This is a genomic window from Paracoccus sp. (in: a-proteobacteria) (genome assembly GCF_030538495.1).
In the GTDB taxonomy this organism is placed as follows: Bacteria; Pseudomonadota; Alphaproteobacteria; order Rhodobacterales; family Rhodobacteraceae; genus Paracoccus.
In genome coordinates, this window is the sequence record NZ_JAUNTW010000006.1 from 113,008 (window position 1) to 158,007 (window position 45,000).

Below are 45,000 nucleotides of genomic sequence, written 5' to 3' on the forward strand. Positions count from 1 at the left end.
GACGGGTCATTCGCGCAATTCACCCGTGTGCAGGCGCAGCAATTGATGCCCCGCCCGCGTCACCTGACCTGGGAAGAGTCGGCCTGTTACACTCTGACGCTGGCCACGGCCTATCGGATGCTGTTCGGCCATGAACCGCACGAACTGAAGCCCGGCATGAATGTGCTGGTCTGGGGTGCCTCGGGCGGTTTGGGATCCTATGCCATTCAGCTGATCAACGCGGCGGGCGGCAACGCCATCGGCGTGATTTCCGAAGAAGACAAACGCGATTTCGTTCTGGGTCTGGGCGCCAAGGGCGTGATCAACCGCAAAGAATTCAACTGCTGGGGCCAACTGCCCAAGGTGAACACCCCCGAATACAAAGAATGGTTCACCGAGGCGCGCAAATTCGGCAAGGCCATCTGGGACATCACCGGCAAAGGCAACAATGTGGACATCGTGTTTGAACATCCGGGCGAAGCGACGTTTCCCGTGTCCACGCTGGTCTGCAAAAAAGGCGGCATGATCGTGATCTGCGCCGGGACCACCGGGTTCAACTGCACCTTTGACGTGCGCTATCTGTGGATGCACCAGAAGCGCGTTCAGGGCAGCCACTTCGCGCATTTGAAACAGGCCAGTGCCGCGAACCAGCTGATGCTGGAACGCCGTCTGGACCCTTGCATGTCCGAGGTGTTCCCATGGGCCGAAATCCCGCAGGCGCATACGAAAATGTATAAAAACCAGCACAAACCCGGCAATATGGCCGTGCTGGTGCAATCGCCCGTCACCGGCCTGCGCACGTTCGAAGACGCGCTAGAGGCCGGTCCCAAGGGCTGACAAACGCGGAACGGGCCGTCACGGCCCGTTCCGCCGCTATGGCATGGGGGAACCCTGACCCCGCCCGCGTGTTGGCCCTTGTGTGACAACGCAAAGGCCCAGCCCATGACCAAAGACCTGACCGCCATCACCGACGCCATCATCGCGCGCAATCCGGGCGAAGATGACTTTCATCAGGCGCTGCGGCAGGTTCTGGCCAGCCTGCAACCTTTGGTCAAAAAACACCCCGATTATCTGGATCACGCGCTGATTCAGCGCATTTGCGAACCCGAACGCCAGATCATCTTTCGCGTGCCATGGGTGGATGACGACCATCAGGTGCAGGTCAATCGCGGCTTTCGGGTGCAATACAGTTCCGCCTTGGGTCCGTATAAGGGCGGGCTGCGGTTTGATCCGGGCCTGACGCTGGGGACGGTGAAATTTCTGGGCTTTGAACAGATGTTCAAAAACGCGCTGACCGGGCTGCCCATCGGCGCGGGCAAAGGCGGCGCGGATTTTGACCCGCACGGCCGGTCCGAGGACGAAGTGATGCGGTTCTGCCAGTCCTTCATCACCGAAATGTGGCGGCATCTGGGCGATGACATCGACATTCCCGCCGGCGACAAAGGCGTAGGCGAACGCGAAGTCGGATTTATGTTCGGCCATTACCGCCGCCTGACAAACCGGTCCGAGAACGGCGTCATCACCGGCAAGGCGCTGACGCTGGGCGGTCTGCGCGGCCGGGCCGAGGCCACGGGCTACGGCACCGTCTTTTTTCTGCAACGGATGCTGGAAACGCATAACGACAATTTGGACGGCAAAACCTGCATCGTGTCGGGGGCGGGCGATGTGTCGATCTATGCCATTGAAAAGATACGCGATGCGGGCGGTGTGGTGCGGGCCTGTTCCGACAGCGGCGGCTTTGTTCAGGACGATGACGGCATCGACGTAGAATTGCTGAAACAGGTCAAACAGGATCAGGGGGAATCGCTGGCCGCCTATGCCAAGACCCGCAAAAACGCGCGGTTTCACAAAGACAAAACCCCGTGGGGCGTGGCCTGCGACATCGCCATTCCCGCCGCCACCGAAAACGAACTGGACGCCGCCGACGCCGCACGCCTGATCAAAAACGGCGTGAACATCGTGGCCGAGGGCGCGAATATGCCCTGCACCGCCGACGCGACCGACGCCTTTCGCAAAGCGGGCGTGCTGTTCGCCCCGGCCAAGGCCGCCAATGCGGGCGGGGTCGCCGCATCGGTGCTGGAAATGCAGCAAAACGCCACGCTGGACGACTGGGACCGCGACCGCACCAACCGCCATCTGCAACGGATCATGACCGATCTGCACGACACCTGCACCAGCACCGCCGCCGAATATGGCAATGGCGATGATTACATGCTGGGCGCCAATATCGCGGGGTTTCAGCGCGTGGCGCGGGCGATGCGCGCCATGGGGGTGGTGTGAATTTAGGCGTTTCTAACCGTCTCTAACCCTGTATAACACATCCACCTTATACAGCCGCAGATTTGGTTAGATGGACCCTGTTCGCAATCCCTTTGCCCCCGGCGCGGGCGCGCAGCCGCCGGAACTGGCGGGGCGTCACGGCGTGATCCAATCCGCCGATTTCGCCATTCAGCGCGCCCTGATGGGCCGCCCCGCCCGGTCGCAAATGCTGCTGGGCCTGCGCGGCGTGGGCAAAACCGTGCTGCTGAACCGCATCGAAACGCAGGCCAGCGATGCCGGCCACCTGACCAGCTTTATCGAAGCGCGCGAGGGTGAGCCTCTGGCCAGCCTGTTGTTTCCCGCCGCCCAACAGATCGTGCGCAAATTATCGGTGATCGAGACCGCCAAAACCGCCGGTCTGGCCGCCATGCGCGCGCTGCGCAGCTTTGCCAAGACGTTCAAGATCAGCTTTGGCGATATTTCCATTTCCGTGGACCCCGAACCGGGCGTCGCCGACAGTGGCAATCTGGAACTGGATTTACCCGAACTGTTCCTGACCATCGGTCAGGCGGCGGCCGCAGCGGGCAAGGCGTGGACCCTGCTGATCGACGAAGTGCAATATCTGAAAGAACCCGATCTGGCCGCGCTGATCGTGGCGATCCACCGGGCCAATCAACGCAACCTGCCGATTTTGTTTTTCGGCGCCGGTCTGCCGCAGGTCGCGGCGCTGTCGGGGGATGCCAAATCCTATGCCGAACGGCTGTTTGAATACCCCGCCATCGGCGCGCTGTCCCCGGACGCCGCCACCGACGCGCTGCGCCAACCCATTCTGGACGAAGGCGAAACCATCACCGATGACGCACTGGCGCGGATGGTGGCGGAAACGCAGGGCTATCCCTATTTCCTGCAAGAATGGGGGTTTCAGGCATGGAACGCCGCGGCCCAGTCGCCCATCACGGCGGGCGACGTGGACAGCGCCACCGAAAACGCCCTGCGCCGTCTGGATCAGGGGTTTTTCAAAGTCCGCTTTGACCGGCTGACCCCCAAAGAACGCGAATATGTCATCGCCATGGCGCGTCTGGGGGCCGGTCCCTATCGGTCGTCCGATGTGGCCGATCTGATGGGCGAAACCGCGCAAGCCTTGGGGCCACGCCGCGCCAGCATCATCAGCAAAGGCATGATCTACAGCCCCGGCCACGGCGACATCGCCTTTACCGTGCCGTTGTTCGAGGCGTTTTTAACCCGGAATTACCTGTGACCTCCCCCACCCTTTCCCCCGACCAGGCCGAGGCTTGGGACGCGCTGACCGACACCTTCGCGAGCGCCGGAATTGATCTGGTGGCCGAGGAATTGCGCCCCCCCGAACCCGGCAAAGGCCGCGTCATGGCCGTGATCGGCAAGGCCGGTTCGGGCAAAACCCTGCTGCTGTCGCAGATCACGCAGGCGCTCTTGGCGGCGGGCGTCGATCTGATCAGCCCCGATTACGAACCCCGCCGCCGCAAAGACGCACGCAGCGTCGCCATTCTGGCCCCCACGAACAAAGCGGCCTTTGTGCTGCGGATGCGCGGCGTGCCGGCCACGACGATTCACCGGATTCTGTATACCCCGGTTTATGACCCCGAATATGAAAACATCGCGGAATGGCTGACCGGCACCGGCGACCGCCCCGCGATCGAAGGGCTGTCGGACACCGCACTGGACCGGGCCAAGGCGTTTTATGATCTGCACGCCTCGATCCCCGGCGCTTTGGCGGCGGCGGGGCTGCGCGGGTCGGACTTTATCCGGGGCTGGAAACGCCGCGACGAAGGGCTGGATATCGGCCTGATCGACGAAGCGTCGATGCTGGACGAAAAGCAATTCGACGATCTGCGCGAGATTTTCCCGGTGCTGGTGCTGTTTGGCGACCCGGCGCAGCTGGCCCCGGTGGGGCTGTCGGGGGAAATGGTGTTCGACCGTCTGGCCGCGCCGCAACGGCTGGTCCTGAACCGCATCCACCGGCAGGCGGGCGACAACCCGATTCTGGATTTGGCCCACGCACTGGCCGACGACGCCTTAGGTTTTGATGATTTTGAACGGCTGATCCGTCAGGCCGCCGCCCGCGATGACCGCGTGGTCTGGGCCGAACGCGTCGAAAGCGATCTGATGGCGCGCAGCCCGGTTCTGGTCTGGCGGAACGCCACGCGCATCCGGCTGATCCACGCATTCCGAACCGCCTATGGCGCGCCGGGCGATGCGCTGTTGCCGGGCGAGCCGCTGATCTGCGACGGGCTGGAACTGCCGCTGAAGCATCGCAAAAAACGCATCGACCTTGAGGCGCGCGGCCTGATCAAAGGCGCGCAGGTCGTTTACCTTGGCCCCGGCCGCAAACCCGGTTTTTCCCGCCTGCACGTCATCGGGGCCGAGGATCCGCGCCTGTCCGCCGCCAGCATCGTGAAAATCGAAATGCCGGATGAGGACGAACCCTTTATCCCCTATGCCGCGCGGATGGGGGCGGCGTTCCTGCACGGCGCGGCGGTCACGATCCACAAAGCCCAAGGGTCGCAATGGCCCGATGTGCAGGTCTTTGGCCCCGACATCAGCGCCGCCGCTTGGTCCAACCGGTCCGAGGCCGGCATCCCTCTGTGGAAACGCCTGACCTATGTGGCGATCACGCGGGCGCAGGAACGGCTGTTCTGGATCACCCGCGCGCGTCTGGCCCGCCCCGCCGGACCGCTGACCACCGACGACCTGACCGCCCCCGTGGCCGATCTGTCGCTGGAATCCGACCCGTCGTAACTGCGTCCCGCGACCGCCGGGGGTTTCACACCCCCGGACCCCCGTGGGATATTTTTGCACAGAAGATAAAGCGGGCCGCCTCTTTCATCTTGGCCCAAATATCCCGGGGGGAATCCGCGGCACGCGGATGGGGGGCTGGCCCCCCTGCCCGCTTGCGTCTGGGCGCAGGTCGCGCAAGACTGTGCCAAAAGGATACCATCCCATGACCGACACCCTGCCTGACCGCACGACCGATCGCCTGACTCAGGCCCTGACCGCGATTGATGCCGCCAATGCCGCCGATCCGACGCAGGTGGATGGGCAGCCTGCGGCGTTGATCTATGGTCAGCGGATGACGGCGGAACAGGACCGTCTGTTTCCCGACGCGCCCGATGTGCTGCGCATTGCCTGCCGGGGGCAGCATATCGAACGCTGGTTGTTGCCACGCAGCGATTTTCCCATGGACCGGGCGGGGTATTTCGCCTGGCGTCAGGAACAGGGGCGGCGTCATGCCGAACGGGTGGCGGGGATTATGGCGGATGCGGGCTATGATAGCGACGTCACCGATCAGGCGCGGCAGATGCTGACCAAACAGGGGATCAAGCGCGACCCCTTGGTTCAGGCGCTTGAGGATGTGGCCTGTTTCACCTTTATCCGCTGGTATCTGGGCGATTTTATGGCCGAACAGCCGGATGAGAAAATGCCCCGTATCATTGAACGCACGGCGCGGAAAATGTCGGCCGAGGCCCGCGCACGGGCTGTGCGTGAGTTTCCCATGCCGGACCATTTCGCGGCGCTGTTCCGGGGGGCCTGTTGATGCGCGCGATTATTGTGGCGCATGGCCAGCCCGGCGATCCGGGGCCGCAGGAACAGGCGTTGCAGGTGCTGGCCGCGCAGGTGGCGGCCTGCAACCCCGGCTGTCCCGTCCATGGCGCGACCTTGGCCATGCCCGGCGCGTTGCGCGTGGCGGAACCCGGCGATCTGATCTATCCCATGTTCATGGCCGAGGGCTGGTTTACCCGCAGCGAATTGCCCCGCCGGCTGGAGCAGGCGGGCGTTCGCGATGTGCGCATCCTGCGGCCCTTCGGGGCGGATGCCGCGCTGCCGGGGCTGATCCGTGCGATTGCCACCCGCGCCGCCGCCGAACAGGGGTGGACGCCGCGCGACACCACGCTGCTGCTGTCGGCGCATGGGTCGCAGCGGTCGCAGGCCAGCCATGACATCACGCAATCACTCGCCCGTGCTGTCGCGCCTTATTTCGCGCATGTGGTCACGGGGTTTGTGGAACAGGAACCCTATGTCGCCGATGCCGCGCGGGATTTGGGTCGCGCGGTGCATCTGCCTCTGTTCGCGCTGTCGGCGGAACATGTCACCGATGACCTGCCCGAGGCTTTGGACGCGGCGGGCTTTGACGGGGTGCGTCTGGACCCCATCGGATTGGCACCCGAAACCCCCGGCCTGATTGCAACGGCCATCCGGGGGCAGCGATGACCATCAACCCAGCCGATGACGGCGCGCGCATGTCCTTTGACGGACGGATGAGTTATGGCGATTATCTGGGGCTGGATGCGGTGCTGGACGCGCAGCATCCGCTGTCGCCCGCGCATGATGAAATGCTGTTCATCATTCAGCATCAGACCAGTGAATTATGGATGAAGCTGGCCCTGCATGAAATGGCCGCCGCGCGGATCGCGATTCAGGCGGGCGATCTGCAACCGGCGTTCAAAATGCTGACCCGCGTGTCCCGGATTATGGAACAGTTGAACAACGCCTGGGATGTTTTGCGCACCATGACGCCCAGCGAATACACGCAGTTTCGCCCCTATCTGGCGGAAAGCAGCGGGTTTCAGTCCTTTCAATACCGGATGATCGAATTTGTGGCGGGCAATCGCAATATGGCGATGATCGGGCCGCATGATCACCGCCCCGAACTGGCTGATGCTCTGCGGGCCGAGGCCGCGCAACCGTCGCTGTATGATGTGGTTCTGGCGCGGCTGGCAGGGGCGGGTTTTGACGTGCCGCCGCGCGACCGGCTGGATGTGCCGCATCAGCCCGACCCACAGGCGCGGGCGGCGTGGATCGCGGTTTACAATGACCCGGTGACGCATTGGGATCTGTATCAACTGGCCGAAAAGCTGGTTGATTTCGAAGATTATTTCCGTCGTTGGCGATTCAACCATGTGACCACGGTGGAACGCATTATCGGGTTCAAACGCGGATCGGGCGGCACGTCGGGGGTGAATTACCTGCGCCGGATGCTGGATGTCGTGCTGTTTCCGGATCTGTGGGAATTGCGCACCGATCTGTGACGCAATCAGTCCCGCATCAGGTAATCATAGGCACCCGCAACCTGAAACCCCAGCCCGTCATACAGCGCGCGGGCGGCGATGTTGCCCGTCCCCACGGCCAGGGCCACCTGCGACGCCCCGCGTTCCGCCCCCCAGAACGCGGCCTGTCGCATCATCCATCCGGCCAGACCGCTGCGGCGAAATTCGGGCAGCACGATCAGCGCGTGGACCATCACCACGCCGTCATGATGCCCGACAAAGGCGGTTCCGGCGGCGCGGTCGTTGATGCGGCCAAGGATCGACACTTTATCGCCTGCGACCCGCGCCATCACGTCGCGGCGCGCGGGGCCGAAATCGCCCGCATCCCACAGATCGCGCTGAATCGCCAAAGGTGGCCAGACCGGAATCGCGGTCACCGGCGGCAAAGCCTGATCGGTCAGCGCCGCCACCGGGGCCGTCATCAGCAACGCCCCGTCATGGCGGCGATAGCCGCGCGCGATCAGCGCATCGCGCAGCGCCGCGTCATCGGCCATCACGCGAAACAACGCGGGCTGGCCCCAGCGGCGATGCGCGGCCTCGGCCTGGGCGATGTCGTCCAGCGTCGGGTCGCTGACAGGCACAGCGGACCGGACACGTTCGCCCGCCCCGGTGCCGCGCGCCACGCGAAACGCGCCGGCCGTTGCGTATTCAACCGCGGGCCATGTCGCGTCAAAGGCGGCCCAGACCGCGTTCACAGCGCCAGCCTTTCGCGCAGGGCCGCCATGGCCATGCCGACACGCGCGCCGTCCAGACCACGCACGACCAGATTCGTTCCCCAGCCCGTTTCGTCGTGAAAGGGATAGGATCCCAGCGACAGATCGGAAAAGTCCTGCGCGACGGCGGCCAGCCCTTCGGCCACGTCGGATTCGCCGCGCCGCACCTCGACCGTCAGGGATTGGACCGGGCGACCGCCGGGCAGGCGCGGGATCAGCCAATCGACCATGGTTAAAAACACCTGCGGCACCCCGGCCATCACATGCGTGTTGCCGATGGAAAAACCCGGCGCGGCGGATGCGGCGTTTTCAATCAGCGTCGCGCCCACCGGGATGCGGGCCATGCGCAGGCGGTTTTCGGTCAGCTCGATCCCCAGTTTGTCGTAACGCGCCTGCAACAGCGCGCGGGCCTGCGGGTTCACCTGAACCGTCGTCCCATGCGCGGCGGCGACGGCATCAGCGGTAATATCGTCATGCGTCGGACCAATGCCGCCGCTGGTGAACAACAGGTCATAGGCCCCGCCCAGCGATTTGTCATATTCGCGAATCGCCGCCACGATGCGGTCGTGATCGTCGGCGACGACGCGAATTTCGCGCAGGTCAAAGCCCGTCGCGTTCAGCACTTGGGCCAGATGATGCGCGTTGCCTTCGCGGGTGCGGCCGGACAGGATTTCATCCCCGATCACCAGAATGGCGGCGGTTGGGTTGTCTGACTGCATGGCGCGGCCCCCTCTGATCGCGATTTCCCCCTTGTTTGCACGCCGCTGGGGCTGGAACAAGTGGCCGCGCGTGTCTATCTGTGGCGCGATCACGAAAGGAACGATTATGACCGAAGGCCGCATCACCAAAGAGGGAATCCGCATCCACCTGCCCGAAGATTCCGCCGGGATGCGTGTTGCCGGGCGGCTGGCCGCGCAGATTCTGGACGACGTGGGGCCTCTGGTCGAACCCGGCGTGACCACCGGCGCATTGGATGATTTCATCCGCAACCGCGTGGCCGAACTGGGCGCGACCAGTGCCACGATCGGGTATCGCGGCTATCAGCACGCCAGTTGCATCAGCGTGAATCACGTCGTCTGCCACGGGATTCCGGGCGATAAGGTGCTGGCAAACGGCGATATTCTGAACATCGACGTGACCGTGATCGTGGATGGCTGGTTCGGTGACACCAGCCGCATGTATGTGGCGGGCAAAGCCCCGCTGAAGGCGCAGCGGCTGATTCAGGTCACCTATGACGCGCTGATGCTGGGGATTGATGCGGTGCGCCCCGGCGCGACATTCGGCGACATCGGTGCCGCGATCCAGACCTATGCCGAAGGACACCGCATGTCGGTGGTGCGCGATTTCTGCGGGCATGGAATCGGTCGGGTGTTTCACGCGCCGCCGAACGTGGTTCACTTTGGCCGCGCGGGCAAAGGCCCGGTTCTGGAAGAAGGCATGTTTTTTACCATCGAACCGATGATCAACCTTGGCCGCCCCGAAACCAAGACGCTGGCCGATGACTGGACCGCCGTCACCCGCGACCGTTCGCTGTCGGCGCAGTTTGAACATACGGTCGGCGTAACCGCCGATGGATTCGAGATTTTCACCCCATCGGACCGGTTCTTCCCAACGCTGGGCTGACCGCCCCGCGACCGCAAACAGACCCCCGACACCGCCCCCGCGCCGCCCCGCCGGGGGCGTTTTCATGCGCGGATTGCCGCCGCATTTTTCCGGCGAATTGTCATAATGATGTCACAATTTTCATACATAGGCGTCACATCGGGGCGGTAATCCTTAACCGTCCTTTAACCTCCGTCCCAACGGGAGACTAAGATATGAAAAAATTCGGTTTTGCCGCCACGGCTGTGTCGGTGATCGCTCTGTCCGCGACCGCTGCTGTTGCTCGTGACCAGATTCAGGTCGCTGGTTCGTCCACCGTTCTGCCCTACGCGACCATCGTGTCGGAACTGTTCGGCGAAAACTATGACTTCGCCACCCCGGTCATCGAATCGGGCGGGTCGTCGACCGGTCTGCGCCGCTTCTGCGAAGGCGTCGGCACCAACACCACCGACATCGCCAACAGCTCGCGTCCGATCCGTCCGAACGAAATCGAAACCTGCCACGCCAATGGCGTCACCGACATCATGGAAGTGCGCATCGGTTACGACGGGATCGTGTTCGCGAATCTGGCGACCTCGAACGAATTCGCGTTCACCCCGGCTGACTGGTTCAACGCCATGGCTGCCAAGCGCGTTGAAAACGGTGAAGTCGTTGACAACACCCTGACCAACTGGAACCAGGTGAACCCGGAACTGGCCGACCAGGAAATCATGGCCTTTGTTCCCGGCACCCGTCACGGCACCCGTGAAGTGTTCGAAGAAAAAGTGATCATGATCGGTTGCGAAACCTCGGGCGCCAAAGCTGTGTTCGCTGAAAAACTGAGCGAAGACGAAGCCAAAGAAGCCTGCCACGCCCTGCGCACCGACGGTCGCGCTGTGGACATCGACGGCGACTACACCGAAACGCTGGCCCGCATCAACAGCGCGCCCAACGGCATCGGCGTGTTCGGTCTGTCCTTCTATGAAAACAACACCGACACCCTGCAAGTGGCGACCATCGACGGCGTGACGCCTTCGACCGAAACCATTGCGTCGGGCGAATACCCGGTGTCGCGCCCGCTGTATATCTATGTCAAAAAAGCCCATATCGGCACCATCCCCGGCCTGAAAGAATTCGTCGAATTCTTCGTGTCGGACGAAGTTGCTGGCCCGGCTGGCCCGCTGTCGGCTTATGGTCTGGTGTCCGATCCGGAACTGGCTTCGGTTCAGCAAGCTGTCGCTGACGAAGTGACCATGAACTGATTTTGACCTTTGGGCGGCGCGATCTGTTCGCGCCGCCCATTTTTGTTTGACGAATACCCCCAAACCGCCCCCTTACAAGGAACCGCCAGATGCCTATGTCCTGGGCCTTGGTCGCCAGCCTGCTGCTGGCCACGGCAGGCTATCTTGTCGGACGCAGCCGCGCGCTTTCCGCCGCCGGCAGTGATATTCGCGTCCTGCACAGCCGCCCCACCTATCACGGCGCCAATGTGGCGCTGCTTGCATTTCTTCCGGCTGTCGCCATCATGGCGATTGCGTCGTTTCTGCGTATGGCAGGCGTTCTTGGCGCCAGTGCCATGCCGATTGTCAGCATTCTGGCACTGGCTGCGGCCATCGCCGGTCTGGGCTGGGGCGTGACGCGCATCAGCACCGAATTCCGCGCCCGCAACACCGTGGAGAAAATGGTTCTGGGGATCCTGATCTTCTGTTCCACGATCGCCATTGCCACGACCATCGGCATCGTGATGTCGCTGATCTTTGAAACGGGCCGCTTCTTCCAACTGCATGACTGGCGCGATTTCCTGTTCGGCACGCAATTCGCGCCGCGCCCCGAAGGTATTTCGCGTCTGGGGATGCTGCCGCTGTTGTGGGGGACGATGTATATTTCGTTCATCGCGCTGCTGTTTGCGGTTCCGATTGGCCTGTTGGCCGCGATTTATCTGTCGGAATATGCCAGCCCGCGGATGCGGTCGATCGCGAAACCCGTGGTCGAGGTTCTGGCCGGTATCCCGACCATCGTTTACGGTCTGTTTGCTCTGGTCACGGTTGGCCCGATGCTGCGCGATTATTTCGCTCAGCCGCTGGGTCTGGGGTCGTCGGCCTCGTCCGTGATGACCGCCGGGCTGGTTATGGGCATCATGCTGATCCCGTTCGTCAGCTCGCTGTCCGATGACATCATCAACGCCGTGCCGCAAAGCCTGCGCGACGGTGCGCTGGGTCTGGGATCCACGCAGTCGGAAACCGTGAAACAGGTGGTTCTGCCCGCCGCGCTGCCCGGTATCGTCGGCGCCATTCTGCTGGCCGCCAGCCGCGCCATCGGGGAAACCATGATCGTGGTTCTGGGGGCCGGTGCCGCCGCCACCATGAGCCTGAACCCCTTCGAGGCCATGACCACCATCACGGTGAAGATCGTGGGCCAGCTGACCGGGGATAACGACTTTTCGTCGCCTGAAATGCTGGTTGCTTTTGCACTGGGCCTGACCCTGTTCATCATCACCCTGATCCTGAACATCGTCGCACTGTATATCGTGCGCAAATATCGCGAGCAGTACGAATGACCGATATTTCCCAAACCCCGCCCCCGGCTGCGAATACACATTCGTCGCTGCTGACGCTGGACAAACGCACCCGCAACCGGAACGCGACGGAAAAACGCTTTCGCGCCTATGGCCTGACCGCCATCGGGATTGCGGTTCTGGCGCTGATTATTCTGGTGTCCACCATCCTGCGCGACGGTTCCAGCGCGTTCCGCCAGACCTATCTGGATTTGCCGGTTTATCTGGATGCGCAGATCGTTGACCCGAACGGCAATCGCGATCCGGCCGAAATGGCCCGCGTGCTGACGCTGTCCTACAGCCGTATTCTGGACGCCTCGCTGGATCGTGCCGTCGCTGGCATGAACCTGAACATCGACGGCCTGACCGAACGCGACATCGACGGTCTGGTGTCGCGCGAAGCCGCCGCTCAATTGCGGACCAAGGTTCTGAACGACCCCGAACTGGTCGGCCAGACGATTGACGTGAACGTGCTGACGAATGGCCGCATCGACGGTTATTTCAAAGGCCGCGTCACCATGGCCAGCGCCGAACGCGACAGCAACACATCGCCCGCGCAGCTGATGCTGGCCGATGAACTGAAACGTCAAGGCCTGTTGGTCACGCGCTTCAACCGTGAATTCATCACCAACCCCGACGCATCCGACCAACGCCCCGAAGCCGCCGGTCTGGGCGTCGCGATCCTGGGTTCGGCCTATATGATGCTGGTGGTGCTGTTCCTGGCGGTGCCGATTGGGGTGGCTGCTTCCATCTATCTGGAAGAATTCGCGCCGAAAAACCGCTGGACCGACATTATCGAGGTGAACATCGCCAATCTGGCCGCCGTTCCGTCGATCGTGTATGGTATTCTGGGTCTGGCCGCGTTCATCAGCTTTGCCGGTCTGCCGCAATCGGCGCCCATCGTCGGCGGTCTGGTTCTGACCCTGATGACCCTGCCCACCATCATCATCGCCACCCGCGCATCGCTGAAATCGGTGCCGCCGTCGATCCGTGATGCGGCACTGGGCATCGGTGCGTCGCGGATGCAAACCGTGTTCCACCACGTTCTGCCGCTGGCGATGCCGGGCATCCTGACCGGGACCATCATTGGTCTGGCGCAGGCACTGGGCGAAACCGCGCCGCTGCTGCTGATCGGCATGGTCGCCTTCGTGCGCACCTATCCCGATGCGCCGTGGTCGGGCGGTCTGATGGACCCCGCTTCGGCTCTGCCGGTTCAGGTCTATAACTGGACCCAACGGTCGGATCCGGCCTTTATCGAACGCGCATCTGGCGCAATCATCATCCTGTTGATCTTCCTGCTGTGTATGAACGTGCTGGCCGTCTATCTGCGCCGCAAGTTCGAACGCCGCTGGTAATCCCACGGCGTAAGGAGAAAACCCATGTATGACGTTTCCCGCACGGAGAGCACCGTGAACACCGATAATATCAAAATTTCCGCCCGCAAGGTTCAGGTCTATTACGGCGAAAAACACGCCATCAAAGACGTGGATGTGGACATTCTGGACAAAACCGTGACCGCCTTTATCGGGCCGTCGGGTTGCGGCAAATCCACGTTCCTGCGCTGCATCAACCGCATGAACGACACCATCGACGTGTGCCGCGTCGAAGGCAAAATCAATCTGGATGGCGAAGACATCTATGATAAACGCGTGGACCCGGTTCAGCTGCGCGCCAAAGTGGGCATGGTGTTCCAGAAACCGAACCCCTTCCCCAAGTCGATCTATGACAACGTGGCTTACGGCCCGCGCATCCACGGTCTGGCCCGCACCAAGGCCGATCTGGACGCCATCGTCGAAAAATCCCTGCGCGGCGCCGCGCTGTGGAATGAGGTCAAAGACCGCCTGAACGAAACCGGCACCGGCCTGTCGGGGGGTCAGCAACAGCGTCTGTGCATCGCGCGCGCGGTTGCCACCTCGCCCGAAGTGCTGCTGATGGACGAACCCTGTTCGGCACTGGACCCCATCGCCACCAGTCAGGTCGAAGAACTGATCGACCAGCTGCGTCAGGAATTTTCGGTCGTGATCGTGACCCACTCGATGCAGCAGGCCGCGCGCGTCAGCCAGAAAACCGCGTTCTTCCACTTGGGCAATCTGGTGGAATATGGCTCGACCGACGACATCTTTACCAACCCCAAAGACAGCCGGACCGAATCCTATATCTCGGGCCGCATTGGTTAAGGAACCGGATATGACGAACGAAAAACACATCGCTTCGGCGTTTGACCGCGATCTGGAAACCATTCAGGCTTTGGTCGTCAAAATGGGCGGCATGGTCGAGGCGGCGATTTCCGACGCGGCCAATTCGCTGGCCAATCAGGACGAAGAACTGGCCGAAGATGTGCGCCGCCGCGACGCCGCCATCGACGCCTTGGAAACCCAGATCAACGAAGAGGCCGCGCGCCTGATCGCCCTGCGCGCACCGACCGCCACGGATCTGCGCATGGTGCTGGCGGTGATGAAAATCGCCGCCTCGCTGGAACGTGTGGGCGATTACGCGAAAAACATCGCGAAACGCACCACCGTTCTGTCGCAGGGTCAGGTCGTCGACGGCTCTGGCGCGGCCCTGCGCCGGATGAGCGTGGCCGTCAGCAAAATGCTGCAGGATTCGCTGGACAGCTATATCCGCCGCGACGCGGAACTGGCCGCCGATGTGCGTCAGCGCGATCTGGAAGTGGATCAGATGTATAACGCGCTGTTCCGCGAATTCCTGACCCATATGATGGAAGACCCGCGCAACATTTCCGCCTGTATGCACCTGCATTTCATTGCGAAAAACATCGAACGCATGGGCGATCATGCGACCTCGATTGCTGAACAGGTGATCTATCTGGTCACCGGGACCATGCCGGAAGAAAACCGCCCGAAAGTCGGCAGCGTTTCGGCCTGATCCACCCGCCAAAGGAGAGCATGATGACCGAACGAGCCCCCTGCGTTTTGTTGGTCGAGGATGAAAACGCCCAGCGTGAAGTTCTTCAATACAACCTTGAAGCCGAAGGATTTACCGTCATTTCGGCTGATAATGGCGAAGATGCACTGTTGCTGGTGCGCGAGGAAATGCCGGCTCTGATCGTGTTGGACTGGATGCTGCCCAAAGTGTCGGGCATCGAGGTCTGCCGTCAGGTCAAAGCCGATATGGCCACGCGCGACATCCCGGTTGTCATGCTGTCCGCCCGCAGCGAAGAGGTGGACCGCGTCCGCGGTCTGGAAACCGGGGCGGATGATTACGTCGTCAAGCCCTATTCTGTGGTGGAACTGATGGCGCGGTTGCGCACGCAACTGCGCCGCACCCGCCCGGCTTCGCTGGGCGAACGGCTTAGCTTTCGCGACATCATTCTGGACGCGTCCGAACATCGCGTGTTCCGGGGCGGCAAACATCTGCATCTGGGACCGACCGAATTTCGTCTGCTGTCCACGCTGATGGAAAAACCGGGCCGGGTCTGGACGCGCGAACAGCTGCTGGACCGGGTCTGGGGGCGCGACATTTACATCGACACCCGCACCATCGACGTGCATGTCGGCCGTCTGCGCAAAGCCCTGACCAAAGAGGGCGGCGATGATCCCGTCCGCACGGTTCGCGGCACGGGCTACGCCTTGGGCTGATTTTCAGAAACTGCATTTTCCTGCGCCCGCCATGTAGCAATTCCCCGTCGCCTGCCCTAAAAGCGCGGTGAATCCGACCGTTACACAGGCAACCGCTATGACCAAACGCGCCCTTATCACAGGTATCACCGGACAGGATGGCAGCTATCTGGCCGAATTGCTGCTGGCCAAAGGATATGAGGTGCATGGCATCAAGCGGCGGTCATCATCGCTGAACACGCAGCGCATCGACCACATTTACCAAGACCCCCACGCCACCAATCCGCAGATGTTCCTGCATTATGGCGACCTGACCGACACGTCATCGGTCATGCGGATCATGGAACAGGTGCGCCCGGACGAAGTCTATAACCTGGGCGCGCAATCCCATGTCGCCGTCAGCTTTGAAACGCCGGAATACACCGCAAACGTGGACGCCATCGGCACGCTGCGCCTGCTGGAGGCGATCCGCTTTCTGAAACTGGACCAGACCACGCGGTTTTATCAGGCGTCCACGTCGGAACTCTATGGCTTGGTTCAGGAAACCCCGCAGCGCGAAACAACGCCGTTTTACCCGCGTTCGCCCTATGCTGTGGCAAAGATGTATGCCTATTGGATCACGGTGAATTATCGTGAATCCTATGGCATTTACGGCTGCAACGGCATTTTATTTAACCATGAATCGCCGCGCCGGGGCGAAACCTTTGTGACGCGCAAAATCACGCGCGGGATGGCCAACATCGCCTATGGGCTGGAAGATTGCCTGTATATGGGCAATCTGGACAGTCTGCGCGACTGGGGCCATGCCCGCGATTATGTGCGGATGCAGTGGATGATGCTGCAACAGGATCAGGCGCGCGATTTCGTGATTGCCACGGGGCAGCAATATTCCGTGCGCCAGTTCATCCAATGGGCCGCCTCGGAATTGGGCGTCACCTTGCGGTTTGAAGGCAGCGGCGTGGATGAAATCGGCGTTGTCGAACAGGTCGATGGCGATCTGGCCCCGCATATCAAACCCGGCATGACCATTCTGCGCATCGACCCCCGCTATTTCCGCCCGGCCGAGGTGGACAGCCTTCTGGGCGACGCCACCCGCGCGCGCGATGAGCTGGGCTGGGTTCCCGAAATCACGCCGCAAGAAATGTGCGCCGAAATGGTGGTCGAGGATCTGAACATCGCCCGCCGCCACGCGCTGTTGCGCCAGCATGGCTTTGACATCCCCGTCTATCACGAGGGGCAGGCATGACCCGCATCTTTGTCGCCGGCCATCGGGGCATGGTCGGCAGCGCGATCCTGCGTCAACTGCAACAGCGCGCGGCAGCGGGCGAGGATCTGCACCTGATCACCCGCAGCCGTGCCGAACTGGACCTGACCGATCAGGCGGCGGTGCGCGCCTTTATGGACGATCAGCGCCCCGATCAGATCATTCTGGCCGCCGCCCGCGTGGGCGGGATTCACGCCAACAACACCCTGCCCGCCGATTTCATCTGGCAAAACACCATGATCGCGGCGAATGTGATCGACGCGGCGTGGCGCAGCGGCGTGGGGCGGCTGCTGCAATTAGGCTCAAGCTGCATTTACCCGCGCAATGCCGATCAGCCGATTGATGAATCCGCGCTGTTGACCGGCCTGCTGGAGCCGACAAACGAACCCTATGCCATTGCCAAGATCGCTGCGATCAAGCTGTGCGAAAGCTATAACCGCCAGCACGGCACCGATTATCGGTCGCTGATGCCGTGCAATCTGTATGGGCCGGGCGATAATTTCCATCCCGAACACAGCCATGTGCTGCCCGCGATGATCCGGCGCTTTCATCAGGCCACGCAGCAGGGCGCGGATCGCGTTACCATCTGGGGCAGCGGCACGCCTCTGCGCGAATTTCTGCATGTCGATGATATGGCGCGCGCGGCGCTGTTCGTGCTGGATTTGCCGCGCGATGTCTATGACGCGCAGACGCAGCCCATGCAGTCGCATCTGAACGCCGGCAGCGGATCCGAGGTCACCATTCTGGAACTGGCTCAGATGGTGGCGCAGGTCACGGGGTTTCAGGGCGTGATCGACACCGACCCCGCGCGGCCCGACGGCACCCCGCGCAAAGTCATGGCCTCTGACCGGCTGCGCGCCTTGGGCTGGGCGCCGCAACTTGATCTGGCCACGGGCATCGCGCAAACCTATCAGTGGTTTACGCAACACATCGCGGAATGACGACCGGGTCGGGAAAACTGATTGCGTTCCGATCGGACCGGCTGGGGGGGCGGCTGATTGCGCTGTTGAACACGCTGCGCATAGCGCGCAGTCACGGCATGGATTTCGTGGTCTATTGGCGCGACAGCGACGGGATGGGCGACGGGTCCGACCTGTTCCGTGCCGATTTTATCCGCGACCATTTCATCAGCAAGGATCAGTTTCAGGCCATGCGCGCGCAGGCGGTCGCGCTGAACGCAGTCACCAATGACACCGCCGACGCGCTGCGCGCCCATCTGAACAGCGGCCATCACCTGTTGATCGACCACCCCTTTGGCGCGATCAACCTGCCCTTTGAAAACCCCGAGGAATGCCGCGCTCTGCTGGGGCAAGAGGCGGCGCGTCTGCCGCTCAACGACCGTCTGGCCGCCTGTCTGGACGATCTGCGCGGGCAGTTGCGCGACGGGCGGCGGCTGGTCGCCTATCACATCCGGCGCGGCGATCTGACGGCAGATATGCGCGCGACCAACCGCGCCTGGCCCAACAAATTCACCCCCGACGAGTTTTTCGAAACCGACATCCGCCGCAATGTCGATAATGCCGCGCGGACGATTTTGTTCAGCGACAACCGCGCCGTTCTGGACCGCTATACGAAGATGTTTCCGACGCTGATGACGCTGGACGCGCTGCGGGTGGACCCCGGCCTGACGCCTCTGCAACGCGACGCGACAGAACTGTTCGCCATGGCGCAGGCTGATGAAATCGTGGCGCCTCCGTCATCGGCGTTCAGTTCCACGGCGGCGACGCTGGGCGGGGGGGTGTTTTTCGATATTGAAAAACGCCTGCCGCCGCAGGATCGCCATGCGGCACTGGATCTGTTGTCGGACCGGCTGCGCCATCAGCCCGAAATATTCGCCAATTCCGGCGAAATCGGGCAGTATCTGGCCCATGCCCATCAGCATCTGACCACGACCGGGCGGACGGATCAGTTCATCGACACCGCCCGGTTTCATATCGACAACGGGCTGAACATTTCCTTTGTCTATGCGCGGACGGCGCGGGAATTGTATCATCAGGGCCGGTGGCAAGAGGTCTGCGACCTGTTCGCGCAAATTCAGCGCGGCTATGTCTATTATCAACGCAGCTATGCGCAGATTCAGTTCTTTCACGGGCTGTCTTTGCTGATGCTGGGCCGCCGGGCCGAGGGTCTGGACCAGATCGCGTCCGCCTTCTGGCACGAACCCGTCGAAGGCGAAATCAATGTGCTGGCCGGTTTGCTGCGTGCCAGCAGAGATTTCCACGACGGCAATTTCATGACCACCGATCCGGTGATCGAAGTCTTTTTCGGCAATCAGCACACGATCGACCATGTGCGCAGCCATCTGCGCGCGCCGGTGGCCGCCGGGGTGATCGCGATGCCCGGCATTGTGCCGAATTGCCGCCTTTTGACATGGGAATGGCCGTGGTTCACCCGCAGCGACAATGCCGGGCATGACCGCCTGCAAGGGCTGATCAAGGCGACTCTGGACGCCTTGGCCCGCCACAGCTTCGGCCCCGAACGCCAGCCGCATTTCGGCAGCCTGACCGGGATGCTGCATCTGCGGATGAACCAGCCCGACGACGCCGAGCGCGCCATTGACGCGGCTTTGACCGAGCGGCCCGACAACGCGATATTCTGGAAACGCCGCGCGGATATGCGCATAGCGCAAGGCCGCTGGGACGACGCGCTGCGCGATGTGGACCACGCCATCGGGCTGCGCCCCGATATGGTGATGCTGGCGGCGCTGCGGGGGTTTATTCTGCATCGCGCGGGCGATGCGCAGGGGGCAACCGATGCGCTGCAGCCTCTCTACGGGCGGGGGCTGCGGGTGCCGTCGGTGTCGTTTCTGGGGGCCGAGGCCGCGCAGGCCGTCGGGCGCATCCATGACGCCGCGCAGATGCTGACCGATGGGCTGGCTCTGGCTCCGATCAACTGGCGGCGTCAGGTCGCCTTGGCGCGGTTGCAACTGGATATGGACCAGACCGACGCGGCGCATGACCGGCTGGCCTGGACGCTGCAATGGGCGGGCGAACATCCCCCCGTCGCACGCGCCATGCTGGACGTTCTGGACCACCAGGGCCGCCCCGACGACGCCCGCGATCTGCTGACGCGACTTGCCGACCAACACCCCGATAAAACTCAATTCAGCCAATGGCTTAACCGCCGGACCTGACCGCAGGAGCCCCCCATGACCGCATCCACTGCCCGCCGATCCGACCGCCTGACCCGCGTGGGGAAGGTGCATTTTCTGGTCTATTCCAACGGCGCGGAACCCTTTGCCCAGAATGCCGATGATTACTGTCAGTCGGCGCTGCGGGTGGGCTTTGACACCGCCACGCATGTGACGGAACAGGATTTGCGTGCGACTCCGTTCTGGGACGAAAACCGCGCCATTCTGGAACAGCCGCGCGGGGCCGGGTATTGGCTGTGGAAGCCGTGGATCGTGCTGCAAAAACTGCGCGAGGTCGGGCCGGACGATGTGGTGATCTATAACGATGCGGGGCGTTACAAACCGGGGTCGTTTCATCAATTCCCGGCCTTTCCCCATGCCGCGGTCGAACTGTGCGCCCTGACGCCACGCCGGTTCATCCACGGCTTTGTCACCAACTGGACCGTGCAGGAAAACCTGACCAAGCGTGACTGCTTCACCCTGATGGACGCCGACACGCCAGACATGCGCAAGGCGTTGCAGATCGGGGCCTGCCCGCTGATTTACATGCCTTCGCCCGACAGTTTCGCGTTTCTGGAACGCTGGGTTGAACTGGCCCGCGATCCGCGCCTGCTGACCGATCAGCCCGATGAAACCGGTGCGCCCTTCCCCGAATTTCAGGATCACCGCCACGATCAGTCGATTGCGTCGATTCTGGCGCATCAGACGGGCGCGCATTATCTGGACCTGACGCGCGCGGGCGCGGGTGCGATCTGCGATGACATCACCCGGCGCAACCCCGATGTGCCGCGCCTGCAAACGCATATCGGCTGGGTGTCGCTTATCATGTCGCGCGCTTTACCCGATGATTTCTTTGTCCAGGACCCCCCGAATCTGAGGCTGGCCAGCCATCTGGTGCGCAACCTGACCCCGGACGAGCCGCTGCCGAACGCGTCAGGTATTCAGCCCAAAGGCCAGCTGGTCGCTCAATTCGACGCGCTGCGCCAGGCGGGCGCGGGGGGCGTGACGCGCCAGCATCTTGAGGCCGCTCTGGATGGCTGCAAACCCGTTGCGGCGTGGATGCATCTGCTGTCGCGCGAGGATGAAGCCGAAGCCTTTTGGCAGGCCTTCCGCGATCAGGCCAACAGCGGCACCGAATCGGATGGCGAAGACCCCCGCCGCGCCGCCGTCGCCGCCCTGCACCGCACCCGCGCGGCCATGCCCGACCTGTCGCGGCGCGTCACGGCGCTGTGGATTTGGGGGCTGTTGGGCGATCAGGCGCGCGCGACCTTCAAATCCGCCCATAACACCGTCAAAAACCCGGCGGGGCTGGCCGCGATGATGCGCTTTGCCGATGTGCTGACCGCCGAAGGCATCCCGTCGATTCAGCACGATCTGGCCCCGGACACGGCCATGCTGTCGGCCAATGTGTCGGACCGGCTGATCCGGTGGCTGATCGCCTGACCGAACTGAGGCTTTCTGGCACCGCATCACGGATAACCGCCCGTCCCCGGTTGAGCCGGGCCGGGCGGAACGCTAAACTGCACAGGACGCCCTGTTTTTAATGGTGACCTTATGCAGATTGAACAAACCGCGTTGCCCGGCGTGGTGATTCTGACGCCGGCACGTTTTGGTGATTCGCGCGGTTTCTTTTCCGAAAGCTGGAATCGCTCAACGCTGGCCAATGCCGGGGTGAACCTGCCCGAATTCGTGCAGGACAACCATTCGATGTCGCATCAGGCGGGCACGCTGCGCGGGCTGCATTATCAGGCGCCACCCCATGCGCAGGGCAAATTGGTGCGCTGCGGGCGCGGGCATATTTACGACGTGGCCGTGGATGTGCGCCGGGGCAGCCCGACATTCGGGCAATGGGTCGGCGTCGATCTGACCTATGATAACGGGCGGCAATTGTGGATTCCGGCGGGATTTTTGCACGGATTTGTCACCCGAACCCCCGACAGCGAAATCATTTATAAATGTTCTGCGCATTATAATCGCGACAGCGACGGCGCGGTTCGTTGGGATTCGCTGGGCATCGACTGGGACGTGACCGACCCGCTGTTGTCCGACAAAGACCAACTGGCCCCCGCTTTTGACGACTGGCACAGCCCCTTTGAGTATAAGGAAACGGCATGAAGATTCTGGTAACGGGCGGGGCGGGGTTCATCGGGTCCGCCGTGGTGCGTCTGGCGATTCTACGCGGGCATCAGGTGGTGAATGTCGATGCGATGACCTATGCCGCGAATCTGGAAAATGTGGCCAGCGTGGCGGATAATCCGGGCTATGCCTTTGAACAGGTGGATATTCGCGACCGCGCGGCACTGGATCGCGTCTTCGCCCAACACGCCCCCGACGCGGTGATGCATCTGGCGGCGGAAAGCCATGTGGACCGATCCATCGACGGCCCCGCGGCGTTCATTGAAACCAACGTCATCGGCACGTTTAACATGCTGGAATCGGCGCGCGATTACTGGACGCGGCAGGGCAAGCCCGACGGGTTCCGGTTCCACCACATCTCCACGGATGAGGTGTTCGGCAGCTTGGGCGATACCGGTCAGTTTACGGAAACAACGCCCTATGACCCGCGCAGCCCCTATTCCGCCAGCAAGGCCGGGTCGGATCATCTGGTGCGGGCGTGGCACGAAACCTATGGCCTGCCGGTGGTTCTGACCAATTGTTCCAACAATTACGGCCCGTTCCACTTCCCGGAGAAACTGGTTCCGGTGGTGATCCTGAACGCGCTGCATGGCCGCCCGATCCCGGTTTACGGCGACGGCGGCAATGTCCGCGACTGGCTCTATGTCGAAGATCACGCCGACGCGCTGCTGACCGTGCTGGAACGTGGTGAGCTGGGCCGCAGCTACAATATCGGCGGCGAGAATGAAGCCAAGAACATCGACCTTGTCCGCACCATCTGCGCGCATATGGACGACCTGCACCCGGCGGGCGCGCCCCATGCGGATCTGATCACCTTTGTCACGGATCGCCCCGGCCATGACCGCCGCTATGCCATTGATCCGACGCGGATTCGTGACGAATTGGGCTGGCGTCCCTCGGTCACCGTGGAACAGGGGCTGCGCAAAACGGTGGAATGGTATCTGAACAATCGCGACTGGTGGGAACCGCTGTTGTCGCGCGACGGCGTGGGGCAGCGGTTGGGTCAGGCGTGATGTTGGTCTTTGGCAAAACGGGTCAGGTCGCGCGCGAATTGGCGCGTCTGGCCCCCGATGCACAGTTTCTGGGCCGAGACGACGCGGACCTGACCAACCCCGCCGCCTGTCACGACCTGATTTTGCAGGCGGAGCCGTCGGTGGTGATCAACGCCGCCGCCTATACCGCCGTGGACCGGGCCGAATCGGACGCCGACACCGCGCGTCTGGTCAATGCCGACGCGCCCGCCGCCATGGCGCGGGCCTGCGCGACGCTGGGCGTGCCGTTTGTGTCAGTCTCGACCGATTATGTGTTTGACGGCAGCGGCGACACCCCCCGCGACGAATCCGCGACGACCGCGCCGCTTGGCGTCTATGGCGCGACGAAGTTGCAGGGCGAACAAGGGATTGCGGCCGCGGGCGGGCAATGGGCGGTGCTGCGCACGTCTTGGGTCTTTTCCGCGCATGGGCAGAATTTCGTGAAAACCATGCTGCGGCTGGGGGCCGAACGCGACCGGCTGACGGTGGTGGCCGATCAGATCGGCGGGCCAACCCCGGCGGCGGCGATTGCGGATGCGCTGCTGGTAATGGCGGCGCGGATGCGGGACGGCGCGCCGGGCGGCATTTACCATTTCGCAGGCGCGCCGGATGTCAGCTGGGCCGAGTTCGCGCGCACCATCATGACGCAGGTCGGGCTGACCTGCGATGTGGCCGATATTCCGACGACCGATTACCCCACCCCGGCGCGACGACCGCTGAATTCCCGGCTGGATTGCCGCGCGATTGAACGTGATTTTGGCGTAACGCGCCCCGATTGGCGCACAGGGCTGGCCGATGTGCTGGCGGAATTAAAGGTGACATCATGACTCAGCGCAAAGGCATCATTCTGGCCGGCGGCTCTGGCACGCGGTTGTATCCGATCACCATGGGCGTGTCGAAACAGCTGCTGCCGCTTTATGATAAGCCGATGATTTTCTATCCGATTTCGGTTCTGATGCTGGCTGGCATCCGCGACATCGCGATCATCACCACGCCCGACGATCAGGCCCAATTCCAACGGCTGCTGGGCGACGGGTCGCAATGGGGGCTGCGGTTTGAATGGATCGTGCAGCCCAGCCCGGACGGGCTGGCGCAGGCCTATCTGTTGGCGCGCGATTTTCTGGATGGGGCGCCTTCGGCTATGGTTTTGGGCGACAACATCTTTTTCGGGCATGGCTTGCCGGATTTGCTGCGCGCGGCGGATCAGAAAACCGATGGCGGCACGGTCTTTGGCTATCGCGTCAGCGACCCCGAACGCTATGGCGTGGTGGATTTCGACGAACAGGGCCGCGCGCGCCAGATCATTGAAAAACCGGCACATCCTCCGTCGCATTACGCCGTGACGGGGCTGTATTTTCTGGACGGCACCGCGCCGGAACGCGCGGCACAGGTGCAGCCGTCCGAACGCGGCGAACTGGAAATCACCACCCTGCTGGAAAGTTACCTGCATGACGGCACGCTGTCGGTCGAAAAAATGGGCCGAGGTTTCGCATGGCTGGACACCGGCACGCATGAAAGCCTGCTGGATGCCGGGAATTTCGTGCGCACGCTGGAAAACCGGCAGGGTTTGCAGACCGGCTGCCCCGAAGAAATCGCCTTTGAACAGGGCTGGATCAGCGCCGATGACCTGCGCGCGCGGGCCGATCTGTTTAAGAAAAACGATTATGGCCGCTATCTGGCAGGGCTGCTGCCTGCGTGATTCGGTTCGGGGCGGCCGCATGTCGCCCCGGCCCCTGAAAACCGGCATCTCGCCCAGACATATCGGTGCAATCCGCCCCACGGGGCCGCATTTCTCACCAAAGTTTAACAAAATATCCCAATTTTCATGAAATTTTTACCTGCATAAAGGACTATCCCCCTGCGTGTGTGTTGGTTCGTTTTTCGCGCACAGGATGTAAATGTTTCCTTTATGCAGAGGTGCTCTATGCACGTTAACCTTAAGGCCATCACCGTCGCGGCTGCCGCGCTGATGGCAGCCACGGCGGCCCATTCGGCGGTCGTGGACATCGAAACGCAGATCGTCGCCTATGACGATATGGCGCTGATGTCGCGCGTGATTGACCAGTCCGGCAATTACACGCTGAGCTTTGCGGCTCTGGACACCGACACCCCCATACCTGACCCCATGGGCTATAAGGTGTGGCGGATTGTCGATCATTCCGACAATTTGCGTCGCATTATCAACAGCTTGTTCGATCAGGCCGACACGCCAATGTCGCACGGCCATTCCGTTGATCTGGGCCATATCGAGGCGGGCGTCCGTTTTGTGGCCTTGGCTCTGGCGGATTACACCGGGTTTTCGATGACGCTGAACTATGTCGAACCCGACGCGCCGCAACCCGCGCCGGTTCCGCTGCCCGCAACGCTGCCGCTGCTGGCGGGGGCCTTGGGTCTGGCGGGCGTCGCGCTGCGCCGCCGCAACGGCTGACATCGGGGGGCCGTCCCATGCGGGCGGCCCCTTTTACGGGTGGTTCTTTTGCGCGGCAGGCCGTAAATTTGCGCCATGGAAAAGATCACGCTGCCCGAACGTCCCAATCTGGCCGACATCGCATCCGAGGCGGGGTTTACCTTTGCGCATATGCATGGCGAACCTTATTGGGATGAAACATCCGCCTATCGCCTGACGCTGGCGCAGGTCGAAAACGATATCGAGGCCCCGGCCACCGAACTGCACGCCATGGCGCGCGAGGCTGCCGCACAGATCATCGGCAGCGAAGCCTTGCTGACGCAATTGGGGATTCCGCCCGAATTTCACGATCTGGTCGCGGACAGCTGGGCGCGCAATGAACCCGAAATCTATGGCCGCATGGATGTGGTCTATGACGGCAACGGCCCGGCTAAGCTGTTGGAATACAACGCCGACACGCCGACCTCGCTCTATGAAAGCGCGGCGTTTCAGTGGCAATGGCTGGAAGATCAGATGGCCGCGGGCCACCTGCCCCCCGATGCCGACCAGTTCAACGGCATTCACGAAGCGTTAACCGAACGCTTTCGCGAACTGTTCCCGCAAAACACCGACCTGCATTTCACCGCAATCGCCGACGCGCCCGAAGATTACGCGACCGTGGAATCCATGGCCTGGGCTGCGCGCGAGGCCGGGATGGGCGCGCATTACAGCGACCTGAACCAGATCGCGATCAGCGATGAGGGGCAGTTTCTGGACGATCAGGACCGCGTGATCGGCACCCTGTTCAAGCTGTATCCGTGGGAAGATGTGCTGACCGAACCCTTTGCCCAGCACATCGCGGGGTCGGGCTGCATGATGCTGGAACCCGCATGGAAATCGGTGTTGTCGAACAAGGGCTTACTGCCCGTCCTGTGGCAGATGTTCGAAGGCCATCCGAACCTGCTGCCCGCGTTTTTTGCCGATGATGTGGCCGATGCTTTGGTCGCGGGCGGGCGTCCGATTCCGTCGGTTGCGGCGGCCTTTGACCGCGCGGCGGATGCGCTGACACGCGGCCATGTCGTGAAGCCGATTTTTTCCCGCGAAGGCGCCAGCATCAGCATCGTGGAAAACGGCACCGTGACGGACGCATCCAGCAGCGCCGATTACGACCGCCACCCGCGCATCGTTCAGGCCTATCACCCGCTGCCCGATTATGACGGGTTCCGCCCGGTCATTGGCGCGTGGATCGTGGGCCATGACTGCGCCGGGATCGGCATCCGCGAAGACCGCAGCCGCATCACCCAAGACATGTCGCGGTTCAAGCCGCACTTTATTTCCGGCTGACCCGAAAGGACATCAGATGAAAAAACGTTCCCGCACCGTTGCTTTGACCATTTTGGGCGCAAGCGCCTTTGCCTTGGCCGGGTGCCGCGACGAACAGGTGGATGCGCAAGCCTTTCCCGATCTGGCCAGTTGCCACGCCGCCGCTGCGCAGGGCGGGCTGTTCACCGCCGCCGAATGTGACACCGCCTTTGCCGAGGTGCAGCAACTGCATGTCGAGGCCGCACCCCGTTACGACAGTCTGGCCGTCTGCGAAGAACAGCATGGCGTCGGCAATTGCGGGTCGGAACAACAGGCGACGTCGGGCGGATCCGGCAGCATTTTCATGCCCTTGCTGGCGGGTTACCTGATCGGCAGCATGTTGGGCCGCGCGGGTGCCGGCACCGCCGCATCGCAGCCCATGTATCGCAACGCGCAGGGCGGATATACAAACGCCGCGCGGACGACGAATTTCGGGTCAAATGCGGGCCGCGCGCAGATGGGCAGCCAGAGCTTTGCCCGCCCCGCCACAACCGCCGGACAGGCGCCCATGAACCGCGCCACGGCCGCATCGCGCGGCGGTTTCGGCAGCAGCGGCGCGTCTCGTGGCGTCGGTAGCTAAGATTTTAGGTAAAAAACATGCCGATTTAACAGAATGTTAAGCTATGATGCGGTAAGGATAGAATCGCGCCAACTGACAGAATGTGATCATGCCCAGCAGCCTTGCCCTTACCCGCGATGATGATGCCGTGACGGCCTTTCTCAAACGGGTCGATGACGCCATTTCACGGGTTCAGTCCCTGCCCGACGCCACGCGGCGCGCGATCTTTGTGGAATTCTGCCCCGACCGCATCCGGGCCGATGCCCAAAAACTGGCCGCGCGTCATCGGGCAGGGGATGACATGCCCCTGTTCGGTATCCTGATCGCGATTAAGGATATGTTTGACGAAACCGGCCAGATCACCGGCGCGGGGTCGGTCCTGTTGCATCGTGAACGCGCGCCCGCAGGGGATGATTGCGCGATTATCAAGCGGTTGCGCGATGCGGGCGCCCTGCCCTTTGGCCGCAATACGCAGTCGGAACTGGCCTATTCCTGTCTGGGGGTGAATGACACCTATGGCACGGCGTCCTCGGCGTTGATGGAGGGCGTGATCCCCGGCGGGTCCAGTTCGGGGTCCGGCGTGACTGTGGGGCTGGGCCTGACGGATGCGGCACTGGTCACCGATACCGGCGGATCGGCGCGGATTCCGGCCACGATCAACGGTGTTTGGGGCTATAAATTCAGTCAGGGGCTGATGGATACGGATGGGATACAGCCTCTGGCCGCCAGCTATGACAGCCCCGGTGTGATTGCGCGTAACGGTGCCATTTTGCAGCGAATCGCGGCGGTGCTGATGGACAGGCCGCCCTCTGACGCGCCCGCCCGGTTGAACATCGCGGTGCCGGACGGCGCCATGACCGATAATCTGACGCCTGACATTCAGGCCATGTTCAACGCCGAACTGGACCGCCTGCGCGCGGCGGGCCACATCCTGACCACCGTTGATTGCCACGCCATGAGCGCGGCGATCTGGATCACCGCCGCGATTGTGTCGCAGGAAATGAACCAGTCCTTTGCCGACTATCGCGACCCGTTGCTGGAACAGGGGCAGGACCCCGTGCGCGACATTTTGCAGTTCAGCAGCTTTCTGCCCCCCGTTCAGTTGCAGGTCGCGCAAATTCACCGCCAGCAATTCACCGTCGAATTTGACACGATGATGCAGGGATATGACGCCATGCTGATCCCGGCGCTGATGGCCCTGCCGCCCATGATCGAACAGGCGCGGGCGGATTTTGTGAATCTCAGTTCGCCGATTATCCGCAACGCGTCGTTTGCGAATATGCTGGACGCCTGCGCGGTTGTGCTGCCGACGCCGGGCGCGGTCCCGGCATGGTCGATGACCATGCTGATGGGGCGCAAAAACACCGACGCGGCATTGATCGCGGCCGCGCGCCAGATTGCCGGGTAATGACACAGGCCGGGGTGCAGATTCGGCCGCAGGGGCTGGATGGGCTGCTGGTGCGGTTTGCCCTGACGCCCGACGCCCACGCGATGACGGCGGCGCAGGCTGTCGCGGCGGCGTTGCGCGACGATCCCCCGGCAGGAGTTGTGGAAATCGCGCCTGCGCTTGTGTCGGTGTTTGTCCGGTTTGACGCGGCGCGGGTCAGCCGTGCGGAATTGACCGAGGCGCTGCGCGCGCGGGTGGACGGGCGGCCCATGACCGCGCCGGAACCGCTGCGTCGCTGGACCATTCCGGCCTGTTTCGGCGGGGATGACGGCCCGCAACTGGCGCAGGTCGCGGCAAAAGTGGGTGTTACCGAACAGGCCGCGATTGACCAGATATGCGGTGCGGATCTGCGCGTTTTGGCGATTGGGTTCGCGCCGGGGCAACCCTATATCGGGCTGCTGCCCGATGCGTGGAACCTGCCGCGCCTGTCCGCGCTGACGCCGCAGGTGCCTGCGGGCGCGGTCGTCGTGGCGGTGCGGCAGGTGGTGATCTTTGGCGCGGCCTCGCCCACCGGCTGGCACCATGTCGCGCGCACGGCGTTTCGCAGCTTTGCACCCGACCGCGACCCGCCGATGCCCTTGCGCGCGGGCGATGCGATCCGTCTGGCCCCGGCCACCCCGTCTGACATCGCCGCCCTGACCGACCCGATGAGCGGCGCGCAATTAACGGTGCTGCGATGACCGCGCTGCGGATTTTGCGCGCCGATGGCGTGCTGAGCGTTCAGGATATGGGCCGCCCCGGCCATATCGCGCAGGGTCTGTCGCGCGGCGGCGGCGCCGACCGGATGGCGGTGATCGAGGCGGCGGCCCTGCTGCGCGCCCCCTCCCCTCTGGCGGGGGTCGAGATGGCGGGCGCGGGCGGGCGCTTTGCCGTAACGCAGCCGATGCGGGTGGCGCTGACCGGCGCGCCGATGGTGGCGATGCTGGACGGGCAGCCTGTCGCATGGCACGCCTGCCACCTGATTCAGCCGGGGCAGGTGCTGACCATCGGCGCGGCCTTGGGCGGCGTTTATGGGTATCTGACCCCCGCCGGCGGGATCACGACGCCCGAATGGCTGGGCAGCCGCGCCGCGCATTTATCCATCGGCATCGGCGCGGCGCTGACCGGGGGCGATCTGCCCTGTGCGCCCGACCCCGCGCCCGATGATCCGCCTCGGATCATTGATCCCGCCCTGCGTTTCGGCGGCGGCAGGCTGCGCATGACCTGCGGCCCGCAGACGGATCTGTTCACGCCCGACACCCGAACCGCGTTCCACAACGCGACCTTTGCCCGCACGCGCGGCAACCGGCAGGGGATCACCCTGCATCACGCCGACCGGTTCACGACCGACCGCGCGGCGGGGTTGGCGTCAGACGTGATCGGGCCGGGGGATGTGCAGATGACCGGCGACGGGGTGCCGGTGGTGTTGCTGGCCGAATGTCAGACCATCGGCGGCTATCCCCGCATCGGCACTGTCATTCCCGACGATCTGCCGCGCGCCGCGCAGGCGCCGGTTGGCGCGGAACTGCGGCTGACCCTGATCACGCTGGAAGAGGCTGATGCCCTGCACCGCACCGATGCGCAGCTGCTGCGTGATGCGGGCGGGCGGTGCCGACCTCTGATCCGCGATCCGCGCGATATTCCGAATCTGCTATCCTATCAATTCATCAGCGGCGCGGTGCGCGGGGACGAAACATGAAGGTCGATCTGAACGCCGATATGGGCGAATCCTTTGGCCCGTGGGTGATGGGCGACGATGCGGCGCTGATGGATGTGATTACATCCGCCAATATCGCCTGCGGCTGGCATGCGGGCGATGCCGATGTGATGGCCACGACCATGCGCGCGGCAGTCGCGCGGGGGGTGGGGATTGGCGCGCATCCGGGCTTTGCCGATTTGCAGGGCTTTGGGCGGCGTCGGATTGCGCTGTCGGCTGAAGAATTGGGCAATCTGACCGCCTATCAATTGGGGGCGGCGCAGGGGATGGCGCGGATGGCAGGCGCGCGGGTCCGGCATCTGAAACTGCATGGCGCGTTGTCGAATATGGCCAGCGAAGACGCCACGATTGCCCGCGCCTGTTACTCTGCCGCGCGGCGTCTGGACCCCGATATTGTGCTGGTGGTGCTGGCCGGAACCGCGCAACAGGCCGTGGCCGAGGAATTGGCCGCCCCCTTCGCCGCCGAGATTTTCGCCGACCGCGCCTATAACGACGATGCGACGCTGGTGGATCGGCGTTTGCCGGAGGCGGTGCTGCATGATGCGGCGCAGGCGGGACCGCGCATTGCCGCGATGATCCGGGCGCGCGCAATCATCACCGCCAGCGGCAAACATCTGCCCGCGCGGATCGACACCGTGTGCGTGCATGGCGACAGCCCCGATGCGGTCGCCATGGCGCGCGCGCTTCGCAGCCACCTGACCGCATCGGGGATCAGTGTCAGCCGGTTTTAACCGATGCCGTGACGATTGCCGCCAATCCTGCGGTCGGATGAAAAGACCCCTGAACGCGCGATGTTTGGCGCGGGCATGGCCGGGGGATGCCTCTTTCCCCCGCGTTAAGATTTGGCCCGACGGACCCGACGCCGGGGGCCGCGGTTCGGCCATGCTGGCATTGTGTTTCGCGGGATCGGCGGCGCGCATCGCCGGGCCGTTGTGGATCGTCGCGGCTATGTCGTTGCCACGGTGAATCACGGATTTTGCCAGCCGAGACCTCGGCCCGGCTTTACAACGCGACCGACCGCCTGCGTCACCGTCTCGCCGTGAGTATTTTTGCACAGAAGAAGCGGCAGGGGCGGCGCCGGATTTACGGCTGCCACAGCCCCTGTTGCCATGCCGGTTCATCGGCAAAAGCCGCAGCGATGTGGTCGATCAGCAGGCGCGTTTTGCGCGGCATGGGGCGGATCGGGGGCCAGACAAGGCTGATTGGCAGGGGCGTTTGCGGCATATCGGGCAGCACCCAGACCAGTTGCCCCTGACGCAGCGCGTCGGCCACAATAAACAGCGGCAGCATCGCGACGCCCAAGCCCCCGATGGCCAGATCACGCATCGATTCGCCATTATTGGCGGAGAGGCGGCCCGTATGCATCACCGCCACCTGAGCGCCAAAGGGCCATTGGTCGGACAGCCGCATATTCCGATACCCGATGGCCTGATGGCGCAGCAAATCGACGCTGGTGATAATCGGGCCGTGGCGGTCCAGATAATCCGGGCTGGCGACCAAGGCGAAAGGATCGGCGCATAACCGCCGCGCCATCAGCCCGCTGTCGCGCAGCCGCCCCACCCGCACCCCCAGATCAAAGCCCGCCCGCACCAGATCAACCGGCCGGTCGTCATAATCCAGCACCAGTTCCAATTCGGGATGCGCCTGCGCAAAGGCGGCAATCACCGGCCCCAGATGCCGAATCCCCAGGCTGAGCGGCGCGCTCAGCGCCAGACGTCCGCGCAGTTCGGTGGTGGCGTTCAGATCTTCGGTCGCGGCGACCAGCTCGGCCAAAGCGGGGCGCAACCGGTCGGCCAAGGCGCGCGCCTGATCGGTGGGGGTGATGCGTCCGGCGCTGCGCGTGAACAGGGCAACCCCCAGAGCCGCTTCCAGATCGCTGATGCGTTTGCTGACCACCGATTTCGACAATTCCGCCCGCGTGGCCGCCGCAGACATGCTGCCCGCATCCAGCACCGCCAGAAAGGTTTGCATCTCGGATATGGTCCAGTTCATGGCGCGATTATGCACCTCCGGCGATCCGTTCGCAATCACCGAACGCAGGTTTCGTAAACGGCCAACTTATCCGAACGGCGGCGATGTGATAGAATTGCACCGTTTCAGGCAGAGAGCTATCCCGTGCAGTTAACCGGCATCCATCATCTGACCGCCATCACGGCTGACGCCGCCGGCAATAACCGATTTTATACTGAAATCATGGGCTTGCGGCGGGTCAAGAAAACCGTAAATCAGGATGACACATCCGCCTATCACCTGTTTTTTGCCGATGGTGCGGGGACGGCGGGAACCGACATCACCTTTTTCGACTGGCCGACAGAGCGGGAACAGCGCGGCACGAACGCGATCACGCAAACCGGGCTGCGAATCGCGGAAAGCAGTCTGGATTTCTGGGCCGCGCGGCTGCGCGATCACGGCGTTGACGCGGACGCGATCACGATGCTGGACGGACGCGCGGGCATTTCGCTGCGCGACCCCGAAGGGCAACGCCTGCGCCTGATTGCCGCGCCCAAGCCTTTGGGCGAGACATGGGACCACAGCACCGTCCCCGCCGAACATCAGGTTCAGGGCTTGGGACCGGTCACCATATCGGTTCCCGAACTGGCCCCGACCGAAACCGCCCTGACCCAGATCACCCATATGCGCCGCCTGCGCGATTATCCCAGCCCGGATGGGCAAGGGCAGGTGCATGTGTTCGGCATGGGGCAGCAGGGCGCGGCGGCCGAATTTCACGTTGCGGTGCAGCCCGATCTGCCGCGCGCGCGCCAAGGGGCGGGCGGCGCGCATCACGTGGCCTTTCGCGTGCCGGATGCGGTCGCGCTGACCGGATGGGCGCGCCATATCAACAGCTTTCGCGTCCCCAATTCGGGCGAGGTGGACCGCTTCTATTTCCGGTCGTTCTATTTCCGCGAACCGGGCGGCGTGCTGATTGAACTGGCCACCGACGGGCCGGGCTTTGACGTGGATGAACCCCGCGAGGTGATGGGCCAGTCCCTGTCTCTGCCCCCCTTTCTGGAACACAAACGCGACGCCATCACGGCACGGCTGAAGCCTCTGGATTAAAGGACGACATCATGACGCCAATCGGCCACGTCGCCCTGACCGTGCGGAACATGCCGGGAATGGTTGCCTTTTATGAAACCGCCTTTGGGTTGCAGGTTCTGGACGATTGCGGCCCCGTGCGCCGGATGGGCGCAGGCGGTCGGGCGCTGATGGAACTGCGTCACGCTCCGGCGCGGAGAGACCGGGTTCCGGCCATCTTTCTGCTGCCGTCGCGCGATGATCTGGGCCGATGGCTGCACCACGCCATGTCAGTGGGGCTGCCCCTGACCGACGCCTGCGATTGCGGCACCCGGCTGACAGTCAGCGTGACGGATCCCGAAGGCAACCCCATCACGATCAGTTGCCCGGCCAACCGCGCGGGCACCGCATCGCGCGCGCTGAACCTGAACGCGCTTGCGGCGCGGGCGGCGGGGCAATGGACCGGCGCCCCGCACGACATCCGCATCTGCAGCGCCGCACAGCATATCGACGGTCCCAGCCCCGCGCGCGGCTTTCTGATCGGTGATCTGGGGCTGACGCCCACGGGTCAGGCCCATGGCGCAACATGGTATGGCTGGAACGACCATCCGCACCGGCGCACGCCCTGCCGGCCCCACAGCGCAAACACCAATACCGACCTGTCGCGCGCGCCAACCGACCCGTGGGGCGGCGCGACCCATTACCCGAACTAAGGCCCAGTCATGACCGCATCCCCCTCGCATATTCTCAGCTTTTGGTTTTCAGATGCCGTCCGCCCGTTCTGGTTTGCGCGATCCGATGACCTTGACCGCCAGATCGCGGACCAATTCAGCGCAACCCATAGCGCGGCACATAACGGTGATCTGGACCACTGGATCGACGCCCCCGACAGCGCGCTTGCGCTGACCATCACGCTGGACCAGTTCCCGCGCAACCTGTTTCGCGGCACGGCCCGCAGCTTTGACAGCGACGCCCGCGCACGGGAACACGCGCGCACCGCGCTGCAACGCGGCTATGACCTGATGCAGCCGGACGACCGCCGCCCGTTTTTCTACCTGCCCTTTATGCACAGCGAAGACCTGGCCGATCAGGAAAAATCCGTCGCCCTTTATCAGGCACTGGGTGCGGAGACCTCTCTGACCTTTGCGCGCGACCACCACGACATCATCGCGCGCTTTGGCCGCTTCCCGCATCGCAACGCCGCCTTGGGCCGCACCACCACCCCGGACGAAGCCGCCTTCCTGAAAACCCATCCGGGCTTCTGACCCCACTCCTTTCATCTTGGTGCAAATATCCTCTGGGGTGAGGAGGGTCAGAAAAAGGTCCAGTGGACCTTTTTCCCGACGAACGCCCGCCCTTGGGCGGGCAAGGGGGCGACGCGCCCGCGGCCCATCCGCGCAAAACCACCGCAGGATCTGGACGCAACCCCGCAATCACGCTATGTTTACAGCCATAAACGGGGCAAAGACCCTGATTGTATGAGGCAGATATGGCATCCCCGCAGCGGTTTTCGAACCTGCCGGATTATGCGTTTCCGCGTTTGCGGGCGCTGTTATCTGGCATCACCCCCGATCCTGACCTGACGCCAACGGTGTTGACCATTGGCGAACCGCGCCATGCCATGCCGGATTTTGTCGCGCCGCTGCTGGCACAACATCTGGACGGTTTCGCCAAATACCCCACAAACGAAGGTATGCCCGCCCTGCTGGACGCGATTTCCGGCTGGCTGGACCGCCGTTACGGGCTGACCATCAGCCACGACCGCATCGTGAACCTGAACGGCACGCGCGAGGGGCTGTTTAACGCCGCCCTTGCGCTGTGTCCTGAACAGAAAAACGGCGCGCGTCCGGTGATTTTGGTGCCGAACCCGTTTTATCAGGTCTATGCCGTGGCCGCCGCCGCCGTGGGGGCGGATGCGCAATTCGTGCCAGCCACGCCTGACACCGGCAACCTGCCCGATTACGCGGCCTTGCCCACGGACACGCTGAACCGCACGGCGATTGCCTATGTCTGTTCGCCCGCCAATCCGCAGGGCGCGGTCGCGTCGCGCGATTATCTGGAACGGCTGATCCGGCTGGCCGAACAACATGATTTTCTGATCTTTTCGGACGAATGTTATTCGGAAATCTGGCGCGATACGCCGCCGCCGGGGGCCTTGGCGGTCGCCAGTGAATTGGGACTGGCCGATCGCGTGGTGATGTTCAATTCGCTGTCGAAACGGTCGAACCTGCCGGGGCTGCGGTCGGGCTTTGCCGCCGGATCACCGGCCCATATCGCCCAGATTCGCCGCCTGCGCAGCTATAGCGGCGCGCCGGTGCCGCTGCCCCTGCAACAGATCAGCGCGGCGGCGTGGAGCGATGAAACCCATGTCGATGCCAGCCGCGCGCTCTATCAGGACAAATACCGCATCGCGGATCGGATTTTAGGCGACATCCCCGGATACCAGCCCATTCAGGGCGGGTTTTTCCTGTGGCTGCCCGTGGATGATGGCGAAGCCGCCGCGCGCCGGTTGTGGCAACAGGCCGCCATTCAGGTGCTGCCCGGCGCCTATCTGTCGCGCGATGTGGACGGGGTGAATCCCGGCGCGGGGTTCATCCGCGTGGCCTTGGTCGCGGATGCGGCGCAAACCGAAACCGCACTGACCCGCCTGCGCGCGGTTCTGTATGATCACACTGACGAAAAGGGCCAAGGCTGATGGCAAGCTGGCAGGCAAAACACCGTGACCCGCTGTTCGATCAAACCACCCGCGCGGCACTGGAACGGCGCGGTCAGGAACTGATCGGCGCGGCGCTGATCGGTCTGGGCGTGATCATCGCGATGATGCTGGCCAGTTGGTCGCCCGACGATCCCAGCTTTCTGGCGGCGACGGATGCCCCGGCGCAGAATCTGCTGGGCAGCTTTGGCGCGTGGATCGCATCGCCCTTGATGATGATTGCGGGTTACGGCGCATGGATGCTGGTTGTCGCCGCCGTGATCTGGGGCCTGCGCCTGATCACGCATCGCGGGCAGGACCGGATCATGCGCGGGATTTTCACCCCAATCGCGGTCGCGCTTGCATCCATTTACGCCAGTATGCTGACGCCGGGGGCGGACTGGCTGCAAAGCTATGGTCTGGGCGGGCATTTCGGCGACATGATGCTGGGCGCGATGCTGAACATCCTGCCAATGGCACCGCAAACCGGCATCCGCGTGGCGCAAATCCTGATCGCGGCGGCGGTGCTGGGGGTCGGAGCCTTTGTTCTGGGCTTTGGCCGGGATGAATTGCGCGGGCTGTGGGCGCGGTTCGTCTATGGCCTGATGACGGCGCTGTTCCTGACGCGCCGCATGATCCACGGCGTATCCGTGCGGATGCAGAACCGCCGCGCCGAACGCACAGCCCCCCCTGCCCCGGCCGCACGCCCCGCGCCCGCGCGTCGTCAGCCCGCCCCGGATGATTTCGAACTGACGGCGGATTTGCCCGAACCCGAACTGATCGAACGCGACAGCGATTATGACGGCGACGCGCCCAGCCCCGAACAGGTGGCCGACCGCATCACCGACGCCATTCGCAACCGCACGAAACCGTCGGTTCTGGCCGCCGTTGCCGCGCGCCTGAAACGCGACGGCGCGCCCGACACCACCCCCGAACCCGCCGATCCGCGCCCCTTCAACGCCGATGCGCAGCGCGTCGTTGTCCCGCCTCTGCGCAAGGCTGAACCGTCCCGCGCCGCACAGGCCGAGGCCGCGCCAGAACTGCGTTTTGACGACACCACTCCGGCCTATGAACTGCCGCCGCTGGCGCTGTTGTCGGCACCCACCGACAGCGACCGTTTGCAGATTTCCGAAGAGGCGTTGATGGAAAACGCCCGTATGCTGGAAGCCGTTCTGGACGATTACGGCGTCAAAGGCCAAATCACCGAGGTGCGCCCCGGCCCGGTCGTGACGCTGTATGAACTGGAACCCGCGCCGGGGCTGAAGGCGTCGCGCGTCATCGGCCTGTCCGACGACATCGCCCGGTCCATGTCGGCCCTGTCGGCGCGGGTCAGCACCGTGCCGGGGCGCAGCGTCATCGGCATCGAACTGCCCAATGCGCGCCGTGAAAAGGTGCTGTTGCGCGAAATGTTTGCATCGCGCGCCTTTGGTGACGGCACGCAGCCGCTGCCCTTGGCTTTGGGCAAAGACATCGGCGGCGATCCGATTGTCGCCAATCTGGCGAAAATGCCCCACCTGCTGATTGCCGGGACCACGGGCTCGGGTAAATCGGTGGCGATCAACACCATGATCCTGTCGCTGCTCTATAAACTGACGCCGGATCAGTGCCGGTTGATCATGATTGACCCGAAAATGCTGGAGCTGTCGGTCTATGACGGCATCCCGCATCTGCTGTCCCCCGTCGTCACCGATCCGAAAAAGGCGGTCGTCGCCCTGAAATGGGTCGTGTCCGAAATGGAGGATCGTTACCGCAAAATGTCCAAAATGGGCGTGCGCAACATCGAAGGTTACAATGGCCGCGTGCGCGAGGCGCTGAACCGCAACGAATTGTTCAAACGCACCGTCCAGACCGGATTCGACGACGACACGGGCGAGCCGATCTTTGAAACCGAAGAATTCCAGCCCGAGACTTTCCCCTATATCGTCGTGATCGTCGATGAGATGGCCGATCTGATGATGGTCGCCGGCAAGGAAATCGAGGCGTGTATTCAACGCCTTGCCCAAATGGCGCGCGCGTCGGGCATCCATCTGATTATGGCGACGCAGCGGCCGTCGGTCGATGTGATCACCGGCACGATCAAGGCGAACTTCCCCACCCGCATCAGCTTTCAGGTCACGTCGAAAATCGACAGCCGCACGATCTTGGGCGAACAGGGCGCGGAACAACTGCTGGGTCAGGGCGACATGCTGTATATGGGCAACGGCGCCCGCATCACCCGGATCCACGGCCCCTTTGTCAGCGACGAAGAGGTCGAAGAAATCGTCACGCATCTGAAATCCTTCGGGCCGCCGTCCTACAAAGCGGGCGTGGTCGAAGGCCCCGAAGATGACGTCGCATCCGATATTGACGCGGTTCTGGGTCTGGGCAGCGACGATAATTCCGATGATGCGCTGTATGATCAGGCGGTGATGATCGCCGCCCGCGACCGCAAATGCTCGACCAGCTATATTCAGCGGAAACTGGCCATCGGATACAACAAAGCCGCGCGTCTGGTCGAACGGATGGAGGAACAGGGCGTTGTCAGCGCCGCCAACCATGTCGGCAAACGCGAAGTGCTGGTTCCCGAAATCTGATCACACCGCCCTTGCCCATGGCAGGGGCGGTTTTCGTTTCAGGCGCGTGCCGTGGTTGCCTGCATCGGCTTGCCGTTAAACAGGAACGCCAGCAGCGGGACGGGCCGGATGACCCAGACATGGATCGCCAGCCCCGCCAGCAACGCAAATGCGGTGAACCCCACCCAATGCAGCAGGGTCAGATCGCCCCGATACATCCCAAACGCCCACGCGATCCCATACAGCAACAGCGTGTGAAACAGATACACGGTATAGATCGATTCGGACAGCAGACGCTGCACCGCGCCGGTCATATTCCCAAACCGCCGGAACAGCGCCATCAGGCTGACCACCACGGCCACCACCATCACGCCACGCGACAGGGTCGCCACTTTGCCCCAGCCCAGACCTTCGGCGGCGGTGTAATATTGCGACAGCACCGCCAGAGCCGCCGCCCCCGCCAGCAGCGGAACCGTGGCGCGATGACAGGCGGCCCAGATCGCCGGCCCGTGAAACGCCGCCGCCCCGATCAGAAACCACGGCAGATTGCCGAAAAACGGCAACATCAGGCGCAGCGTCGGGATACGGGCCAGAACCTCGACCACCAGCATCGGCCACAGCGCCAGGACAAGCGCGCCGATCAGCACCAGCATATCGGGTTTGCGCCCGTCACACAGCCGCGCAAACCGGCGCATCAGCGGGTCAAGCGCGATCAATATCGTGACATAGCCCAGCAGCACGACCAAAAACCACAGATGCAGCTCATACCCGCCATTATAAGGCGCGATCCGCGCATCGGCGTAGCTGCCGCCATTAAACCCGTCGATCAGATACAAAATGGCAGGGTTGACCAGAACCAGCGTGGACACCAGCGGCAGACCAATGGCCAGCCAGCGGCGGCCCAGAAACGCGACCGTCCCGCGCCGCATCAGCATCATCGCCGCCAGATAGCCCGCCACCAGATAAAAGGCTTGCATCCGAAACATCGGCGACATCACCCGAACGGCATCGGCCACGCTATGTTCGACCATGCCCGCCGCGTGGTAAACAATTCCAAACATCATGCAAAACACGCGGATATTATCAACGTAAATCAATCGCGCCGTCATCGTGACCCCCCGCAGGCCGCTAATAGCCGCGCGATAGGTCATCGCCCCGGCTTTGTCCAGCCGCCCCCCCCCCACCCGCCGATGACAGCACGATGACGGCCACCGATCCGCACCCCCTTCCCCCTGCGCCCAAAATCAGGCATCACGCCGACATGACCATCTGGCACATCCATATGCTGAACGCGCGCCACGCGCTGACTCCGGTTCTGGCCGAGCTGCGCGCCACAACGCGGGATGCGGTCGCGCGGGTGGGGGCGGTTGCGGACCTGCCACGCTTTGATCTGGTGATCCGGGCGGAACCGGGCGGCGGCATCCCCGAATGGGGCATCGCCGGTTACGCCCCGGCGCCGGGCCTGATCGAGGTCACCCTGAACCCCGCCCGGTTTAACGCAGCCCTGATGCTGCGGACCTTGGTTCACGAAATGCACCACCTGATCCGCTGGGACGGGCCGGGCTATGGCACATCACTGGGCGAAGCTCTGGTCAGCGAAGGCCTGGCGGGCCATTTCGTCCTGCAAATTCTGGGCGGCACCCCGGATCCATGGGACGCGGTGCGCCCGGCCTCGGGGCTGGCGCGGGCGGCCCAATCGGAATGGGCAAGGCGCGATTACGACCACGCCCGCTGGTTCTTTGGTCGCGGCGATCTGAGGAAATGGGCGGGCTACGGTCTGGGCCACCGGCTGGTCGCCGAACATCTGACGCAAAGCCCCGACGCGACCGCCGCCACCCTCGCCCACAGCGCCGCCGACAGCTTCCAACCCGCCCTGCGCCGCCTGATCGCCTCAGACGCAGACGCCTAACCCCGCTGATCACCGTGGCGCGGCGCGCCCCCTTCCATCTTGCCGACATTCCCATGGAGCGCCTGCCCCTTCGTCTCAGCCTGCGGAATGTCTTTCATCTTGGCCCAAATATCCCGGGGCAACGCGGATCAGGAAAAGGTCCAGCGAACCCTTTCCCTGCCGAACGCCGCTCCGCCCTAGGTCCGACAGCAGAGAGCTTTCTATCTTCTGTGCCCAAATATCCCGGGGGTCCGGGGGCTGGCCCCCGGCGCTATCCTTGACAAACGCCCATCCGCGCGGGGCGGGCCGCCCCCTTTACCCGCCAAACAACTCCAACTGCCCGCCCGGATCATGCCCAAATCCCGAAACCGTGATCCCCAACAATCGCGCCCCGCGCGGATCGGGCAGCACCCCCGCCGTCAGATCGCAGGCCATGGCCCACAGCTCATCGCGCGACGCGACCGCGCGGGGCAGGCTACGCGCGCGGGTCACTTGCTGAAAATCGGCGTATTTCACCTTTAACGTCACGGTGCGGCCCGCCAGTTCATGCCGCGTCAGATGCAGCCAGACCTTATCGGCCAACACACCCAAGGCATCATAACAATCCGCCAGCGTCATCAGATCGCTGGAAAAGGTGTTTTCCGCCCCCACCGATTTGCGCACCCGGTCAGGCCGCACCGGCCGATGATCCACGCCACGACTGATATTCCAATAATATTGCCCCGATTTACCAAAGCGCCGCGTCAGAAAATCCAACGACTGCGCCCGCAGATCGGCGCCGGTTAATATCCCCATAGCCTGCATCTTCGCCGCCGTCGCGGGGCCGATGCCGTGGAATTTCCCGACCGGCAGGGTGCGCACGAAATCCGGGCCTTGGTCTGGGGTGATGACGCATAACCCGTCGGGTTTGTTCTGATCTGACGCCAGTTTCGCCAGAAATTTGTTGTAACTGACCCCGGCACTGGCGGTCAGCGACGTTGCGTCACGGATGCGGGCGCGAATGTCGCGGGCGATGCGGGTCGCGGTCTGACCGGCGGGCAGATGGTCGGTCACATCCAGATAGGCTTCGTCCAGCGACAAGGGTTCGATCAACGGCGTGTAATCGGCAAAGATCGCCCGGATTTGCTGACTGACCACGCGATAGACATCAAACCGAGGCTTCACGAACACCAAATCAGGACATTGCCGCGCCGCCGTCACGGATGGCATGGCGGACCGGATGCCCCATTTACGGGCCTCGTAACTGGCGGCGGCGACCACACCGCGCAGGGACGACCCGCCCACAGCCACCGGACGCCCGCGCAATTCGGGGTTATCGCGTTGTTCAACGCTGGCATAAAACGCATCCATATCAATATGGATGATCTTGCGCATGGGCGCGGTGTCGCCCGCCCCCGTCACACCACCGACAGGCGCGCGTCACCCGCCTGCATATCATCGCCCAGCCGGTCAAACCGAACATGCGCCAGACCAAAGCCGCCGGACTGCGTGAACAGGGTGCCGACGTCACGCCCCCCTGCCGTGATCGGCGTGCCGATGGGGGCCGCGCCGGTTACAGCCAGCCGCACCAGCCCTTTGCGCAATTCGGTTTTGTGCTTCATCCGGGCCGTGACCTCTTGCCCGACATAGCAGCCTTTGCGGAAATCAACGCCGTTCAGCCGTTCAAACCCGGCCTCAAGAATAAATGTGTCGTTCGGGATCAGCTCGGCCAGCGTTTCAGGGATGGTATGCGTCACGCGGATCGCGTCCCAGTCGCTGCCATCATCGCCCGCGATCCCATAGGCGCGCCAGCCCAGCGCCGGATGCCGGGGGTCCGGGATCGCCCCATCCGGCGCGGGACCGGTGCCGCGCGCCACCGGCAGACCTGCGGCGGCAATCGCCACATCGGACCGCAGCCTATACATCATCAGCCGCCGCAGCAGATCATCCGCCAGCCGCGCGTCAATGTCGATCAACAGCGCGTCACCATCGGGGATGATCAGAAAATCGGCCAGATATTTGCCCTGCGGCGTCAGCATCGCGGCCCAGATGGGCGCGCGGCGCACGTCATTTGTGACCAGCCCTTGCAGGAATGTGACCCGGTCAGGGCCAGAGATGCGAATGATCTGACGGGTCAAGACTGCCCTCCGAATTGCAACGCGACCAGCCGGGCATAGGCCCCCTGCGCCGCCATCAATTGGTCATGATTGCCCTGTTCCACAACCCGCCCGGCATCCATCACCACGATTTTATCGGCGTTGCGGATGGTGGACAGGCGATGCGCAATCACCAGCGTGGTGCGCCCCTGCGCCAGTTGATCCAAGGCATCCTGCACCAGCCGTTCGCTGGCGGTGTCCAATGCGCTCGTCGCTTCGTCCAGCAACAACACGGGCGCATCGCGCAGCACGGCGCGGGCAATGGAAATGCGCTGACGCTGACCGCCCGACAGGGCGGACCCACGCGGCCCGGCGGCGCTGTCCAGCGTGCGCGTGTCGTCGATGAAATTCGTGACATTCGCCACGTCCAGCGCCTGCATCAGGTCCGTTTCCGACGCCCCCGGCCGCCCCATCAGCACATTGTCGCGCAGGCTTTCGTCAAACAGGGCGGTGTCTTGGGACACGGTGGAAAACTGATCGCGCAAGACGCCCAGATCATAATCCTGCACCAGCACGCCGCCCAGCAAAACCCGCCCCTGCACCGGATCAATCAGCCGGGTTAGCAGGTTGAAAACCGTGGTTTTCCCCGCCCCCGACGGCCCGACCAGCGCGGTGATCTGCCCGGGTTCCGCGGTAAAGGACAACCCACGCAGCACCGGCGCCCCGTCATAGGACAGATGCACATCGTCCAACATGATGCGGGTGCTGTCGGGGGGCTCGATCCGCGCGCCGGATGTCACGGTGGGGGCGGTGTCAAAGACCTCGTAAATGCGTTCCAGACTGGCGGCGGCGGTCTGCCACGTCCCGGCCAGCCCCCCCAACCGGCGCAGAGGCTGAAAGGCCAAAGCCAGCGCGGTGAAAAACGCCATAAAGTCCCCGACGCTGCGTTCCCCCGACATCACTTGCGCGCCGCCCAGCGCCAGCACCATGACAAAGCCGATGCCGGTGACAATATCGGCCAGCGCGGGGATGACGGATGATGTGGCGGCGACCTTAACCTCGGCCCGGCGGATGCGGTCCACGATGGCGGCGAAACGGCGGGTCTGTTCGCCCTCGGCCCGGTTCAGACGGATGGATGTGATGCCATGCAGCACTTCGTCCAGACGGGTGGCGCGCGCACTGGCATTGACGCGGTTTTCCCGCATTTTCCGCCGGATGTAACGCTGCACCAGCGTGGCGGGCAAAATCAGGATCGGCGCACCGACCAGCGCGGCCAGCGTCCAGACCGGATCAATCGCCACCGCCACCGCAAACAGCATGATCAGCGAAATCACATCGCGGGTCGTGCTGGTGATGATCGTGGCCCAGACGCCCTGAACCGCAATGGTATCGCCTTGGATTCGCTCGATCATCGCACCGGGCGGGTTATCACGGAAAAACCGCTGATCCAGCGTCATGATATGCGCCAGCAACTGCGTTTGCATGGTGGTGGACACCGACAGCGAAATCCGCGTCAGCATCGCACGGCTGGACACCAAAGTCACCGCCCGCAGCACAAAGATCCCGAAAATCGCCGCGCCAACCCACCAGATCGCACCCTGCTGCTGACCGATAAAGACCTGATCGAACAGCGGCTTTAACATCCAGCTGATCAGCGCCAGCGTGGACCCCTCGACCGTCATCAGGGCAAAGGCAATCAACATCGCGGCCCGATGCGGACGCAGATAATCGCGCCACAACCGGGCCAACAGGCCGGCGGGCGGGGCGGTCAAACGAGGCGAAGGCATCTGCAACATTCCCCAGCCATACCGCGCCACCCCGCCCCACGGCAAGGCCCGCCACGACCCCGCCAAAACGCGCCACCCTTGCCGCTTCTTCTGTGCAAAAATACTCATGACAACCGCGCCACACACACAACGCCCGCGAACAACCGCACGCCCGCAGCCCACACCTCAAACACCCCCACAAAAACGCGCCACCCTTGCCGCTTCTTCTGTGCAAAAATACTCATGACAACCGCGC

The 45,000-nt window shown here is 63.3% G+C and carries 42 protein-coding genes (1 of these 42 only partly in view); 35 read left to right on the forward strand and 7 right to left on the reverse strand.

Annotated elements, in window-relative coordinates:
- The 7 genes from ccrA to kynA form a co-directional block, all read left to right on the forward strand.
- Nucleotides 1-816 carry the 3' portion of a crotonyl-CoA carboxylase/reductase gene (ccrA, locus tag Q4G20_RS07410; protein WP_303342786.1) on the forward strand. It extends 477 nt beyond the left edge of the window, so only the last 816 of its 1,293 coding nucleotides appear in the window; its start codon lies beyond the left edge, outside the window; the stop codon is at nt 814-816.
- Nucleotides 817-921: 105 nt separating this feature from the next.
- The gene (gene gdhA, locus Q4G20_RS07415; protein ID WP_303342787.1) at nt 922-2,259 is read left to right on the forward strand and encodes an NADP-specific glutamate dehydrogenase; all 1,338 of its coding nucleotides are present in this window, start codon (nt 922-924) and stop codon (nt 2,257-2,259) included.
- A 70-nt stretch (nt 2,260-2,329) separates the two neighbouring features.
- Nucleotides 2,330-3,496, forward strand: coding sequence for an ATP-binding protein (locus Q4G20_RS07420; protein ID WP_303342788.1), 1,167 nt, complete (start codon nt 2,330-2,332; stop codon nt 3,494-3,496).
- Complete coding sequence (locus Q4G20_RS07425) at nt 3,493-5,013, forward strand: ATP-dependent RecD-like DNA helicase (protein ID WP_303342789.1); 1,521 nt, start codon at nt 3,493-3,495, stop codon at nt 5,011-5,013. The genes Q4G20_RS07420 and Q4G20_RS07425 overlap by 4 nt, the downstream gene beginning before the upstream one ends.
- 202 nt (nt 5,014-5,215) lie before the next feature.
- Complete coding sequence (locus Q4G20_RS07430) at nt 5,216-5,809, forward strand: DUF4202 domain-containing protein (RefSeq protein WP_303342790.1); 594 nt, start codon at nt 5,216-5,218, stop codon at nt 5,807-5,809.
- A complete protein-coding gene (locus tag Q4G20_RS07435; RefSeq protein WP_303342791.1) occupies nt 5,809-6,483 on the forward strand; it encodes a sirohydrochlorin chelatase in 675 nt (224 codons plus the stop codon). The genes Q4G20_RS07430 and Q4G20_RS07435 overlap by 1 nt, the downstream gene beginning before the upstream one ends.
- Nucleotides 6,480-7,301 carry a tryptophan 2,3-dioxygenase gene (gene kynA, locus Q4G20_RS07440; protein WP_303342792.1) on the forward strand — a complete coding sequence of 274 codons (822 nt, stop codon included), beginning with the start codon at nt 6,480-6,482 and terminating at the stop codon, nt 7,299-7,301. Before Q4G20_RS07435 ends, kynA begins: the two co-directional genes overlap by 4 nt.
- Before the next feature lie 5 nt (nt 7,302-7,306).
- Here kynA and Q4G20_RS07445 read toward each other — a convergent pair whose 3' ends face one another.
- Together Q4G20_RS07445 and Q4G20_RS07450 are read right to left on the reverse strand one after the other, a co-directional pair.
- On the reverse strand, nt 7,307-8,014 hold the full coding sequence (locus Q4G20_RS07445) for an N-acetyltransferase (RefSeq protein ID WP_303342793.1): 708 nt from the start codon (nt 8,012-8,014) through the stop codon (nt 7,307-7,309).
- On the reverse strand, nt 8,011-8,751 hold the full coding sequence (locus tag Q4G20_RS07450; RefSeq protein WP_303342794.1) for a molybdopterin-binding protein: 741 nt from the start codon (nt 8,749-8,751) through the stop codon (nt 8,011-8,013). Before Q4G20_RS07450 ends, Q4G20_RS07445 begins: the two co-directional genes overlap by 4 nt.
- Nucleotides 8,752-8,857: 106 nt before the next feature.
- Between Q4G20_RS07450 and map the strand changes: the two genes are divergently transcribed.
- The 22 genes from map (at nt 8,858) to Q4G20_RS07560 (ending at nt 31,487) form a co-directional block, all read left to right on the forward strand.
- Nucleotides 8,858-9,655, forward strand: coding sequence for a type I methionyl aminopeptidase (gene map, locus Q4G20_RS07455; RefSeq protein WP_303342795.1), 798 nt, complete (start codon nt 8,858-8,860; stop codon nt 9,653-9,655).
- 194 nt (nt 9,656-9,849) lie between these two features.
- On the forward strand, nt 9,850-10,875 hold the full coding sequence (locus tag Q4G20_RS07460) for a substrate-binding domain-containing protein (protein WP_303342796.1): 1,026 nt from the start codon (nt 9,850-9,852) through the stop codon (nt 10,873-10,875).
- An 89-nt stretch (nt 10,876-10,964) separates the two neighbouring features.
- Entirely contained in the window at nt 10,965-12,170 is a 1,206-nt protein-coding gene (pstC, locus tag Q4G20_RS07465; protein ID WP_303342797.1) for a phosphate ABC transporter permease subunit PstC, read from the forward strand.
- A complete protein-coding gene (gene pstA / locus Q4G20_RS07470; protein ID WP_303342798.1) occupies nt 12,167-13,522 on the forward strand; it encodes a phosphate ABC transporter permease PstA in 1,356 nt (451 codons plus the stop codon). Before pstC ends, pstA begins: the two co-directional genes overlap by 4 nt.
- A gap of 24 nt (nt 13,523-13,546) precedes the next feature.
- Nucleotides 13,547-14,344, forward strand: a complete 798-nt coding sequence (gene pstB, locus Q4G20_RS07475) for a phosphate ABC transporter ATP-binding protein PstB (protein WP_303342799.1) — start codon at nt 13,547-13,549, stop codon at nt 14,342-14,344.
- A gap of 10 nt (nt 14,345-14,354) precedes the next feature.
- A complete protein-coding gene (gene phoU, locus Q4G20_RS07480) occupies nt 14,355-15,053 on the forward strand; it encodes a phosphate signaling complex protein PhoU (protein ID WP_303342800.1) in 699 nt (232 codons plus the stop codon).
- A gap of 23 nt (nt 15,054-15,076) precedes the next feature.
- Complete coding sequence (gene phoB / locus Q4G20_RS07485) at nt 15,077-15,766, forward strand: phosphate regulon transcriptional regulator PhoB (protein ID WP_303342895.1); 690 nt, start codon at nt 15,077-15,079, stop codon at nt 15,764-15,766.
- 97 nt (nt 15,767-15,863) lie between these two features.
- Nucleotides 15,864-16,991: a GDP-mannose 4,6-dehydratase gene (gene gmd, locus Q4G20_RS07490; RefSeq protein ID WP_303342801.1), complete on the forward strand. Its 1,128-nt coding sequence runs from the start codon at nt 15,864-15,866 to the stop codon at nt 16,989-16,991.
- Nucleotides 16,988-17,950 (forward strand): GDP-L-fucose synthase, encoded by a 963-nt coding sequence (locus Q4G20_RS07495; RefSeq protein WP_303342802.1) that lies wholly within the window; start codon nt 16,988-16,990, stop codon nt 17,948-17,950. Before gmd ends, Q4G20_RS07495 begins: the two co-directional genes overlap by 4 nt.
- A complete protein-coding gene (locus tag Q4G20_RS07500) occupies nt 17,947-20,142 on the forward strand; it encodes a tetratricopeptide repeat protein (protein ID WP_303342803.1) in 2,196 nt (731 codons plus the stop codon). The genes Q4G20_RS07495 and Q4G20_RS07500 overlap by 4 nt, the downstream gene beginning before the upstream one ends.
- Nucleotides 20,143-20,157: 15 nt before the next feature.
- Nucleotides 20,158-21,582, forward strand: coding sequence for a hypothetical protein (locus Q4G20_RS07505; RefSeq protein ID WP_303342804.1), 1,425 nt, complete (start codon nt 20,158-20,160; stop codon nt 21,580-21,582).
- A gap of 111 nt (nt 21,583-21,693) precedes the next feature.
- Complete coding sequence (gene rfbC / locus Q4G20_RS07510; RefSeq protein WP_303342805.1) at nt 21,694-22,254, forward strand: dTDP-4-dehydrorhamnose 3,5-epimerase; 561 nt, start codon at nt 21,694-21,696, stop codon at nt 22,252-22,254.
- Nucleotides 22,251-23,288 (forward strand): dTDP-glucose 4,6-dehydratase, encoded by a 1,038-nt coding sequence (gene rfbB, locus Q4G20_RS07515; protein WP_303342806.1) that lies wholly within the window; start codon nt 22,251-22,253, stop codon nt 23,286-23,288. Before rfbC ends, rfbB begins: the two co-directional genes overlap by 4 nt.
- Nucleotides 23,285-24,133, forward strand: coding sequence for a dTDP-4-dehydrorhamnose reductase (gene rfbD / locus Q4G20_RS07520; protein WP_303342807.1), 849 nt, complete (start codon nt 23,285-23,287; stop codon nt 24,131-24,133). Before rfbB ends, rfbD begins: the two co-directional genes overlap by 4 nt.
- A complete protein-coding gene (rfbA, locus tag Q4G20_RS07525; RefSeq protein ID WP_303342808.1) occupies nt 24,130-25,005 on the forward strand; it encodes a glucose-1-phosphate thymidylyltransferase RfbA in 876 nt (291 codons plus the stop codon). Before rfbD ends, rfbA begins: the two co-directional genes overlap by 4 nt.
- A 225-nt stretch (nt 25,006-25,230) precedes the next feature.
- Nucleotides 25,231-25,734: a PEP-CTERM sorting domain-containing protein gene (locus tag Q4G20_RS07530; protein WP_303342809.1), complete on the forward strand. Its 504-nt coding sequence runs from the start codon at nt 25,231-25,233 to the stop codon at nt 25,732-25,734.
- A gap of 75 nt (nt 25,735-25,809) precedes the next feature.
- Nucleotides 25,810-27,036, forward strand: a complete 1,227-nt coding sequence (locus Q4G20_RS07535; protein ID WP_303342810.1) for a glutathionylspermidine synthase family protein — start codon at nt 25,810-25,812, stop codon at nt 27,034-27,036.
- A gap of 16 nt (nt 27,037-27,052) precedes the next feature.
- Nucleotides 27,053-27,634, forward strand: coding sequence for a DUF1190 domain-containing protein (locus Q4G20_RS07540; protein WP_303342811.1), 582 nt, complete (start codon nt 27,053-27,055; stop codon nt 27,632-27,634).
- Nucleotides 27,635-27,722: 88 nt separating this feature from the next.
- Nucleotides 27,723-29,021, forward strand: a complete 1,299-nt coding sequence (locus Q4G20_RS07545) for an amidase (RefSeq protein ID WP_303342812.1) — start codon at nt 27,723-27,725, stop codon at nt 29,019-29,021.
- Between the two features lie 14 nt (nt 29,022-29,035).
- Nucleotides 29,036-29,740 carry an allophanate hydrolase subunit 1 gene (locus Q4G20_RS07550; RefSeq protein WP_303342813.1) on the forward strand — a complete coding sequence of 235 codons (705 nt, stop codon included), beginning with the start codon at nt 29,036-29,038 and terminating at the stop codon, nt 29,738-29,740.
- A complete protein-coding gene (locus Q4G20_RS07555; protein WP_303342814.1) occupies nt 29,737-30,738 on the forward strand; it encodes a biotin-dependent carboxyltransferase family protein in 1,002 nt (333 codons plus the stop codon). Before Q4G20_RS07550 ends, Q4G20_RS07555 begins: the two co-directional genes overlap by 4 nt.
- Nucleotides 30,735-31,487 (forward strand): LamB/YcsF family protein, encoded by a 753-nt coding sequence (locus tag Q4G20_RS07560; protein ID WP_303342815.1) that lies wholly within the window; start codon nt 30,735-30,737, stop codon nt 31,485-31,487. Before Q4G20_RS07555 ends, Q4G20_RS07560 begins: the two co-directional genes overlap by 4 nt.
- A gap of 352 nt (nt 31,488-31,839) precedes the next feature.
- Here Q4G20_RS07560 and Q4G20_RS07565 read toward each other — a convergent pair whose 3' ends face one another.
- Nucleotides 31,840-32,748, reverse strand: coding sequence for a LysR family transcriptional regulator (locus Q4G20_RS07565; RefSeq protein WP_303342816.1), 909 nt, complete (start codon nt 32,746-32,748; stop codon nt 31,840-31,842).
- A 123-nt stretch (nt 32,749-32,871) separates the two neighbouring features.
- Between Q4G20_RS07565 and Q4G20_RS07570 the strand changes: the two genes are divergently transcribed.
- The 5 genes from Q4G20_RS07570 (at nt 32,872) to Q4G20_RS07590 (ending at nt 39,036) form a co-directional block, all read left to right on the forward strand.
- A complete protein-coding gene (locus Q4G20_RS07570; protein WP_303342817.1) occupies nt 32,872-33,813 on the forward strand; it encodes a ring-cleaving dioxygenase in 942 nt (313 codons plus the stop codon).
- 11 nt (nt 33,814-33,824) lie between these two features.
- On the forward strand, nt 33,825-34,484 hold the full coding sequence (locus Q4G20_RS07575; RefSeq protein ID WP_303342818.1) for a VOC family protein: 660 nt from the start codon (nt 33,825-33,827) through the stop codon (nt 34,482-34,484).
- Between the two features lie 9 nt (nt 34,485-34,493).
- Nucleotides 34,494-35,036, forward strand: a complete 543-nt coding sequence (locus Q4G20_RS07580; protein WP_303342819.1) for a DUF924 family protein — start codon at nt 34,494-34,496, stop codon at nt 35,034-35,036.
- A gap of 224 nt (nt 35,037-35,260) precedes the next feature.
- Nucleotides 35,261-36,466: an aminotransferase class I/II-fold pyridoxal phosphate-dependent enzyme gene (locus Q4G20_RS07585; RefSeq protein ID WP_303342820.1), complete on the forward strand. Its 1,206-nt coding sequence runs from the start codon at nt 35,261-35,263 to the stop codon at nt 36,464-36,466.
- Nucleotides 36,466-39,036, forward strand: a complete 2,571-nt coding sequence (locus Q4G20_RS07590; RefSeq protein ID WP_303342821.1) for a DNA translocase FtsK — start codon at nt 36,466-36,468, stop codon at nt 39,034-39,036. Before Q4G20_RS07585 ends, Q4G20_RS07590 begins: the two co-directional genes overlap by 1 nt.
- Before the next feature lie 38 nt (nt 39,037-39,074).
- Here the strand turns inward: Q4G20_RS07590 and Q4G20_RS07595 are convergent, their stop codons facing one another.
- Nucleotides 39,075-40,124: an acyltransferase family protein gene (locus Q4G20_RS07595; RefSeq protein ID WP_303342822.1), complete on the reverse strand. Its 1,050-nt coding sequence runs from the start codon at nt 40,122-40,124 to the stop codon at nt 39,075-39,077.
- Nucleotides 40,125-40,276: 152 nt separating this feature from the next.
- On the opposite strand from Q4G20_RS07595, the gene Q4G20_RS07600 reads away from it, so the two are divergent.
- Nucleotides 40,277-40,924 carry a DUF2268 domain-containing putative Zn-dependent protease gene (locus Q4G20_RS07600; protein ID WP_303342823.1) on the forward strand — a complete coding sequence of 216 codons (648 nt, stop codon included), beginning with the start codon at nt 40,277-40,279 and terminating at the stop codon, nt 40,922-40,924.
- A 294-nt stretch (nt 40,925-41,218) separates the two neighbouring features.
- Here Q4G20_RS07600 and dinB read toward each other — a convergent pair whose 3' ends face one another.
- The 3 genes from dinB to Q4G20_RS07615 are packed head-to-tail and all read right to left on the reverse strand — an operon-like array spanning nt 41,219 to nt 44,774.
- Entirely contained in the window at nt 41,219-42,277 is a 1,059-nt protein-coding gene (gene dinB, locus Q4G20_RS07605) for a DNA polymerase IV (RefSeq protein WP_303342824.1), read from the reverse strand.
- Between the two features lie 23 nt (nt 42,278-42,300).
- Complete coding sequence (locus Q4G20_RS07610) at nt 42,301-43,020, reverse strand: folate-binding protein YgfZ (RefSeq protein WP_303342825.1); 720 nt, start codon at nt 43,018-43,020, stop codon at nt 42,301-42,303.
- Nucleotides 43,017-44,774, reverse strand: a complete 1,758-nt coding sequence (locus tag Q4G20_RS07615) for an ABC transporter ATP-binding protein (RefSeq protein ID WP_303342896.1) — start codon at nt 44,772-44,774, stop codon at nt 43,017-43,019. Before Q4G20_RS07615 ends, Q4G20_RS07610 begins: the two co-directional genes overlap by 4 nt.
- Between the last annotated feature and the right edge of the window lie 226 nt (nt 44,775-45,000).

Bases quoted from the DNA above. Each gene is read 5' to 3' on its own strand.
- Q4G20_RS07450 (WP_303342794.1), bottom strand. From the start codon at position 8,751: ATGCAGTCAGACAACCCAACCGCCGCCATTCTGGTGATCGGGGATGAA.
- gmd (WP_303342801.1), top strand. From the start codon at position 15,864: ATGACCAAACGCGCCCTTATCACAGGTATCACCGGACAGGATGGCAGC.
- Q4G20_RS07595 (WP_303342822.1), bottom strand. From the start codon at position 40,124: ATGACGGCGCGATTGATTTACGTTGATAATATCCGCGTGTTTTGCATG.
- map (WP_303342795.1), top strand. From the start codon at position 8,858: ATGACCGAAGGCCGCATCACCAAAGAGGGAATCCGCATCCACCTGCCC.
- gdhA (WP_303342787.1), top strand. From the start codon at position 922: ATGACCAAAGACCTGACCGCCATCACCGACGCCATCATCGCGCGCAAT.
- Q4G20_RS07590 (WP_303342821.1), top strand. From the start codon at position 36,466: ATGGCAAGCTGGCAGGCAAAACACCGTGACCCGCTGTTCGATCAAACC.
- pstC (WP_303342797.1), top strand. From the start codon at position 10,965: ATGCCTATGTCCTGGGCCTTGGTCGCCAGCCTGCTGCTGGCCACGGCA.
- Q4G20_RS07575 (WP_303342818.1), top strand. From the start codon at position 33,825: ATGACGCCAATCGGCCACGTCGCCCTGACCGTGCGGAACATGCCGGGA.
- Q4G20_RS07580 (WP_303342819.1), top strand. From the start codon at position 34,494: ATGACCGCATCCCCCTCGCATATTCTCAGCTTTTGGTTTTCAGATGCC.
- Q4G20_RS07530 (WP_303342809.1), top strand. From the start codon at position 25,231: ATGCACGTTAACCTTAAGGCCATCACCGTCGCGGCTGCCGCGCTGATG.
- Q4G20_RS07420 (WP_303342788.1), top strand. From the start codon at position 2,330: ATGGACCCTGTTCGCAATCCCTTTGCCCCCGGCGCGGGCGCGCAGCCG.
- Q4G20_RS07560 (WP_303342815.1), top strand. From the start codon at position 30,735: ATGAAGGTCGATCTGAACGCCGATATGGGCGAATCCTTTGGCCCGTGG.
- Q4G20_RS07495 (WP_303342802.1), top strand. From the start codon at position 16,988: ATGACCCGCATCTTTGTCGCCGGCCATCGGGGCATGGTCGGCAGCGCG.
- Q4G20_RS07430 (WP_303342790.1), top strand. From the start codon at position 5,216: ATGACCGACACCCTGCCTGACCGCACGACCGATCGCCTGACTCAGGCC.
- Q4G20_RS07540 (WP_303342811.1), top strand. From the start codon at position 27,053: ATGAAAAAACGTTCCCGCACCGTTGCTTTGACCATTTTGGGCGCAAGC.
- phoB (WP_303342895.1), top strand. From the start codon at position 15,077: ATGACCGAACGAGCCCCCTGCGTTTTGTTGGTCGAGGATGAAAACGCC.
- Q4G20_RS07600 (WP_303342823.1), top strand. From the start codon at position 40,277: ATGACCATCTGGCACATCCATATGCTGAACGCGCGCCACGCGCTGACT.
- dinB (WP_303342824.1), bottom strand. From the start codon at position 42,277: ATGCGCAAGATCATCCATATTGATATGGATGCGTTTTATGCCAGCGTT.
- Q4G20_RS07500 (WP_303342803.1), top strand. From the start codon at position 17,947: ATGACGACCGGGTCGGGAAAACTGATTGCGTTCCGATCGGACCGGCTG.
- Q4G20_RS07545 (WP_303342812.1), top strand. From the start codon at position 27,723: ATGCCCAGCAGCCTTGCCCTTACCCGCGATGATGATGCCGTGACGGCC.
- pstB (WP_303342799.1), top strand. From the start codon at position 13,547: ATGTATGACGTTTCCCGCACGGAGAGCACCGTGAACACCGATAATATC.
- rfbB (WP_303342806.1), top strand. From the start codon at position 22,251: ATGAAGATTCTGGTAACGGGCGGGGCGGGGTTCATCGGGTCCGCCGTG.
- pstA (WP_303342798.1), top strand. From the start codon at position 12,167: ATGACCGATATTTCCCAAACCCCGCCCCCGGCTGCGAATACACATTCG.
- Q4G20_RS07615 (WP_303342896.1), bottom strand. From the start codon at position 44,774: ATGTTGCAGATGCCTTCGCCTCGTTTGACCGCCCCGCCCGCCGGCCTG.
- Q4G20_RS07565 (WP_303342816.1), bottom strand. From the start codon at position 32,748: ATGAACTGGACCATATCCGAGATGCAAACCTTTCTGGCGGTGCTGGAT.
- rfbA (WP_303342808.1), top strand. From the start codon at position 24,130: ATGACTCAGCGCAAAGGCATCATTCTGGCCGGCGGCTCTGGCACGCGG.
- Q4G20_RS07435 (WP_303342791.1), top strand. From the start codon at position 5,809: ATGCGCGCGATTATTGTGGCGCATGGCCAGCCCGGCGATCCGGGGCCG.
- Q4G20_RS07460 (WP_303342796.1), top strand. From the start codon at position 9,850: ATGAAAAAATTCGGTTTTGCCGCCACGGCTGTGTCGGTGATCGCTCTG.
- kynA (WP_303342792.1), top strand. From the start codon at position 6,480: ATGACCATCAACCCAGCCGATGACGGCGCGCGCATGTCCTTTGACGGA.
- Q4G20_RS07535 (WP_303342810.1), top strand. From the start codon at position 25,810: ATGGAAAAGATCACGCTGCCCGAACGTCCCAATCTGGCCGACATCGCA.
- Q4G20_RS07505 (WP_303342804.1), top strand. From the start codon at position 20,158: ATGACCGCATCCACTGCCCGCCGATCCGACCGCCTGACCCGCGTGGGG.
- phoU (WP_303342800.1), top strand. From the start codon at position 14,355: ATGACGAACGAAAAACACATCGCTTCGGCGTTTGACCGCGATCTGGAA.
- rfbC (WP_303342805.1), top strand. From the start codon at position 21,694: ATGCAGATTGAACAAACCGCGTTGCCCGGCGTGGTGATTCTGACGCCG.
- Q4G20_RS07555 (WP_303342814.1), top strand. From the start codon at position 29,737: ATGACCGCGCTGCGGATTTTGCGCGCCGATGGCGTGCTGAGCGTTCAG.
- Q4G20_RS07585 (WP_303342820.1), top strand. From the start codon at position 35,261: ATGGCATCCCCGCAGCGGTTTTCGAACCTGCCGGATTATGCGTTTCCG.